We start from the raw sequence: 56,441 nt of genomic DNA on the forward strand, positions 1-56,441 counted from the left end.
ATCTCGCCCAAAAGCGTGCGCTGCGCACCTTCAACCCGTCTGGACGTGGCACACCCCATATGGGGCATTGCGCACCTCGGGCATGGCCTTGGCGCTGAGTGCGAGGCCCAGAAGGATCGCAACGGCCAGCGCAATAGATTTGAGCGGAAGCGGAAGGTTGGTCATATCGTGTCCTTTTCCATCAATCCGTGCCCGCCAACTGTCCGGGCACAGGCATCACCGCAATCTCGGCCGCACCCACGGGGCCAAAATCGAGCGACAGGGTAAACGCCGCCGGCGGAGGCGCGGCAAAAGTCAGGTGCGTGGTGATCCGCGCGTCTTCGGCGAAGTTCACATAGATCGGCGCAATCGGCGCGGCGCGCGCACCGGGGGCAGAGAGTGCAACCAGCACCAGCGGCCCGCCAAGCCCCGTCAGCTCAAGCGTGACGGCCACCCGATTGCCCTGCTGCACCGCCGCCACAACCCGGGCCAGCATGTCGGGCGCGTGGAGCCCGTCATGGGCGCTGACCTGCGCAGACCAGATCAACAGCAGGACAGGCCACCCCAGACCCCGGATATTTCTCAGTGCACGGCTCATAAAAGCGATACGCATCTCCCTTCGCTTTCCGTCGCTGTCGGCACCATGACGGCACAAGATTTTTGCGAGGCGGCGTAATTTTCCACTTGCAGCGCGGGGCGGGGATAAGTATCTGACGCCTTACCCAAGGAAGCGGGCGTAGCTCAGGGGTAGAGCATAACCTTGCCAAGGTTAGGGTCGGGCGTTCGAATCGCCTCGCCCGCTCCAAATTCCCACATTGCCTATGTGGATTTCATCAAGGCCGCCTTCGGGCGGTCTTTGTTGTTTTGGGGTTGGGGTGAGCGGTGCATTCGCGAGAATGGGCTCAGCCTTCGAAGAGCGACATGCTGCTGCGCTCAGGCAGGCTTGCGCCCTGTCCACACAACAATTGTGACACCGAACAACAACAGCAGTCCCTTGATTGTGGAAAAGCTCGCGTCGCTCCAGCCCAGCAGCGCTCCGCCACGGATCAGAACCGCGATGATCGCAACGCCCACAATGGTGCCCAGAATATTTGGCTTGCCGATTTTCAGCATCGTGCCGCCCAGCAACACCGCCGTCAGACCATCCAGAAACAGCGACTGCGCAATGGACGGCTGACCGGAGGACAATTGCACGGCGAGCAATATGCCTGCAACCCCGCTGCACAAGGCGGCAAAGACACAGAGCATGATGGTGATGCGCGCGGTGGGGATGCCTGCCTCGCGGGCTGCGGCCGGGTTGGTGGCCATCGAAAAGATGTAGTGGCCGAGGGTCAACCGCTCCTGCACGTACCAGCACAGCGCGACCAGCACGACAATCAGGACCACCAGCAAGGACACGATGCCGAACCTGACGTCAAACAGCACCTGCAAATAGCCCGGCTGATCGATCCCCATGGAGGATCCCTTGCCAATCGCTGCCGCCAGTGCGGAAGCCATGCCGCCGGTTGCGATTGTGGTGACAAGGGAGGGCAGGCCGAGCTTGGCAATCAGAACGCCGTTGAGGACCCCGATCGCAAAGGCTGCCAGCATGGCCAGGGTGGTGGCTGCCCCCCAGGAATAGCCCGCAATGACCAGCCCCGCAGTGATCATGTTGGCCAGCGCGGCCACGGCGACAAAGCTCACATCCATCTCACCGATGGTGAACACCCAAGTCAGGCCCAGAAACATCAAAGCCGATATCGCAAAGGACAGGATCATGCTTTCGAGGTTGGCCGCCGTCAGGAAACTGTCGGACAGGCCGGTAAAGACCGTAAAGGCGATGATCAGGATGACCGGCAGCCCCAGCGTGCTCAGAACGCGTTGCACGCTCATCCCGTCACCAGCCTGCGTGGCGATTTGAGGTAGATCAGGATGCGCGGATCAAAGAGGACAATCGCCGTGATCAGGACAAGGCTGACAACCGCATCGCTGTAGTAATAGGGCACCGACATCAGCGTGAAACCGTTGAGCAGCATGGTCATGACCAGCGATCCGGCAATGGTGGCAGGAATGGAGGCCCGGCCGAGCAGTGCCGCCCCCAGATAGACCGAAGTGTAGGCCGGCAACAGGATTTGCCCGCCTGCCGTCACGCGGCTCGACCCAATGCCCGAGATCTGGATCAGCATGGCCAGACCCACCAACGCGCCGCACAGGGCATAACCTGCAATCATCATGCGGTTGACCGAGATGCCGGAAAAGCGCGTCGCAACCGGGTTTTCGCCCGCCGCATAGAACGCCTGCCCATAGCGCGTCATGTGCAGCAGGAACCCGGTAAAGATCGCCGTCATCAACAGCAACAGGATGGGCACTTTCATCCCCAGAACCTTGGTGTAGTTCATCGCGACAATTCCGGACGAAAAGAAGTTCTTGGAAAAATCCGCACCGCCATTGTACACAAAGGCCATGCCGTAAGCGATTGATCCAACTGCAATTGTTGTCACTACATCCGGCAGACGACCATAGCCGACTAGGGCGCCATTGATGGCGCCGCAAATCACGCCCACTCCGATGCAGGCCACCACGGCGATCCACAAGTTGCCGTAGAGAAACAGCGCAAAGCCAAGGGTCATCGCGCTCAGCGAGGCGATCCCGGCCAGCGAAAGATCGAACTTTCGCAGCACAATCACAAAGGTCAGCCCCATCGCAACGATCCCCGATATGGCCATCGCGCTGAGCATGCCGCCCAGATTGCGCAGGGACAGATAATTCGGTGTGAGGCTCTGAAAGACGACGGCAATCACCGCGACAAGGCCGATCAGGATAAAGGTTCTTGGGTGCAGGATCTTCATGCAGCGGTTCCCATGAGGCCTGCGGACAGCACCTCGTCCCGGGTGATGTCGCGCGACAGGGGCTGCGTCATGCGACCGCGATAAAGCGAAGTGACCCGGTCGGCCACGCCAAAGACCTCATCGCAATCTGATGACATCACGATGACAGCGGCGTCTTTGCTGAGCGCGCGCATCTGCCGGTAAATCGTGGCCCGCGCGCCGACATCGACGCCGACCGTGGGCTCCACAAAGATGTAGATATCGCTTTGGGAATAAAGGCCTTTTGCAATCACGATCTTTTGCTGGTTGCCGCCGGAAAACGCCTGCGCGGGGCGGTTCAGAGTTGGCGGCGACAGGTCCACCTTGCCCGACAGGTCGCGCGCATCGCGGAAGGCCTGCCGGAACCGCCGGACGCCGAACACAGAGGCCCTGTCGTGATTGGCCAGCGTCGTGTTGAACGTGACATCATCGGCCAGCACCAACCCTTCGGTGCGCCGATCCCCGGGCACCAGAAAGATACCTGCCTTGAGGGCGTCCGCAGGGGAGGCAAAGGCGTGCGGCGTGCCCTTCAGACGTATCTCGCCCGCAGTGGGGCGCAGCGCGCCGAACAGCACCTTGCCGAGTTCGTCAATGCCGGACCCGACAAGGCCGTAAAACCCAATGATTTCATTCTTATGCACCTCAAAGCTGATGTCCTGAAATGCGTTTGTCAGGCTCAACCCTTCGACACTCAAGAACACGTCGCCCGCAGGTTCGGTTGCCTTGGGCGGGAACAGCGCACCCATTTCGTCATCCAGCATCAATTGCGGGATCGACACATCACCCTGTCGCGCATCCTCTGACGTCATCGTCGCGATATTCCGGCCGCCCCGGAACACGGTGAACCGATCGGCGATCTCGAACACTTCCTCAAGCCGATGAGTGATGTAGATGATCGCGACGCCCACGTCTTTGAGAACGCGCATCATCTTGAACAATTGCTCTTTCTCAACCCGGGTGAGGGTCGAGGTCGGCTCATCCAGAATCAGCACCTTGACGTTTTCCTGCTTGAGCGCATGCAGCACGGCGATGATCTCTTTTTCGACGCTGGCGAGGTCCTGCACCTTGACGTCCAGATCAATTGGCACTGGCAGACGTTTGAGCAGTTCCTGCGCCTTGGCCCGCATCGCGCCATGTTCGACGCGGCGGAACAGGCCGGGACGCCTGGCCTCATTGCCGAGAAAGATGTTTTCGTACCCCGTCAGATCGCCAACCAGTTCGGGATGCTGTTGCACCGAGGCGATACCGGCCCTGATCGCATCCGCCGGGCTTTGCAGTGACACGGGTTGTCCGGCGATCTCGATCTGCCCGTCATCTGCTTGATAAAGGCCCGATAAGATCTTGATCAACGTGGATTTTCCGGCCCCGTTCACACCAAGCAGAGCATGGATTTCTCCATGCTCCACGGCAAAGTCCACATTGTCCAAGGCTGTCACAGGACCAAAACGCTTTTGGATCCCGCGCATGTCCAGAACGGTCGTCATTCGGCCTCCGGGCTTACAGCGCCCGGACCCAGCCAAGCGATGCAGCAACCCCGACCTTGTCATAATTGTCGGCCTCGGGTCCAGTCGCATCAAGCAGCGCCTTGTCCACGGCATAGACCGGGTTGATGACCATGCGCGGCACCGCTTCGCCCTGCAGGTGCTGATGCGCAAAGGCCAGCAGATCATAGGCCTGTGCGTAAAAGGACTGTGCGCAGGTAAAGGAAAACGGCCCACCCGAGCGGAGGACTTCGAACGCGGCAGGTCCGCCATCGGTGCCCGTGGTGAACACGCGGTCCGCCATGCCTGCGGCGAGAATGGCCAATGAGGCCTCCATCGCCGCATTGTCCCAGGCGCACCAGATGGCGTCCAGATCTGGGTGGGCGGCAAGGAAACCATCGGCCGCCGAGCGCGGTGTGGTTTTGCCCGTTGGATCAAACGCCCATGAGGCGACGATCTCAATGTCGGGATAGCGTTTCAACACCGCCCGACGGCCCAGATCGCGGGCACCCCATGCCTCGTTGATGGGCAATTCCATGACGGCGATCTTGCCTTTGCCGCCCAGCCGGTTGGCCATGTATTCCATGGCGATTTCGCCCATGCCAAAGTTGTTGTGGAACCCGGCGGTCACGGCCGTGGCGTTTGGCACATAGCTGTCCATCAGAAAAATCGGCACACCGGACTTTGCGGCGGCATCAACGGCGTTCGACACACCGACCGGATCGACGGGCAGGATGATCAGCGCGTCCGGCTTGGACGCAGCAAGCGCCGAAATCTGGTCATTCTGTTTCTTCAGATCAAAGCTGGCATCGGCAATCGTCAACTCGCCGCCGAAATCCTTGATGCCCTGATTGAGGCCACCGATCTGGCCGGAAAATGAATCCTGTCCCGAGAACGGTGTGGAAAAGGCGAATTTCATATCTGCGGCGGCCTTGGATTGCGCGCGTGCGATCCCGGGAGTGAACAGCCCCACACCGCCCGCTGTCGTGGCCGCTGCCGCGACGGAGGCGGCGGTCAGAAACGTTCGGCGGTTCACGCCGCCCGTGTCGTCAGTATCTGAAAAATCTGTCATGTCTTCCTCCCTAAATGTTGTTGCTTATCCGCCCGTTAGCGCGGCCTTGAGCTCCCGAATGCCGCTTGCAATCTCGTCCTTGTATCGCATCGCGCCCCCCCCAAAGAGGAACACGGCTTCGGGGCCGTACATCTCGCGAAGCAAAGGCGCGAGTTCGAGGTTCATTCCGCCGCCCGGGGACGGCAGAATGGGTATGAAGGGCCCGTTTGGGTCCCGGCAGTCCTGCGCGACCTGCACGCACAACTCCTTGGAAAATCCGTAGCGACCGCCAAAGCTGGGGTAGATCGATATGTCCGCGCCCATCAGCCGTGGATATGATGCATACATCACCGAATGGCTCAGTCCGTTCAGACCGGCATTGGTGAACGATCCCATGCCGGACGGGTGGAACATGATCGGTCGCGACAGCTCGGGCGTTCCGGCCAGAAAGCGGACCGAGTCAAAACCGGTAAGCCCCGGCATGACCAGATATCCGCCTGCTCCGGCTTCCACCGCAAAGCGTGCCCGTTCTTCCAGCTTGTCAACCGGGCACAGCATGGACGGCGCATAGATCGTGGTATTTCCGGTCTCTGCATTGGCTTTTGCGACGGCCTTGGAAATGGCTTCGACCCGGGGCTCGAACGGGGCCCAGTGCTGCATCGCAAGACTATGGTCGTCCTTGATCAGGTCGATCCCACCCAGCACGCATTGATAGGCCCGCTCGGCCAGTTCGTCCGCTGACAGTCCCATCGGCTTGAGGACGGCACAGACCATCGGGCCGGACCCGCCGACAATGTCGCGCACGCCCTTGGCGCCGAATTGCGGGCCGGGGAACATCGACTGCACCTCGGCGGACAGCTCGATCCCGACCAGCTTGACGGCGACATGGATCGAACAATTGCCGTACAGCACATTCATCATCTGGGGCAACTCACCCCCCGTGATGTCGGAGCGATAGCGGATGCGGGCGCGGTAGATGCCGCCGCCCTGATCCTCGACCGTCTCGACCTGCGCCAGCACGTAGTCGAGGATAAATCCATGCGGCACAGCTTCGTCGATGCATTCGATCGTCTGTTCGCGCGCAATACTGCGCGCCCAGCCGTCTGCGTCTGACGGGCTGTCTGCTTTGAATTCGTAAGTTCCCCAGAACTCGGCCATAGGCTGGTCCGTCACCCTGCATTCAGTGTCTTGTCAAAGAGATCAACAAATGATCTTCTTTTTGTCAAACACAATTTGCATTTGTAAATTCAAAGGCGAGGGCCCGTTGAAACTGAGACAAGAGGCGATTGCCCGGCTGGACAATCTGCGCACGCCAGACGTTCTGATCCTGGGCGGTGGCGTGAACGGGATTGCGACCTTGCGTGATCTCGCGCTCAACGGGGTGTCCGCCGTCTTGATCGAGCGCGGCGATTTTTGCCGGGGGGCCAGCGGGGCCTCCAGCCGGATGGCCCATGGCGGGTTGCGCTATCTGGAAAACCGCGAATTCGATTTGGTGCGCGACGCGCTGGAGGAGCGCGATCTGCTGCTCAAACACGCCCCGCATGCCGTTGTGCCGCAGGCCTTCCTGTTGCCGGTCGAGCACCGTCTGCGCGGCACATTTGGTGCGGCGCTCAAGTTCCTCGGGATGGGCGGGCGCACGTCCCAGCCCTCCGCGCTTGGGATGAAGGCGGCGCTGATGATCTATGACAGGTTTCAGACCAGTGCCGCGTTGCCACGCCACAAGATGACCTTGTCGCGCGTGGATTTGCCCATCGGGACGCAGGCCCGCTTTGGCGCGTCGCTCAGCTATTTCGATGGCAAGTTCTGCAACCCCGAGGGGTTGGTGTTTGAACTGTTGCAAGAGGCGCTGGACCAGTCCTCCGATGTCACCGCGCTGAACCACGTTGATTTTCAGTGCCTTACAGATGGCACGATTACCCTCAAGGGCGATGGCGTGCGAGCGGATATCACCCCCAGGCTGATCATCAACGCGACCGGTGCCTGGCTTGACCGCACCAACGCACTGCTGGATGTGCCCACAGACTATGTCACAGCCGTCAAAGGCGCGCAGATTGTACTGAACCGACCTGATCTGCTGCAACGGCTTGCCGGGCGGGCCCTGTATTTCCCTGACACGGGCGGGCGCTTTGTGATCTGCGCGCCGCTCGATCAGACAGTGCTGGTCGGCACCAGCGAAGTCGTGGTGCCCGATGCATCTGATGCCACCATCGCCTCTGCCGAAATTGACTACCTCCTGCAGGCGATGAACACGTTGTTCGCGGATCTGAGGGTGACCGAAGACGACATTCTCGTCGCCACAACCGGCGCGCGCCCTTTGCAAAAGGTGAAGGGGGGGAACGTTACGGCCGCACCGCGCGGGCATGTGATCCACGTCGACGAAACCCCGGCTGGACAGCCGCTGATGTCTCTGGCGGGTGGCAAGTGGACGACTTTTCGCGGCTTTGCCGAAGAGGCCGCGGATCAGGCCCTGAAGGCGCTTGGCAAGGCGCGCACGGTCAGCACCCGCACGCGTGGCTATGCCGGAACCCCAACTGCCGACACACCCGCAGACCCGCGCGACCGTCAGCTTGCCGAGCGGTATGGCGGGCTGTGGCAAGCGGTGTCCGCGTTCTGTGCGGAAGAGGCTGACGCACCGCTGGACGACGCGCCCGGGTTCTCGCAACGCGAAATTGTCTGGCTGGTGCAGGGGCGAGGGGCCTTGCATCTTGATGACCTCATCTTGCGCCGCACCCGTCTGGCGCTCGAGCAACCCATCGAGGATGCGCTTCTGGACGAACTGGCGGGCATTATGGCGCAGGCCCTCGATCAGACAGCAGCCTGGGCCGACAGCGAGGTTCGCCGGATTCGCGCGCTGCCGACGGTGAGTTACCAAAGCGCACGCGCGCTTGCGGCACAGGACAACACAGCTATGATCGCCCGATGACCGACCGGCCGTCCTCCTCAGTCCTGAAATACGCAACCCGCAGCGCGCCGCCCTCCGATGCGGTCGTGTCCGAAACCGCGTGGCTCTATTATGTGCGCGGGCTGACGCAGGGCGAAGTGGCGCAGGCGCAAAACATCTCGCGTCCCACCGTCGCCGCCTATCTGAAGGCAGCCAAAGAGCGGGGCCTGATTGCCATCAAGCTCGACCCACATCACCTGCGCCTGAACGAGCTGAGCCACGCGCTCAAGACCCGGTTTGGGGTCGACGCGGTCCACGTGCTGCCCGCAAACGGGCTGATCGGCAAAGAGCTTACGCAAGCCGTGAGCGAGGTCGGGGCGCATCTGCTGCCGGGCTTCTTTGAGCCGCTCGACATTGTCGGCGTCTCCTGGGGCGAAACCATCTCGCTGCTGGCCGAGGTGGTGCCATACTGGCCGCAGCAAAACCTCAAGGTGATCCAGCTTTTGGGGTCGATGGCCAACCCGCTGATCATGAGTTCGGAACGCTGCACATCGGAAATTGCGCGCCGCCTTGGTGGCACAGGGATCAACATGAATGCCCCTGCCGTGTGTTCAACCAAATCGGTTGCGGACAGCCTGCGGTCCGAGCCGATCATCGCAGAGCAACTGGCGCAACTGAAGCACTGCAACAAGGCGGTGTTTTCGGTCAGCACCTGCGACGCCGAAGCGCATGTCGTGCAGTTCAAAGTCGCCACGCCTGAGGACGTCAGTTACTACCAATCCCAAGGCGCGGTCTGCAACGCAGTGGGCCGGTTTCTGGATGCCGACGGCCATCAGGTCAAAGGGCCACTGGACGACCGATTGTTTGCAGTTGAATGGGACGACTTTCGGGTCATGCAAGGCTTTATGGTCGTGTCAGGCCTTGAAAAAGCGCAAGCCACCCGCGCTGTGTTGAAAGGGGCCAAGGTCTCGCAATTGGTGCTGGACGATGCCCTTGCGGCCGCCATTCTGGCGCTAGACTAGGATGTCTGCCGTTTCCATGAAGGCCAATGTGGTGTCCAGATCGACCACGCCTGCATCCGACCCCAAACCGGTGGCCACCAATCCGGAGGTTGCGGTACCAAGGCGGCAGGCCGCCTCCAGATCATAGCCCATGTTCAGCCCGGCGATGAACCCGCCACAATAGCTGTCGCCGCATCCCGTGGTGTCGGACACATCGACCTTGAAGGCGGGCATCTGGAACGTGGTATCGGCGGTCTTGATGAACGACCCTTCGGGGCCGGTCTTGAGAATGCAGGCCGCCGCCCCGAGATCCATAAAGAACTGCGCGATATCCGTTCGATCCGTCAGGCCCGAGATGAACTCGGCCTCTTCAATAGAGGGCATGAAATAGTCGATATGGGGCAGCATGGGCTTGAGTTGTTCCAGCGTGCCCTCGTGCGGGCCGATCAGATCGAATGTGGTGGTCAGCCCCTTGCCCTTGGCGTGGGCCAGCAGCTTGGCGCCCTGGCCGTCTTCCATCGCGCGGATGAAACCGTGGCCCGCATAATGCAGGTACTTGGCATCGCATACCGCGTCGAACATGTCCTCCGTCACAAACAGCTCTTCGGATGCGCCGCGGCAATGCAGGCAGGGGCGATCGCCATTGGGGCGGATCGGCAGAATGGTGGACGAGGTGCCGACGGCCTTGGTGCGCATCGCCATTGAGGTATCAATGCTCATGCGTCCGAACACGTCGTGGATGAAGTCCCCCTTTTCATCCTCGCCGACGCAGAACACGGCTGTCGTCTTTGTGCCCATCTTGGCGCAGTTCATCACCGACCCGCCAACAGTTCCCGCCGGGTTGATCCGGATTTCGTCCAGAAATGCGATCCCGCCACCATCAGGAATGTCGGCCACATGCCGTCCTGAAATATCAAGGGTCATGAACCCGACAAAGCTTGCATCGAATTTGGTCACTTACAGGCCCTCCGCCTTTGCAAGGGAGTGTACGGCATCAACCCGTGCTGCGGACAGGTCTTCTTCGGTGATGCCGAGTTTTTGTCCCATCAAATCCTCGATCCCTTGGGTCAGCGCCAGCGCATCCAACCCGTAATAACGCATGAGATACGCGCGGCTGCCGCCATGGGCATAGGTGTCGTTCAGTCCCAGTCGCTTGAGTTTTTTGCCCACGCCGTTGTCGGCCATGATTTCGGCCATCAGGGACCCGATCCCGCCTTCGGTCACGTGGTTTTCCAGCGTGACAACGCCGCCTTTGACGCTGTTGATGTGATCCAGCATGGCGGCGGCATTGAACGGCTTGATCGTGTTGAGATGCAGATGGCGTACGGACACGCCCGCGCCTTCCAAGGCTTTGGTGGCGCGCATCGCCTCTTCGGTGGTGATGCCGGCGGTGACGATCAGGATGTCGTCGCCCAAGGACAGTTCGCGCATCTGGCCCACCACAATCGGCGTGTCGAACAGACGCGGCATCTGCCCGCGCAGCACGCGGCAATAAACGGGGCCGTCGATGCTGTCAGCGGCCTCGCAAATGCTTTCGACTTCGGTCGCATCGCCGGTCTCAAGGATCGTCATGTTGGGCATGGAGCGCATGACGGAGATATCTTCGATGGCTTGATGCGTCATGCCGCCGGGCGTGGTGATGCCGGGCAGGAACCCCATGATGCGCACCTTGCGCCGGGGATAGGCGATGGACGCTATCAGCTGATCATAGGGACGGCGGTAGCAGAAAACGCCAAAGGTGTGGATGAATGGGCGATACCCGGCGAGGCCAAGACCCCCGGCAAAGCTCATCATGTTTTGTTCGGCCATGCCAAGGCTCAGGAACTGGTCGGGGTGGTTGTCGCGAAACTTGTCGATCTCGCAGCTCGACGTCAGATCGGCGGACAGACACAGCACATCCGGATTGGCCAAGGCGTGTTGTTCAAAGGCCCGCTCATAGGGGCGGCTTACCATTTCCAGCATCAGTGCGCTCCTGCATAGTCGACCGGGTCGACCTTGAGTGATTTGGCGATCTCGACGTTGTAGCGCGCGCGTTCCTCTTCGGATTTGAAGCGGACATAGTGCAGGCGCGGGAACCGTTCGAGCAGCGTGGGCATACCGCGCCAGGGCGAGGAATTGGCCAGAATGATCAGCGGCTTGCCCATGTGCGGGGTGCGGGCCGCGGCGCGCATCTCGTCGAGGTTGTGGGCATCGGCCCAGACCACCTTGGCGCCGAAATCCTCCATCTTCTGGGCGATATCGCCAACTTCCATCACCGAGTTCATCGCGCCGTCACATTGCTGCCGGTTCACGTCCATGATGGCTTTTACGTTGTCGATCTTGTGGTGCGCGCAGCACTGGATGGCCTCCCATGTCTGACCTTCCTGCACTTCGCCGTCAGACATGTAGACCCAGACCTTGCCCGTCTCGCCACGCCGTTTGCGGCCCCATGCCAGCCCTGCCGCCGTGGACAGACCGATGCCAAGAGTGCCGTTATGCACCTCCATGCCGGGGCTGTGTTCGGCTCCGATCATCTCGACCGAGGAGCCGTCCTTGTTGAACATCTCAAGCCCTTCGGGGGCCATGCGCCCCACTTCGATCAGCGTGGCATAGGCGACCAGTGCATAATGTGCAGGGGCGATAAACAGGCGGTCGAGGTCGGGCTCAAACGGCCCGTTATAGCCCGCACCGGTATGATAGTCGGGATTGTCCGCACTTGGCACGCCGCCAAAGGATTTCGGGATCATCGGCAGCGTCGGCGGGCCAAGGTTCAGCTCTTCGTTATAGAGCCATGCGAGCTGTTCGGCAGCCGAGCAGGCCTGGCTCAGGTACCCGCCATTGTTGCGCATGGCGTGTTCGAACACACGGCGGCGAATGCCAAGGGCAACATCTTCGGTTGTCTTCTCGTTCGTCAGCATCTGCGCCATACTCCGTTCCAGAATGTCGAACCTGAGTAGTTACATATGTCAAAATACATGTCATATGCAAACCTAATAGTCAGCCCGGGAAAGCTGTAGGATGAGACCAAGATTCACCGCCGCCCATTGGGGCGCATATGAAATTCACGGCACGGGTGCGGCGACCAAGCTGGCGCCACTGCCGCGTGATCCGCATCCTGCGCGCATCGGCGGGGGGTGGCTCGATGCGATGCGCAACACCGACACGCGCATTGCCCGCCCCGCCATTCGCGCGGGATGGCTGAAATCCCGCGACCGCAAGCGGGCAGGGGATGCGCCATTCGTGCAGGTGCCATGGGACGAGGCGCTGGATATCGTCGCAGAAGAGCTGAAGCGCATCGTAGACACCCATGGCAACAGCGCCCTTTATGCAGGCTCCTATGGCTGGGCGGCGGCGGGGCGTTTTCATCACGCGCAATCGCAGATGCGGCGGTTTCTCAATACAATTGGTGGCTATGTCAGTTCCGCCAACACCTATTCTCACGCGGCTGCCGAAGTGATCCTGCCCCATATCGTCGGACTGACAAACCGGGGCTTTCTCGACCAGACGACAAGCTGGCCGCTGGTCGCGCAGCATTGCGAACTGCTGGTGGCCTTTGGCGGCATCTCAAAGCGCGCAGCACAGGTGACATCCTCGGGTACGTCAGTGCACGAAACGCAGGACTGGCTGGATCGTGCGCGGGCAAGGGGGTGTCATATTGTCAACATCTCGCCCCTGCGGTCAGATGTGGACGCGGAGGGTGGTGCCGAGTGGATCGCACCGCGCCCGGGCACCGATAGCGCGCTGATGCTGGCGCTGGCGCACGAGTTGTTTGTCACCGGCAAGGCCAATCGCGATTTCCTGTCGCGCTGCACAAACGGGGCCGAGGTGTTCGAGGCCTACATCATGGGCAGCGATGGAACCCCAAAGACGGCCGAGTGGGCGGCGGAAATCTGCGACATTCCCTCAGACACCATCCGAGACCTTGCCGCCCGCATGGCGCACTCCAAAACGATGATCAATCTCGCATGGGCTCTGCAGCGCGCCGATCATGGTGAGTTGACGCTTTGGGCCGGTCTGGCGCTCGCCTGCGTGCTGGGCCAAATCGGGCGGCCCGGCACGGGTTTTGCCTTTGGCTATGGTTCTCATGAAACCGTGGGCCGCCCGCGCAAGCTGATCGACTGGCCCTCTGTGCCGCAGGGCACGAACCCTGTGTCGGATTTCATTCCCGTGGCCCGCCTGGCCGACATGTTGGCCAATCCGGGCCAAGCCTACACCTATAACGGCGAACACCGGCGCTATCCCGACACCAAAATGATCTGGTGGTCCGGGGGCAATCCGTTTCACCACCATCAGGACCTCGCGCGGCTTGATACACTGTGGCAACGCCCCGACACAGTGGTGGTGATGGATCACAGCTGGACCGCAACGGCGCGCCGTGCCGACATCGTGCTGCCGACAACCTCGGCGCTTGAGCGCGATGACCTCATGATCAACCGCCGCGACCCGGCATTGGTCTACATGTCTGCCGCGATGCCCCCCTTGGGCGAGGCGCGGGACGATTATGACATCTTTGCCGCCCTTGCGTCGCGCATGGGCACCAAGGACGCCTTTACTGAAGGGCGCAGCGCCCAAGAGTGGCACGAAGCACTGTGGCAGGACTGCGCGGGGGTGGCGGAAAAGAACGGCTTTGATCTGCCGACCTTTGACGCGTTCCGGCAGGTGGGTCTGTTCGACGTGCCCGACACAGCGCAGGAACGGCTCTTGTTCAAGGACTTTGTCGACGATCCAGAAGCCAACAGGTTGAACACCACCGGCGGCCGGATCGAGATCGAGAGCGCGGCAATCGCACAGATGGGCCTTGCGGACTGCCCGGCGCATCCTGTCTGGCGGGAACCCGCGGAATGGCTGGGGCAAGCGCAGCCCGATCAACTGCACCTGATTTTGGGCCAGCCCGACACACGGCTGCACGCGCAAAACGACAGCGGGTCAACCTCGAAAGCGTCGAAAACGGTGGGGCGCGAGACGTGTACGATCCATCCCCAGGTCGCGCAGGCGCATGGGCTGGAGAACGGCGATGTCGTCCTGCTTGAAAACGCGCGTGGGGCCTGTCTTGCGGGGGTGCAAGTCTCAGACGCGCTGCGCCCGGATACGGTCGCGCTGCCCACTGGGGCGTGGCTGGATCTGCGCGTGATCGATGGCAAACCCACCTGCATTCACGGCAACCCGAACATGCTGACACTGGACAAGGGCAGCACCGGGCTGAGTCAGGGCAATATCGCGCACACGGCCCTTGTGCGTCTTCGCAAATGGGACGGGCCGCTGCCCGAGATCACGGTGCATCGACAACCCGTTTTCGTGGAGAGCTAGCGCAGCCTCTTTTGGCCCACCGCCAACGCCAAGGCCCCGACGAGGATCAGCCCTGACAGCGCGTCCTTGAGGTTAAAGTTCAGGCCCATCAGGTTCAGCCCGTTGCCGATCATACCCAGAAACAGCACACCGATCAGCGTACCGATCACATTGGGGCGGCCCTTGGGGTGGATCGAGGCGCCGATAAACACAGCGGCGATGGCATCGAGCAGGTAGGAAAACCCGGCCAGTGGCGTGAACATGCGAATATTGGCCGACCCGATCAGCCCGCCAATCGCACAGGTGGCCGAGGCGATGATGAACGCGACGAACATGTATTTTCGCACCGGAATGCCCGCCACATTCGCGGCTGAGCGTTGCAGCCCGATGGCATGCACCCGTTTGCCGAGGATCGAGCGTTCGAGGAAGATGAAATAGAGGATCAGCACAACGGCGGCGATGATGATCTCGGTCGGGATGCCAAACACGTCCCCCACGGCAAGGTCTCGGTATTCCTGCGGCATGCGCCGGTGCGAAATCGGCCCGCCTCCGTTGGTAAAGATGCGTTGGACCGACGAGCCGATGAAAAAGGTGCCGAGGGTTGCCATAAAGGGGCTGACCTTGAGCCCGACAATCAGGATCGCATTCAGCACGCCGACGCCGACCCCGCCAAGGACACCGACAAGGCAAGCGACCTGCCAGCTTGCGTCATATTCCTTGAGCGCCACAACGGCAAAGGCCGCGCCCATGTCAAAGGCGATGCCCACCGACAGATCAATGCCCCCCAACGCCACAACCAGCGTCATGCCAAGCGCGAGGATCAGCAGCACGGCCGAGCCTTCAACCATGTTCATCTGATTGCCCAGCGTCAGGAAGGCCGGGTTATAGAGCGAGAAAAACGCAAAGAACCCTGCGATGATCAGCAAAAAGCCATAGCGTGCCAGCACCGCCCTCATTGCGCGCGCCCCGCTGCGGCCGAAGCGACAACCAGCAGGATCAGCGCGCCCTTGATGCAGCCCGTCCAAAAGACGTTCACACCGATCGAGATGAATCCGACAGACAGTGCCGAGACCAAAACCGCCCCCAGCACAGCGCCCCAGACCGTCACCACCCGGCGCGGGGAAAAGGCCGCACCGAGGAAGGTAGCCAGCACCATTTCGAGCAGCAGATTTTCCTCGGAGCCGGGTGAAGACCCGGACCCGCGCGCTAGAACGAAAGTGCAGGCGATCCAGCCCGTGAACGCGGCCAGAAGGAAAGACTGCACCACGAAACGGTTGGTCGCAATTCCGCTGATTTGCGCGGCGTCCCGGCTGCCCCCGGTGGCCTGCAGGTTCATACCCCACCTGGTGCGGTGCACCAGATGCCAGAAGGCCAGCGCAACAATGGCTGTCAGCACAACGCCTGCGGCAATACCAGCAATCTGCCCGTCGCGGATAAAGACAATTGTCGGGTCCGTGACCCCGATGCGACGGCTTTCGGTGATGACCTTGGTCACCCCCACCACCGCCACCGAGGTGGCCAGCGTCGCCAAAAGCGGCGTCATGCGAACCCAGACCACAAGGCCCGCATTGACCACTCCAATAACCCCCGCCGCACCAAAGGCCAGCACCAGCCCCCAGATCAGGGTGGCCTCACGGTTGGTGAGTTGATCCGCGACGATGGCCGCACAGATGATCGCCGTGGCCGGGATCGACAGATCAATGCCACCCGACACTACGTCATCGCCCCCGGCGATGATGACAGTGGCCAGGCCAAGACTGACCAGAACTGTGGGCACCGCCTGTTTCAGGATCAGCTCAAGCGTTGGCAGGCTGAGGAAGGAGTTGGAATTCACGCTCAGATAGATGAACAGCAGCACAAACACGGTGATTGGCAACGCATCAAGCACGCGGCGTAGGGGGGAGGCCGCGGCCGTCATGCCGCCTGGCCACCCGTTGTCAGCGCCACCAGATGATCGATGCCCAACATGTCTGCCTGCACCTCGGCCACGATTTCGCCGCGCAGCATGACAAGGACGCGATCACACAGCCCCACCAATTCCGCCGGGTCCGAAGACGACACGATCACCGCCGCGCCATCCGCCGCCAATTGCTCAACCAAAGTGTAGATTTCGACCTTGGCCCCGACATCCACACCCACGGTCGGTTCATCCAGAATGAACAGTTTGGCGCCACGTGTCAGCCAGCGGCCCAGAACCACCTTTTGCTGATTGCCGCCACTGAGGTTGCGGGCGACGGCTGCGGGGTTGGGCGGGCGGATATCCAGTTGCGCGGTCACCCCAGCCGCCTTCTCCGCGCCAGCCTTGCGCCGTTCGATCAACGCGGTCGAAATGTCATCGAGAGAGGCAAGGTTCACGTTGTCGCTGACAGTCATGTCCAGAACCAGCCCGTCATGGCGGCGATCACGTGGGACCAGCACCATGCCTGCAGCGACCGCATCGCGGGGGGCCTTGAAGGTGCGGGGGGCGCCGTCAAATACCACCGACCCGGCACTTGGTTTTCTGAGACCATAAAGCGTGTCCACCAACTCTTCGCGCCCCGATCCGATCAGCCCTGCAATGCCGACGATCTCACCGGCGCGGACCTCAAAGCTCACATCACTGAACGCCTCATGGGCAAGGCCAGTGACCTGCAGCATCTGGGCTGCGGCTGCATGATTTGAGGAGGGAAACAGCGCATCCAGCTCTCGGCCCACCATCGCGGTGATCATCGCATCGGCGCTGTCTGGCAGGATGTCGTCGAACACGGCAACGTTGCGGCCATTGCGCAGCACGGTCACTCGGTCGCAAATATCAGTGATTTCAGCGAGATAGTGAGAGACATAGATCATCGCGATCCCGCGTTCTTTCAGTCGCTTGATGGCCGCAAACAGTTTCTTCGTCTCGCCGCTGGAGAGGGGCGCGGTTGGCTCATCAAACACCACCAGCTTGGCCGCCCCGTCAATCAGGGCGCGCGCGATCTGTACCAGTTTGCGCTCTGCGATACCAAGGTCGCGGATCAGAGTGCTGCCCTGCAATTCCGTCCCCAAGGCCTCGCGAAAGAACGCCTCGGCCCGGCGCGTCATCTCGCGGCGGCGCAGACCTGTGGGGCCGGACAGTTCCTGCCCCATGAACACGGATTCGGTGACGGTAAAGTGCTGCACCAGATGCAGTTCCTGATGGATGAACCGCACGCCCGCGGCATGGATGGTGCGGGGATTGACGTCACCCAGCGTCTCGCCGTCCATCGCAACAGAGCCGCCATCGGCCTTGTAGACCCCCGCCAGCACCTTGATGATGGTCGACTTGCCAGCGCCGTTTTCACCCACAAGGCCGTGGATCTCTCCGGCGCGCACGCTCAGCGCGACCTTGTCCAGCGCAAGCACACCGGGAAACGACTTGGTTATGTCGTGCATCTGCAAAAGGGCGTGCGCCACAGCAGGTCTTTCCGTTGTCATGGTCTGAGGAAGGTCGTCGGAAAGGGCACGCCGCGTCAAGGCGCGCCCTTTCAGGGAAGGATCAGTCCAGCGAGCCGTATCCAAGCTCTTTATAGGCGGCTTTGGCCTCGGCCTGCCCATTGACCGGGAACACATCCACAAAGGTCTGCGGCAGCAACGTCTCGCCCGCAAAATGAGCGGCAACGTTACGTGCGGCCGTCGAGCCGATCAGGTTGGGTTGCTGTGCGACATTGGCCACGAAGGGCGAGCCGTCCTCGGCCATGATTTCGAGCGTGTCGGGGCCGCCATCAAGGGCTGTGACCAGCACATCTGTCCGCCCGGCTTCTTCAAGCGCCTGCACAATGCCGATGGCCGGTTGGTCCCAGCACCCGACATGGATCGCATCCAGCGTCCCTTCGGGATACTGGCTGAGCAGATCGAGGGTTTTCTTGCGCGCATCCTCGGGCGCGTTGGCAAATTCCTCGGCCAGTTCGGGTTGGATGATTTCGATGCCCGGATAGTCCTGCAGCACGTATTTCCACAGGCCTGTGCGGATGCCGCAAATGCGCAGCGCACCTTCAAAGGCGTTGAACACCGCAACCTTGCCTTCGCCGCCGATCGCATCCGCCATATAACGGCCAATCGTGGTGCCCATATAGTAGTTGTCCGACGTTGTATTGTTCACCGCATGGGGCGACTGGTGGTCCACGGTAAAGACCGGAATGCCCGCGTTCTTAAGGGCTTCGAATTTCGGCTCAACTGCACCGTCGCCAAGGATCGAAATCACCGCATCCACACCCTGATTGAGCAGAATGTCATGGTTGTCCGCATGGACCTGATTGTCGCGACCGCCATCGACCGGCACCACGGTGCCGCCCAGTTCTTTGACCGTGTCGACCGCGCCGTTAAAGGCCTCGCGATCCCAAAAGTGCTGTGTGCCGACAACCGCAACGCCGATGGTCTTGCCTTCGAGGTTGGCGTGGCCATCCGCTGCGGCCATGCCAGCAACAGATACAGACATCGCCAACGCGGCCAGTAGTTTCGTGGTGTAATTCATGATTTCCTCCCTGGGCATGCCCTGATTATCAAGGGTCAAAGCGCTCATATTCTTCGCTGTCCGTTTCGGATCGTAAGCGAGATCAGGGTTAACATGTGACAATTTATATGTCATGTGTCAAATTTATTGATGAGGGGGATCTGGGTGTCAGAACGGCTTTTGATTGGCATCGATGCAGGTACAACAGCCGTCAAGGCAGCGGCCTTTACCCTGACAGGGACACCGGTTGCAGGCGCGCGGCAGTCGCTGAACGTGCTGCGGCCCGAACCCCGGTTTTCCGAAATCGCCATGCAGGACATCTGGCAGGCCGTCATCGCATGTCTGCGCGACATCGCGGGTCAAATCGATACCGGCCGCGTTGCCGGGATCGGGGTGTGCGGGCAGGGCGACGGGTTGTGGATGCTGGACGCGGATAAACAGCCCTTGCGCAATGCGATCCTGTGGAACGACGCGCGGGCCAGCGATGAGGTCAGCGACTGGGCGACAGACGGCACTGCCGATGCGATCAGCCGCCATTGCCGCACTGCAATCTGGCCGGGCACTGCCGGGGCCGCGCTGCGCTGGGTGCAGGACAATGAACCGACGGTGTTTGAGCGCATCGCTCATATCCTCTTTGCCAAGGACTGGATCGTCTACAACCTCACCGGCACGCTTGGCAGTGATTTCAGCGACGCGACAATTCCCTTTCTTGATTTGGACACGGGCAGCTACGCGCCCGAGATCTTTTCCGCTCTGGGTCTGCCGGACATGTCGGGCAAGTTGGTCCAGCCCAGCAGGGCCAGCGACCCTGCAGGCCCTCTCGATGCGGACCTCGGATTTGGCCCTGTGCCCGTGGCGCGCGGCACGCTGGACTTGGCGGCGATGATGGCGGGTGCTGGCCTCAACGCGCCTGGCGACATGTGCCTGATCCTCGGCACCACGGCCGTGTTGTCCTATGTGGCCCCGCCCGAACCGTTCACCACGCCGCCGCTGGCCGCAACCGTGCACCACCCGCTCAGCGCGGACTGGATCCGGGTTCTGGCCCCGCAAACCGGGGCCTCGGCCTTTGACTGGTTCGCTGCCCTGCATCCCAACAGCTTTGGCGGCGCGGATGCAGGCGAAATCAGCGCCAAGATCAACGAGGCCGCACAGCACGTACCGCCCGGCGCCAATGGTGTGCTGTTCCTGCCGTTCCTGACCGGCGAACGCGCGCCCTTTGTCGCGCCCGAGGCGGCGGGGTCCTTTCACGGGTTGCGCATCAGCACCACCAAGGCCGACCTTGCCCGCGCGGTGATGGAGGGCACCGGGTTCAGCCTACGCCACTGCCTGCAGGCCAGCGGCGCGCCTGCGCCCGAACGTGTGGTGCTGACCGGGGGCGGTGCGCGCAATACATTATGGTGCCAGATTGTGGCGGACATCCTTGGCGTCACGATCCTTGCCAATGCCTCCGAAGATCACGGACTGTGGGGGGCGGCCCTGCTTGGCGGGGCTGCTGCAGGACTATGTGATCCGCTGAACGGCGCGCGCGACGAGGGATTTGACACCTTCACCCCGGACCCGGCCGCCCACGCGATCTATTCCAACATATTCGAGACCTATCTGATGGCAATCGACGCCAGCCAGCCCATCTGGTCCGCCATGAGGAGCTGACCACCATGAGCAACATGATGACCGCAGCGGTGTATCACGCGCTGGATGACATTCGCATCGAACAGCGCCCAATCCCCGAGATCGGGCCGGACGACATCCTGCTCAAGACCCTTGCCTGCGGCCTGTGCGGTGGCGAAACCATGGCCTGGTACAAAAAGGCTGAGCCCAAGGTGCTGGGTCATGAGCCTGTGGGCGAAGTGGTCGAGGTTGGGGCCAACGTAACGGACTACAAAATTGGCGAGCGACTGTTCGTGAACCACCATGTGGGCCGCGTGAACTCGCATTTATCGCTGCGGGGCAAGTTCACGCGCGATCCGTTTTACAGCAGTATGAAGCTCGATCCCGGCGGGGTCTGCGAATACTACCGTGTGACCGGGCAGCACCTTGCCATGGACACCCACCGCATCCCCGTTCACATCTCGAATATCGAGGCGATCACGATCGAACCGTGGTCTTGCGTAGTCGGCGGGCTCAAGCATTGCAACATCCAGCCCGGCGACACGGTCGCGGTGGTGGGGGCGGGGTTCATGGGGCAGGGCTTTGTCCATATGGCGCCGCTGTTTGGCGCGGGCAAAGTGGTGGCGCTGGACTTTTCCGACTGGCGTCTGGAACAGGCGCGCGGGTTGGGGGCGACGCATACGATCAACCCCAAATCCGAAGACGCGATTGCGGCCATGCGAGCGCTGAACAACGGTCGCCTCGCCGATACGGTCATCGTTATCGCACCCTTCGCCTCCGCTTGGGCGCAGGCCGAGGCCTTGGTCGAAGTTGGCGGGACCTTGCATCTGGGCGCCCCCTTGGCGCCGGGTGAAGAGTGGACCCGCGACGGCAACAAGGCCTATTTCGACGAGATCACTGTGACATCCAAATACTCATCTGATCACACCGACACGTATAGCTATTTCCGCCTGCTCGATGCGGGCCGCATCGACGCCAAGCGCGCCGTGACGCACCACTTTGACATCAAGGACAGCGCTGCCGCCTTCAAAATGCTGGTCGAAGCGGAAAAGTCGCTGAAAATCGTGGTCTACCCCCATGGTCTGCCGGAGGGCCTATAGATGCTGGAAGCACTGAAAGCTGAGGTTTGCGAACAAAACCACGAACTGCCCGCCAACGGCCTCGTTGTCGGCTCGGGCGGAAACGTGTCCGGGCGCGATCCCGAGACGGGGCTGGTGGTGATCAAACCTTCGGGCGTCAAATTCAGCAAGCTGACGCCGGAGAAGATGGTGGTTGTCGATCTGGAGGGAACTGTGATTGAGGGAGAGATGAAGCCCTCGGTCGATACCGGCATTCACCTCTATATCTACCGCCACCGGTCGGATGTGTTTGGGATTACTCACACCCATTCGCCCTATGCCAGCAGCTTTGCAGCGCGCGGCGCGCGCATCCCGGCAGTGACGACCCCGATCACCCATATGCTGGGGCGCGACGTGCCCTGTTCGCGCTATGCAACCCCCGGCGAGGTCGACACAGGGGCGGCCATTATCGAGGCGGCCGCAGGCGGCTGGGCGGTGCTGGTCAAAGCCCACGGTGTCTTTACCATGGGCAAATCCGCAACCCAGGCCACATCCATCGCGATGTATCTCGAAGAAGCCGCCATGACGACCCATCTGGCCCTGCTGCACGGCCCTGTGGATGAGCTGCCTCAGTCGGAAATTGATCGCTGTTACAATTGGTTCAACAAAAACTATGGTCAGGCGGGGCAAAAGCAGGTCAAAGAGTAATCTATGGTCCAGATCACCCAGCCCAACCGCAACCGCGAAGACAAAGAGGCGCTGCTCGCCAATATTGCTTTGCTTTATTATGGCGAGGGGCTGACGCAAAGCGAGATCGCCAAGCGGATGCAGGTGTCGCGCGCGACCATCGTCAACCTGCTGCGCGAAAGCCGCGAACGCGGGATTGTCGAGATACGGGTGGATGGCAAACATCTGTCGTCGTCCAACCTCGCGCGGGATTTGCGCGACAAGTTCGGGCTGCAGGATGTCTATATCGCGACCGCTGACAACCGAGACAGCGTGCAGGATCGCGCGGGCCTTTTGGCGCATGTCAGTCGCGTGGGTGCGGCCGCATTTCTCGATATTGTCGCCCCCGGTGACCGTGTGGGTGTCGCATGGGGCGAGACGATCATGGCCGTGTCGGATGTCATGGCACCCTCATCCACCGAAAGGGTGCAGGTCTGCCAACTGATTGGCTCGATGAATTCGGTGCGGGTGCCGACCTCAGAAAACTGCGCCATCCAGATTGCGGGCAAGATCGGGGCCGAATGCTATACCTTGCATGCGCCGGGGGTTGTCGCCTCACCGGAACTGGCCGAGGTGTTTCGGAACGAGCCCACAATCCGCGAACAACTCTCGCGGCTGGATGATCTGGACATGATCGTCGCCTCCGTCGGGAACGTATCGCCTGACACGCATCTCAAGGTGGCTGGCATGGCGACCACCCAGGAATTGCAGGCCGCGCGCAAACTGGGGGCCAAGGGCATCATTTGCTGCCGGTTCATCGACGCAGACGGGCAGGGCATCGAAACCGCCCCCGACGACCGCGTAATCGCAGCCAACCTTGCCAACCTGCGTAAGCCCAAGAAAAAGCTGTTGGTGGTGTGCGGTGCGAACCGGACCGAGGCGACGCTGGCCTCGCTGCGTGGCGACCTTGTGACCCACCTGTGCGTCGATCAAGTGCTGGCGATGGAGCTGTTGCAGAGCGCGCCGTAAAGGGTGTTGGGCGCATATTGCGGTCCTATTTCGTTGCCTTTGGATCGGTGCCATTGGTTTTTCAGCAATCCAATAAAACCACTGATTAACAGAGCGCTACGCCCTCATCCTTATCCTCATGCGTGCCGCTATCACGCCAGCGAGAATTTCCACTAAAAAAAGACCTAAACCTTCGGCCTAGGCCGCACAGTATCCTCCAAAAGTGCAATTCAAGCACCGGACAAACGTCCCCAGATCAGCGCAACCGCAGCATTGCGGAGAATTCTGATCCGAAAAGGGACGGCACCATGATCAAAGACATAAAATCCATCCTGTTGGCCACGCTTCTGATCCCCGCAGGCGCTCTCGCCCATCTCGACCTCACTACTGCAAACGGCGCAAAGACAGCGGCAATCTGGACCGCGCTCGCCGCGCAAGGCTTTGTCGCGACCGAGATCGAGATCGAGGACGGCGCAGTCGAAGTCGACGCAAGGCGGGCAGGACGGACGTTCGACATCGACGTCGCCTTTGACAGTGGCCGCATCCTTTCCATCCACGAGACCACCGGGGACGACGACTGATCGCGGCGCGACCCGACACAACCACACCCGCACCGCACACTCCACCATAAGGACCCCGCATGAACCCGCTTGGCCTCATACTGATTATCGCGACCACTCTGTTCCCCGCCTACCAGTTGTTCGCGCTTGCCAATGTCACCGACCAGATCGCGCTGTCATCGCAATATCTGGGACTGGCCGCGCTGATCCTCATGGCATGGGGGCAAATCCTGTCCACACGCCTGCGCGGGATCGAGGCGATCTTTGGCGGGCTGGACCGGGTCTATGTCCTTCACAAATGGACCGGGATCAGCGCCATGGTGGCCATCCTTTTGCACGACACGATTGACGCCGAAATGCGCGGCCTGAGGCGGGAAACCGCGCTCAATGACCTTGCCGAGACCCTCGGCGAATTCAGCCTTTATGGCCTGCTCATTCTGGTGGTGATTTCTGTTGCAACCTTCATTCCCTATCACCTTTGGAAATGGACGCACAAAGCCATGGGGGCCATGTTTGCCGCAGGCGCGTTGCACTTTTTCTTCATCATGAAACCCTTTGCGATGACCGATCCTGCCGGGGTCTACACCGGCTTGTTTTGTGTGCTTGGACTGGCCGCCTATGCGTGGATGTTATTGCCCGAAACCATGCGCCCCAGCCATGGCTACAAGATCGCCTCGATCGAAGAGACAGGTGGCGCGACCGCCATCACGATGCAGCCCGAGGGCAGGGCGCTGCGCGCACAGCCCGGTCAATTCGGGGTCTTCCGATTTGTCGGTGCAGAGATGAATGAGCCGCACCCGTTCAGCTTTTCCAGTATCGGTGCGGATGGTAAGTTGCGTGTCACCATCAAGGCGCTGGGCGATTTTACCGATGATTTGACAAGGGCGATTGCACCCGGTCAGACCGTGCGCATCCAGGGTCCCTTTGGCCGCTTTCGCCTGTCGGGCAAGGGGCCCGAAGTCTGGGTCGCCGGGGGCATCGGCATCACGCCCTTCCTTGCATGGGCCCAAGCGCTGCCTGCCGATGCAGGCCCGGTTGACCTCTTTTTCTGTGTAAAATCACGCAGTACCGCGCCGCACCTCGTCGAGCTGGAAGAGATTGCAAAAGCCAAACCCAACCTAACCCTGCACCTGATTGCGCCCCACGAGGGGCAACGCTTGTCCGCCAATGTCATCGCCGAGCGGGTACAGGGCAATCTGTCTGGCGTGAAGCTGTCGTTTTGCGGCCCCGTCGCCTTGCGCAAAGCCTTGCAAAGTGGGCTGGGCAAATACGGCGTCTCGGCACGGCGATTTCATTTCGAAGAATTCGAATTCCGCACCGGCATCGGCCTCAAATCACTGGCCGCCTGGGTGTTGCGGCGCACGTCCGCGATGCGCATGACCGACAGGGCATCACAGGCCTAAGGCCCGCCAAATCCTAAAAACCCACGTGCCTGAATTCCCATCTACCGGAACACAAGAGTTGTTGCCAAGGTCCATCCGGCACAGCATGCTCCAGACATTCTGTGTCGGCGCGCGAAGCCGTCGACAGGACAGAGTGGTTTAAAGTTTGAGGGATTTTGATGGACAGTTTTGAGAGTATTGTGGCCGCATTGCGCAAGGCCTCGGGCAAAAGCTTTGGGTTTGCTGCCGCCGAGGGCGACAAGAAAGCACCGATTGTTATTGTTGCGCACAAGTCCAAGGCGGGAAGCGCCCTGGTGTCCACAGTCAAGAAATCCGGCAAGTTGCTGGCCCATGGCATGATCACGATCAATGATGCCGGGCAGACCGAGTTTTCCTGCAGCTACTGGGCCGCGGGTTTCAAGGAAACGACGCTCAAGCCCTATTTCTCGAAGATCAAGGAAAAGCCGTCGATCAAACTGGCGGCTGAAAATGTTGACGGTGCCGATGGTGCCGACTCCGGCGAAGTCGCGGCCAACGCAGTCGACGAAATGCAGGATGCCGAAGACGAGATAGAAGATGACGGCGGGGAGATTGTGATCTGGTCGAGGTCCTTTGCCGCATCGCTCAAAGACGCAGTCCCAAAAGCGACGCTGGACCAGATCGGCAACGCGGACAAACCGTATACCATGACAGTGCCGACGCTGTTCATGCGCACCCTGCGCAAGCGCAATGCCGCGCCATTTGCACAGAAAATGATTGATGCCGTGAACAAGGAGTTTGATCCGAAAATGGCAGAAATCGCCCATCTGCTGCAGAATCCGACGCCGACGAATATCGCAGCGATCCCACCGCTGATCGAAGCCTTTGACGTCGACGCCGAAGCCGTGGCCGAAAAATTCTGGGATGCGTTCTGCAAACGCTACGAGGTGACCAAAGGCCTGAAGAAAAAGAAGTTCATCGCCACCGCGATGCCCGTTGTGGGCGGTGCGGCGGCCGTCGGCGGTATTGCGACGTCCATGGGCAACCCGGTGACACTGGCGCCTGCGGCCATCTCGCTCTTGCGCGCCGTGGCGGCGGGGGCCGAAACCTACCGCGTCTACTACAACGACCTGGCCGACGCGGCCAAACAGGCAGAAGCTACAGGCACCCGCCTGAACAAGGCTTTTCTGGAAGCCAAGGAAGAGGCCGAAACAAAGCAGGATATTTCCGCCGGCGATAAGGCAGGCGAAGTCGGCCGCGCGCTGGTCAACGCCCTGACCGGGACAGGGTTTGCCGGCTCGCTCAATTCGCTCAGCAGTGACTTGCCAACCCTTGAGGCGCGCCGCGCCAAGGCAGAACGGGGGTTGGATGACGTGCTGGGCTCTCTCAATCCGCTGATCGACCATGTGGCCCGCCTGGACACACAGGTGAAAGACTCGATCCAGAAGGGGATCGCCAATTCCGACAGCTGGTCAGCGCAAACGGTCCAGGAACTGACTCGGATGAAAAAGGAGATCGATGCGATCCGGCCCAAGATCACGGCGGGCCTCAATGACATCGCGGCCGAGAACAAAAAACTGACAGAGATCGAAGCGCAGTTGAAGCGCGGCATGACGGTCGTGGAAAAACTGGGCGCCGCACAAAACAATCCGGCGATTGCAATAGACAAGTTCCAGCAGGTCGTGACGGTGGCAGTGAATGCATCCCTTTTTGCAGTCAATGCGGGAATTGGGTTGTCCACCAGCGGCGACGCGCTTGGCTTCCTGATTACCGGTGCGGGCGCGACGGCAGACGGCTGGGATTCGCTCGAAGTGGTCAGGAACGCTGGGTGAGCCGGGACGGGACGGCCGGAGTGGTGCTCAGAACACCTTGAAGGTCATTGTGGTCATCGATCGCTCGATCCCTTCGATGTCCAAGAGATGTTCGTTGATGAACTTGCCGACATCTTCCTTGGCCGGCACATAGAGCTTCATCAAGAGGTCGTATTCGCCGGATGTGGAATAAAGCTCCGAGTGGATTTCGCGCAGGGCAATGTCTTCGGCGACCCTGTAGGTGGAACCGGGGCGGCAGCGGATCTGGATAAAGACGCATGTCGACATGTGGCATCGGCCCTTTCACGAGGATGTGGTGCCGTTTTAGTGACATGTCCGGCCCGCCCTGCACAAGGGGGGGCTGCGGGACTTGGCGCGCAGGGCCCACCCGCCTATAGAGAGCGCGAAGTGACCTCTCGAAAGGGAAACCATGCGCCGCGCGACCCTGACCCGCACCACCGCCGAGACCGATATTTCGGTCAAGCTGAAACTTGATGGCACGGGTGTCTACGACAACCAGACCGGTGTCGGGTTCTTTGATCACATGCTGGACCAGCTGGCCCGCCACGCACTGATCGACATGACGGTGCGGTGCTCGGGCGATCTGCATATCGACGATCACCACACGGTCGAGGATGTGGGCATTGCCATTGGGCAGGCGTTGACCAAGGCGGTCGGTGACAAGAAGGGCATCCAGCGCTACGGGTCCTGCCTGTTGCCTATGGATGACGCGCTGGTGCGCGCCGCCCTCGATCTTTCGGGCCGCCCGTTCCTTGTCTGGAACGTCGATCTGCCCACGCCCAAGATCGGGACGTTTGATACCGAACTGGTGCGCGAGTTCTTTCAGGCCCTGTCGACCCACGGCGGCATCACGCTGCACGTGGACATGCTGCATGGTCTCAACAGCCACCATATCGCCGAGGCGGCCTTCAAGGCTGTCGCACGGTCCTTGCGTGTCGCGCTTGAAGTGGACGCGCGCGTGGCCGACGCCATCCCCTCGACCAAGGGCGCCCTATGAGCCTCACGGCCCTGATCGACTACGAAAGCGGCAACCTGCACTCAGCGGAAAAAGCCTTTCAGAAGATGGCCGCCGATCTGGGTTCGGGCGCGGTTGTGGTCACGTCGGACGCGGATGTTGTTGCCCGCGCGGACAGGGTTGTGCTGCCCGGCGATGGCGCCTTTCCAGCCTGCGCGGCGGCGTTGCGTGGCACTGGCGGGCTCTATGATGCACTGGTCGAAGCGGTCGAGATCAAGGGCCGCCCCTTTCTGGGCATCTGCGTCGGTATGCAACTGATGGCCAGTGTGGGGCGGGAATATACCGACACGCCCGGGCTCAATTGGGTTGGGGGCGAGGTGGTGCCCATTGCGCCCACCGATCCGGCGCTGAAAGTGCCGCATATGGGCTGGAACGACCTTGTGCTCGATGCCGCCCACCCGGTCTTTGACGGCATAAAAACGGGTGATCACACCTATTTCGTGCACTCCTATCATTTCGAGGTCGCCGATCCGGCCTTGCGTCTGGCCCATGTGGACTATGGCGGCGATGTGACGGCTGTTATAGGCACGGGCACGATGCTGGGCATGCAGTTCCACCCGGAAAAAAGCCAGGATATCGGGCTGCGCATGATCCGCAATTTCCTGACCTGGACGCCCTAGGTCAGGACAAACGGTTCGGGCAGATTGCGCAAGTTGCGCGCGCCCAGCTGGCCCATGTTCGAAATCAGATCGGCCTTGAGGATATGGGCCAGATGGGCAGGACCTTCCGCACCCAACGCCCCCAGCGCATAGTGCCACGCCCGCCCCAGCATCACGAAATCCGCCCCCGAGGCCATGGCCCGTAGAATATCGAGGCCCCCCTCGATCCCGGAATCAAAGATCAGCGGCAGCGTGGTGGCCGCGCGAATGGCGGGCAGCACTTCGATACTGGCGGGGGCGGCGTCGAACTGGCGACCTGCGTGGTTCGAGACCCAAATCGCATCTGCACCCAACCCTTGCAGCCGTTCGGCATCGTTGGCACGCAGGATGCCCTTGACCACAAACGGTCCCTCCCACGCATCGCGCAGCCATTTGACGTAATCCCAATCGGGCGAGGTGCGCAGCAAATACCCGACATGGGCGGTGACCGGCAGGTTGTCCGTGGCGGCATTTGCATAGGCATCAAGCATCCGCATATGCGGCATGCCCTGTTGCGCCATCCCCAGCGCCCATCTGGGGCGCATCGCCACCTGCGCCAGCAGGCGCGGGGTCAGGCGGGGCGGGTTGGTCAGGCCCGAGCGGGTCTGGCGTTCCCGGCGCGAGGCCACCGGCACATCCACCGTCAACACAAGCGTCTTGAACCCGGCCTTGCGGGCACGGTCCAGCATGTCGCGCCGGATCTCTTCATCCCGAGGCGGATACATCTGAAACCAGCCATGTGTGCCCAGATCAGGGGCCACATCCTCGGGCGATTGCGAGGCCACCGTCGAAATCGTGTAGGGAATGCCAAGTTGCGCGGCGGCGCGGGCCAGCAAACGCTCGGCATTTGGCCACATCAGACCCGACATGCCCACCGGTGCGATGCCAAAAGGCAGGGGCATCTCTGCGCCGAACAGGGGGGTGGTCAGGTCCGGCTCGAACTCGCCATGCAAGACCGAGGGCATCAACCCAACGCGATCCAGCGCGATCCGGTTGCGGTGGCGCGTCACCTCGACCCCGGTGCCCGAGTCGAGATACTCCCAAACGAATTTGGGGATACGTTTTTTGGCGCGGTCGCGCAGGTCACTGGGGGCCGGAAAGCGAGAGTCGAGGTCCATGCGCGGGTTTATGTCCGGTTCAGGCAGGAGCGGCAAGGCGTTGAAATCGAGTGCATCGCCATTGCCTTTCGGAGCAGCGGCCAGCCCTCGGTAATCTGGAAAACCGAGATGCGGAACATCGCGTGAACATGCGTCTTTCCCTTTTGCCGCGTCCGGTTTAGTTTGTCGCCCATGAGCAGTTTCGATGAATTCGACGCATTCGAGGGCGCCTCCCTGTCCGCGCGCGCTATGGCCGCGCGTCCGCAGCCCTATCTGGACGGGCTGAACCCGGCCCAACGCGAGGCGGTGGAAAAGGCTGATGGCCCGGTACTGATGCTGGCCGGGGCAGGGACAGGCAAAACCCGCGCGCTGACCGCGCGGATCGTGCATCTGCTGAACACCGGGCGGGCGCGGCCCAATGAAATCCTTGCCGTGACCTTCACCAACAAGGCCGCACGCGAGATGAAAAACCGTGTGGGATCGATGCTGGGCGGGCAGATTGAAGGTGTGCCATGGCTGGGTACCTTCCATTCAATCTGTGTCAAGCTCTTGCGCCGTCATGCGGAACTGGCCGGACTGAAATCCAACTTCACCATTCTGGACACCGACGACCAGATACGCTTGCTGAAACAGCTGATCCGCGCTGCCAATATCGACGACAAACGCTGGCCTGCGCGCATGCTCGCCAACATCATCGACGGCTGGAAAAACCGCGCCCTGACACCGGACAAGGTGCCCGCCTCGGATGGTGGGGCCTACAATCACATGGGCGTCGAGCTTTATGAGCAATACCAGACCCGCCTTAAGGAACTGAACGCCTGCGATTTTGGTGACCTGCTGTTGCACATGGTCACGATCTTTCAGACCCATGAGGACGTGCTGGCCCAGTACCAGCGCTGGTTCAAATTCATTCTCGTTGACGAATATCAGGACACGAACGTCGCTCAGTACCTGTGGCTGCGGCTGTTGGCGCAGGGGCACCGCAACATCTGCTGCGTGGGCGATGACGACCAGTCGATCTATGGCTGGCGCGGGGCTGAGGTGGGCAATATCCTGCGGTTTGAAAAGGATTTTCCGGGTGCCCATGTGGTGCGGTTGGAACAGAACTACCGCTCGACCCCGCATATTCTGGGCGCGGCATCCGGTGTGATCGCCGGCAATCAGGATCGGCTGGGCAAGACGCTGTGGACCGACAAGGATGACGGCGAAAAGGTCCGCCTGATCGGCCACTGGGACGGCGAGGAAGAGGCTCGCTGGATCGGGGACGAGGTTGAGGCCGCCCAACGCGGCACGCGCGGCATGGACCCTATGTCACTGGACGAGATGGCGATCCTAGTGCGCGCCAGCCACCAGATGCGCGCCTTTGAGGACCGGTTTCTGACCATCGGTCTGCCCTATCGCGTGATCGGCGGGCCACGGTTTTATGAACGGCTCGAAATCCGCGACGCCATGGCCTATTTCCGCGTCGTCGTCAGCCCCGAGGACGATTTGGCATTCGAGCGGATCGTGAACACGCCCAAACGGGGGCTGGGCGACAAGGCACAGCAAACCATTCAGGTCGCCGCGCGGGCCAATGGCGTCAGCCTCGTTGAAGGCGCGCGCATCGCGGTCGAACAGGGGCTGATCAAGGGCAAAGGCGGCACCGAGCTGCGCGCGCTGGTCGATGGCATCACCCGCTGGAACAGCAAGCTGCGTGGCCCCCGCATCGAGGTGGTCGAGGATGACAGCGTGATCGACGAGGGGCTGGTGCCTTTGCGCACGGAATATGGCCCGCCGCCGATCAGTCACGTGGAACTGGCCGAGGTGATCCTGGACGAGTCGGGCTATACCGCACACTGGCAGAACGAAAAGACACCCGAAGCCCCCGGACGGCTCGAAAACCTCAAGGAACTGGTCAAGGCGCTGGAGCAGTTCGAGAACCTGCAGGGCTTCCTCGAACATGTCTCGCTGATCATGGACAACGAGCAGGATGATGGCGGGGCTAAGGTGTCGATCATGACGCTGCATGCGGCCAAGGGCCTCGAATTTCCCATGGTGTTCCTGCCGGGCTGGGAAGACGGGCTGTTCCCCTCGCAGCGATCCATGGATGAAAGCGGGATCAAAGGGTTGGAGGAAGAGCGCAGGCTGGCCTATGTCGGCATCACACGCGCCGAAGAGGTCTGCACGATCTCCTTTGCCGCCAATCGGCGGGTGTTCGGACAGTGGCAATCCTCTTTGCCGTCACGGTTCATCGACGAACTGCCAGAGGACCACGTGGACGTGCTGACACCGCCGGGCCTTTACGGCGGCGGGTTCGGGGCGGCGGCCCCGACGATGGAAAGCAACCTGCACAAGGCGGCGGCCGAGGCGAATGTCTACAACTCCCCCGGCTGGAAGCGCCTGCAGGCCCGGGCGGGCACACGGCCCATTTCCCAACCCAAGGAAAGCCGCAACACGGTGATCGATCTCACTGCGGTGTCCAGCTTCACCATGGGCGAGCGGGTGTTTCACCAGAAGTTCGGCTATGGTGCCGTGGTGGGGATCGAGGGCGACAAGCTCGAGATCGACTTTGAAAAGGCTGGCGTGAAAAAGGTCGTGTCGCGGTTCATCTCAGGCTGTGATGATATCCCGTTTTGACCGTCGCATTCACGAAGGTGAATGCGACGAGTGGCAAGGGTTGCTTTTCGAAGAAAAGCGACCAGCCACACAGTCGATCCATGGGGCGAAATGGTTTCATTCACGAAGGTGAATGCGACGAGTGGCAAGGGTTGCTTTTCGAAGAAAAGCGACCAGCCATACAGTCGATCCATGGGGCGAAATGGTTTCCTTCACGAAGGTGAATGCGACGAGTGGCAAGGGTTGCTTTTCGAAGAAAAGCGACCAGCCACACAGTCGATCCATGGGGCGAAACAGCTTCATTCACGCAGGTGATCGCGACGAGTCGATCCTTACCGCCGCACACCCACCTCCAAAAACGCAAACACGACGGCCCCGGGAGGAGGGGCCGCCGCGTCATTTGCACCACCCGACCCGTCAGGGAGGAGGAGGACCGGTCAGGTGATGTATCGCGTTGCACCCGTTCTGGGTGCTGAAGGGAGAGTACGGCGACCCCTGGGAGGAGGTAGGAGCCGCCGCTCTGACAACACCGCTTTGGTCAGGGAGGAGACCGTGGCCGTGTATCTGCGCGCACCATGTGGTGCGGGGTGTTTCGGGGCGCCCCGTAAGGCGCGGAATAAAAGGCGCGGCGACCCCTGGGAGGAGGTAGGAGCCGCCGCTAATTTCAGATGCCCCAGGGAGGAGGAGAGGGACATCTGATCCGGTTGGCTCAGTTGGCGTTGACGCCGTAAGCCGCTTCCCATGCCACGCGGGAGAGTTCGGAGCGGTGCAGTCCCAGATCCGCCAGTTCGCGGTTGGACAGAGCTTGCAGTTCTCTCAGCGTGGTCTTGTAGACACGGCGCGTCGCATGACGGGCTGCCGCGGCTTCAAAGTAGTGCGCAAGCGTGGCCAGGGTCCGTTCGACCAGGTCGCTGCGTTGTGCTAATTCGTTGTAATAGGCCATGTTCTTCGCCTCTTGCTCGTTTGTGTTGATCCAAACATAAGCCAATGCTGCAGATGCACAATAGACGCATGTTCAATGCTGCCATGCAGCAATTGCATAGGGTAGACGCTTGATTTGCGTGCACTATGCACAGGGATTTGGCTCTTTTGCCCGTTGGACTGTCTAGCCCTTGCCCTCGCGCAGAATTCTGCCAGTTAATGCAGCACCTCAGCGGAGAAACGCGCCATGTCGATAACCAAAGATGAAATCCTGTCCGCCCTGCGCCGGATCGAAATGCCCGATGGTGGCGACCTGGTGAGCCGCGATTTGATTCGTGCGGTACAAGTGCAGGGTGATGTGGTGCAATTCATCATTGAAGCGCCCAGCCCCGAGCTCGCCGCGCGGATGGAGCCGTTGCGGGCGGCGGCCGAGGCGGCCGTGTCTGGCCTTGCCGGTGTGACACAGGTGCGCGTGGCGCTGACGGCCCATGGGCCTGCGCCAAAACCGCCAGCGCCGCCGAGCCTCAAGATCGGGGGTCATCCCAAACCGCAAGAGGGTCCGACCAAGCCTGCCGGGGTGCAACGCATCCTTGCCATCGGTTCGGGCAAGGGCGGGGTGGGCAAATCCACCGTGTCCTCGAACCTTGCTGTCGCGCTGGCGCGCGCGGGGCGCAAGGTGGGCCTGCTGGACGCAGATATATACGGACCCAGCCAGCCGCGCATGATGGGGGTGAACAAACGCCCCGCTTCACCTGACGGCAAGACGATCATTCCGCTGCGCGCGCATGGGGTCACGCTCATGTCCATCGGCTTCATGATGGAAGAGGGCAAGGCCGTGGTCTGGCGCGGCCCGATGCTGATGGGCGCGCTGCAACAAATGCTGGGGCAGGTGGAGTGGGGTGAACTGGACGTGTTGGTCGTCGATCTGCCGCCAGGCACGGGGGATGTGCAACTGACCCTGTGCACCAAGTCCGAGTTGAGCGGTGCCATTGTTGTGTCCACCCCCCAGGACGTGGCGCTGATCGATGCGCGCAAAGCGCTGGACATGTTTGCCACGCTTAAAACGCCGGTGCTGGGGCTGATCGAGAACATGTCGATGTTTGTTTGCCCCGATTGCGGGTCGGAGCACGAGATCTTTGGGCAGGGCGGGGTGGCGGCCGAGGCCAAGCAGATGGGCGTGCCGCTGCTTGGTGCGCTGCCGATCGATCTTGAGACCCGGTTGGCGGGCGATGGCGGCACCCCGGTGGCGGCGGGCGACGGGCCGATGGCTCAGGCCTTTGCGCGCATCGCCGAAGGATTGATCAAGGGCGGGATGGCCTGAGCCGTTTCCAAACGGCCGCTTGCGCGACGACATTATATAGAGAAGGGGGCTCTGCCCCGTCCTTCGGACTCCCCCGGGATTTTTTGAAAACAGAGAAGATCCGGACCTGCATGGGATGTCATGGGTCTGCTCATGGGAAATCATGGTCGATTGCTGGGTTTTGCGCGTGATTCGAATCAATTTGCGCACAGGGTATCGATTTTTTCGATTGAAATTCAGGAACATAAATAGAACATAGGTGTTCTCCGAGACATAATCCTGCATTTTTTGGGAATTTATGGCACTTTTATTTCGATCACAATTCAACACAATATGTAGTGTGTGATTGCTGTCGATCCACATGATGATCCGCAGCGCGGCGTGCTTCTCTCGCTCGGTACTGTATTTTGGACCCTCTGTTTGCGAGGTCTAAGGGCATTTACCCGTAAAAAACTGTTGTTTCCCATCAATTCCCATGGCATCCCTAATGCATCGGATGAGAACGAGCCCGGGGCACCAAACGACCCCAAGCAAACAATAAACTCTAGCAGGTTTCATACAGGCACCTCGCTTTCATCAGACCAGAGATCCGGCGCGCGAGCGAGCAGACATCCCCCCAGGTGGCGCGCGCAGCTGGACATCCCGCAAGTCGGGACGAGGGCGGCGGGTTGATCAGTGGCAGCAGATCAACCCGCCGTTTCCATTTCTCGCCCCAGAGGGGCGGATGGAACCTTTTGTCCCCAGAGGGGCGGATGGAACCTCTTGTCCCCAGAGGGGCGGATAATTCGATTGGCTGGGGAATGATTTGAGCGCTGGGGCGCGAAACGGTAGCAAGGGACGGGCCAAAACAGTGGCACGCAGGTTCAGAGGTGAAAGCGACCACAAGGTGGACGCAAAAGGCAGGGTGTCCATCCCGGCCTCTTTTCGCCGTGTTATCGAATCCGCCGACCCCGACTGGACCGATGGTCTGCCACCCCGCATCATCATCGTCTATGGTGGGGACACCCGCGACTATCTCGAAGGGTTCACCATTCAAGCCATGGACGAGGTGGACGACAAGATCTCCCAACATCCCCGCGGATCGGCGCGACGCAAGGCGATGGAACGCCTTTACAGTGCCCAATCCATCGAGACGGTTGTTGATGACACGGGGCGCATCGTGCTGCCCGCCAAACTGCGCGACAAGATCGGGCTTGAGGGCATGGCCCGCTTTGTCTCCTCCGGTGACACATTCGAAATCTGGAAGCCTGAGGCTTATGACGCCAGCATCGCCGCCCTTGACGATGACGGGTACGACCCGGATGTCGATCCGTCGGTCTATCTTGACGGAGACCTCGGATAAGATGTCGGCTGGAACGGACGCATAAGGAGATGTCTGGGGGGCCACATATTCCAGTCCTGATTGACGCCATCCTGTCCCATTGCGCGCCCATTGAAGGCACTTGGCTGGACGGCACCTTTGGTGCGGGCGGTTACACCCGCGCGTTGCTTGAGGCAGGTGCTGATCGCGTGATTGCGGTGGATCGTGACCCTGTTGCCTTCGAAATGGCTGCCAATTGGGCCGGTGCATATGCCGACCGCATTCAGATGCAGCCAGGCGTTTTTTCCAGGCTGGATGAATACGGAACCGGCCTTGACGGCGTTGTCCTCGACCTTGGTGTCAGCTCCATGCAGCTTGATCAAAGCGCACGTGGCTTTTCCTTTCAAAAAGACGGCCCGCTCGACATGCGGATGAGCCAGGAGGGCCCCTCTGCCGCCGACATCGTGAACGATGCGGACGAGGGCGTTTTGGCCGACATCCTGTTCCACTACGGCGAAGAGCGGGCCAGCCGCCGCATCGCGCGCGCCATCATCACTGCGCGTCCCATCACCACCACGTTGGAACTCGCCGCAATCGTCGAAAAGTGCCTGCCGCGCCCCAAACCGGGCCAGTCACATCCAGCCACGCGCAGCTTTCAAGCGCTGCGGATCGCGGTGAACAACGAATATGATGAGCTGTACCAAGGGCTTATGGCAGCAGAGCGCGCGCTGAAACCCGGTGGCAAGCTGGCGGTCGTCACCTTTCACTCGGTCGAAGATCGCATGGTCAAACGCTTCCTCACCGCACGCGGGGGCCGGGCCGCCAACGCCAATCGCTACGCGCCGGAGACCACGCAAGAGGCCGCACAGTTCACGCTCAAAAGCCGCAAGGCCATCGGCCCGGACGCGGATGAACTGGCGGCAAACCCGCGCAGCCGCTCAGCCAAGCTGCGCGTGGCGGTCCGCACGGACGCGCCTGCTGGTGCAATTGACGCGAAATCCATCGGGATGCCGCAGGTAAAAGGGATGTTATGATGCGCAGTGTTCTTTATGTGCTCACCACGCTGGCGGTGATCGGTCTTGCCTTTTGGGCCTACCGCGAAAACTATGCCACGCAAAGTTCGCTCTCTGAAACCGACCGGCTGCACCGCGACATCCGCACAGCGCATGCGCGCCTTGCCGTGCTCAAGGCCGAATGGGCCTATCTGAACCGCCCTGACCGGCTGCTCGATCTGGCGGATATCAACTTTGACCGCCTTGGCCTCTTGCCCTTCCGCCCCGACCAGTTTGGCCGCGTGGACGAGGTCGCATATCCGGCCCCCCCCTTGCTTGACATCACCAACAGCGTGGATGTCTCCGGCACCCTGCCGCAGGCGGAGGAGACGCAATGACCCGAACGCCGCTCCGCCCGTTGGCCCGGATCCTGCCCGCCCGCGCGGCGGGGCAGAGCCCGGATGATATCGAGCGCGAAAACCGCGCCATGCGCCATGAAGAAATGCGGGATTCTGCCCGTCAGCGCGCGGAAGGGCGACTGCTGGTGTTGGGCGTGTTTTTCTTCTGCGCCTTCATGGTGGTGGGTGTGCGCATGGGGATGCTGGCCACCTCTGACCCGGTCGAACCACGCGCCAGTGCGCAAGGTGCGGCCATTTCCGCCGCCCGAGCCGACATCGTGGACCGTAATGGAAGGCTGCTCGCCACAAATTTCGAGACCCACGCGCTTTATGCCCAACCGCCACATATGATCGACCCGGAAGGTGCTGCCAAAAGCCTTGCCGCGATCTTCCCTGATCTCGAGGAAAAGGACCTGGTCAAGGATTTCACAGGCAAGCGTAAGTTCCTGTGGGTACGCAAGAAAATCAGCCCCGAGCAGATGCAGGCCGTGCACGAAATCGGCGATCCGGGCCTGCTGTTTGGTCCGCGCGATATGCGCCTTTATCCCAACGGCTCGCTTGCGGCCCACGTGATGGGAGGCGCCTCGTTCGGCAAGGAAGGCGTGCACGCCGCCGAGGTGATCGGCGTGGCGGGTGTCGAAAAGCAATTCGACGACTACCTGCGTGACCCGGCCAACGGGCAGCGCCCCTTGCAGCTTTCGCTCGATCTTACGGTGCAGGCCGCGGCGGAACGGGTGCTTTATGGCGGCATGAAGATCATGAATGCCAAGGGCGCGACCTCGGTGCTGATGGATGTGCACACGGGCGAGGTGATCTCGGTGGTCTCGCTGCCTGACTTTGACCCCAACAACCGCCCCCGGCCTGCGACCTCGGGCGATCAGTCCGACAGCCCGCTGTTCAACCGCTCGGTGCAGGGGGTGTATGAACTCGGCTCGACCTTCAAGATTTTCACCGCCGCACAGGCAGTCGATCTGGGCCTGGTGTCGCCCAGCACAATCATCGACACCAAGGGTCCGATGCGGGTCGGCGGCTTTCCGATCGGCGAGTTCCGCAACAAGAATTACGGCAAGCTGAGCGTGAGCGACATCATCGTCAAATCCTCCAACCGGGGCACCGGGCGCATGGCGCTGCAGATCGGGGTGAAGCGGCAGCAGGACTTCCTGAAACGCCTTGGTTTTTTCGAGGCGACGCCGTTCGAGATTGTCGAGGCCGCGACCGGCAAGCCGCTGCTGCCCAAACGCTGGACCGACCTCAGCGCGGTCACGGTCAGCTATGGGCACGGGCTGTCCTCGTCCCCGATGCATCTTGCTGCAGGTTATGCGGCAATTGCCAATGGCGGTTATGTCGTGGCCCCCACCATCCTCAAACAGCACGGCCCCAAACTGGGCGAGCGCGTGATGAGTGACAAGGCGGCCCGCGCTGCACGGGACATGCTGCGCGCTGTGGTGACCTCTGGCACCGCCAGCATGGGCGAGGTGCCCGGCTATGCAGTAGGCGGCAAGACCGGCACGGCAGACAAACCCAAACCCACGGGCGGCTATTATGAGGACAAGGTTATCGCGACCTTTGCCACGCTCTTTCCCGCCCATGATCCCAAATACGTGCTGGTTGTGACGCTGGACGAACCGGTTGAGACATCCGGCGACAAGCCCCGCCGCACCGCAGGCTGGACAGCCGTGCCTGTCGCGGCCGAAATAATCGGGCGCATCGCTCCGCTTTTGGGCCTGCGTCCAACCGTTGAACCCACATCACTGACTGATATAACGCTCACCAGCAGCAACTGAGGTGCCACGCGGCACCCGAGCCAAAAGGCCAAACCGATGGGCGCGCAGGCAAGACCACTTTCATCTCTGGGCCTGACCGCCCGGGGCGGGGCCAATCCCGACATCACCGGCCTGGCCGTGGACAGCCGCGAGGTGCAGGACGGCACCCTGTTCGCCGCCATGCCCGGCAGCCGGGTGCACGGGGCGGAGTTCATTCAATACGCCGTGCGCATGGGCGCTGTGGCCGTGCTGACCGACCGGGCAGGGGCCGAGATCGCGGCCCCGCATCTCGATGGCATCGCACTTGTGCTGACAGACGATCCGCGCGCCACACTGGCCCGCACCGCAGCCCTTTGGTTCGGCGGGCAGCCGGAAACGATGGTGGCCGTGACAGGCACCAACGGCAAAACCTCCGTTGCGACCTTTGTCCGCCAGATCTGGATCGAACTGGAGCTGGCTGCCGTCAATCTCGGCACCACCGGGGTTGAAGGCGCATGGACCGCGCCGCTGGCCCACACCACACCCGAACCCATCACCCTGCACCGCACTCTCGCAGAGGCACGCGCCGCCGGGATCACCCATGGCGCGATGGAGGCGTCCTCTCACGGTCTCGACCAGCGCCGCCTAGATGGTGTGACGCTGACCGCCGCCGGGTTCACCAATTTCACACAGGATCACCTCGATTATCACCACACGTTCGAGGCCTATTTCGATGCCAAGGCGGGCCTCTTTGCCCGCGTCCTGCCAGAGGACGGGGTGGCCGTGATCAACATGGACGACCCGCGCGGCGTGGACATGGCCGCCATCGCCCGCGCACGCGGGCAAACTGTGCTGAGTGTCGGCCGCGACGGGGGTGATCTGCACCTGTCCGCGCAGCGCTTTGACAACACCGGGCAGGACATACGCCTTGATTTTGCGGGTAAATCCTACACCGCGCGCCTGCCACTAATCGGCGGTTTTCAGGCTGACAATGTGATGCTGGCCTGTGGCCTTGTGATTGCCTGCGGGGCCGACCCTCAGGCCGTGTTCGAAACCCTGCCGTATCTCGGCACTGTACGGGGCCGCATGCAATTGGCCGCCACCCGCGAAAACGGCGCAGCGGTCTTTGTCGACTACGCCCACACGCCCGATGCGGTGGCCACGGCCCTTGCCGCGATGCGCCCGCATGTAATGGGCAAACTGATCGCCGTGATCGGCGCAGGCGGCGACCGGGACGCGGGCAAACGCCCCCTGATGGGGCAGGCGGCAGCACAACACGCCGACGTTGTGTTTGTGACGGACGACAACCCCCGTACAGAAGACCCCGCAACGATCCGCGCCGCGGTGATGGAGGGCTGCCCCGAGGCCAACGAAGTCGGCGACCGGGCCGAGGCCATCCTGCGCGCGGTCGACGCGTTGGGGCCCGGTGATGCGCTGTTGATCGCAGGCAAGGGACACGAGGCCGGGCAGATCGTCGGCGATGACATCCTGCCCTTTGACGATGCCGAACAGGCCTCGGTCGCTGTGGCCGCATTGGAGGGAAAACTGACATGAGCCTGTGGACCGCCGCCGACGCCGCTGCCGCAACCGGGGGCACCGCCACCACCGACTGGAGCGCCACCGGCGTGTCCATCGACACCCGCACCATTGAACCAGGCGATTTGTTTGTGGCCCTGCAAGCCGCGCGTGACGGGCATGATTTCGTGGCGCAGGCACTGGAAAAAGGCGCTGCCGCCGCCCTCGTCAGTCACCTGCCCGACGGCGTCGCTTCGGGCGCCCCGCTGTTGATCGTCGAGGACGTTCTGAAAGGCCTCGAAGCGCTCGGCACCGCTGCCCGCGCCCGCACGGAGGCCCGCGTGGTCGCCGTGACAGGCTCGGTCGGCAAAACCTCGACCAAGGAAATGCTGCGCGCCATACTCAGCGATCAGGGGCGCACCCATGCCTCCGTTGCCAGCTACAACAACCACTGGGGCGTGCCGCTGACACTGGCGCGAATGCCTGCCGACACCGAATATGCGGTGATCGAGATCGGCATGAACCATCCCGGCGAAATCGCCCCACTGGCAGAACTCGCCCGCCCGCATGTGGCGATGATCACGACCGTGGCGGCCGCGCATCTCGAAGCGTTCGAGAGCATCGAAGGGATCGCGGTGGAAAAGGCCTCGATCCTCGAAGGGCTGGAACCGGGCGGCACCGCGATCCTGAACAACGACTGTTCGACCGCTGCCATCCTGCAGGCCAAGGCCCATGACATGAAACGCCGCGACATCGGCTTTGGCGAACACGGCTTTGATTTTGTTCTGAAATCCGTCGATCTGGGCCGTGAAGTCACCGTGGTGCAGGCCACCGCCCATGATGCGCCATTGCTGTTCAAAGTTGGGGCTGTGGGCAAGCATTTCGCGATGAACGGCCTGGGCGCACTTGCCGCTGCCGAGGCGCTGGGGGCAGACTTGGCGCTGGCCGCACAAAGCTTGGGCCGCTGGTCTCCCTATACGGGGCGCGGCGCGCGTGAGATCATCGCGCTGGATCCGGTCGATCCGCGCATGACGCTCGAATTGATCGACGACAGCTACAACGCCAATCCAACCTCGATGAGCGCAGCGCTCGATGTGCTGGCCGCTGCCCAAGTCACCAACGACATCGGACGAGTCAGCAAGGGACGGCGCATCGCCTTTGTCGGCGACATGAAGGAACTGGGCCGGAACGGGCCGGACATGCACGCGGCAATTGCCGATCTCGAAGCGATCGATGCCATCGACACCGTCCACTGCATCGGCCCACTCATGCAGAACCTGCATGCCGCATTGCCTGCGGAAAAACAGGGGCTCTGGAGCGCAACCTCCGCAGAGATGGAGGCCCGCGTCGCGCGCCGTCTGGACAGCGGAGACGTGGTTCTGGTCAAAGGATCGCTCAGCATGAATCTCGCCCGCATCGTTGACGCGATCCGCAAAATGGGCCATCCGAGTTTAACGGGCGCAGACCCACAAGATAATGCGTAAGGACAGGCCGCAATGCTCTATTGGTTGACAGCACTTTCGGATGGGGGGGATTTTTTCAACCTGTTCCGCTACATCACCTTTCGGGCAGGCGGGGCCTTCATGACCGCGCTGATATTTGGCTTCATGTTTGGTCGTCCCCTGATCGCGGTGCTGCGCAAGACACAAGGCAAGGGCCAGCCGATCCGCGATGACGGCCCCGAAGGGCATTTCGTCAAGGCGGGCACCCCCACCATGGGCGGCTTGCTGATCGTGGGGGCGCTTTTGACCTCGACACTGCTCTGGGCACGGCTCGACAACCCGTTTGTTTGGATCGTGCTGGGGGTGACGCTGGCCTTTGGGCTCATCGGTTTTGCGGATGACTACGCCAAAGTGTCCAAGCAGAACACGGCTGGCGTGCCTGGCAAGGTGCGGCTGGTCCTGGGCTTTCTGATCGCTGCTATTGCCGCCTATTTCGCCGCCGTGTCCCATCCCGAGGGCTTGCAGAACCAGTTGGCAGTGCCGGTGTTCAAGGATGTGCTGATCAATCTGGGCCTGTTGTTCATCCCCTTTTCAATCATCGTGATTGTCGGCTCGGCCAATGCGGTGAACCTCACCGACGGGCTGGATGGGCTGGCCATCATGCCGGTGATGATCGCGGCAGCCACACTGGGCGTGATCGCCTATTTCGTCGGCCGCGTGGATTTTACCGAAGACCTCGGGCTGCACTACGTCCCCGGCACAGGCGAGCTTTTGATCTTCACCATGGGCATCATCGGCGGCGGCCTCGGGTTTCTGTGGTACAACGCCCCGCCCGCCGCCGTGTTCATGGGCGACACCGGCTCGCTCGCTCTGGGTGGGGCACTGGGGGCCATCGCAGTCGCGTCCAAACACGAGATCGTCTTTGCCATTGTCGGCGGCATTTTTGTAGTCGAAGCCCTCAGCGTGATGATCCAGGTCCTCTATTTCAAGCGCACCGGCAAGCGCGTGTTCCTGATGGCCCCGATCCATCACCACTATGAAAAAAAGGGCTGGGCAGAGCCTCAGATCGTCATCCGTTTCTGGATCATCGCGCTGATCCTGGCGATGATTGGGCTGGCCACACTGAAGGTGCGATAGTGATGGTGCCCCTGTTTCTTCTGACCAAAAGTACCACGGGGGTCTGGGGGCTGGCCCCCAGTCCGCCGCTCGCCGCAGGCGGCAACGCATGATCCCGGTTCAGGGCCTTTCCGGTGCGCGTGTGGCCGTGCTTGGCCTTGGCCGCTCGGGCCTGTCTGCGGCGCGCGCACTGGCCGCTGGCGGGGCGCTGCCCATTTGTTGGGATGACAACCCGGAGGCACGGGATAAGGCTGAAGCCGAAGGGTTCACCTGCGTCGACCTCAAAAAACACGGCGCCTTTGACGACATTGCGCGGCTTATCGTTTCTCCGGGCATCCCGCATCTTTATCCCACACCGAACCCGGTGGTTGCCGCGGCCCTTGTCGCAGGCGTGTCTGTCGACAATGACATCGGGTTGTTCTTTCAATCCTTTGCCACCCGGGATTGGGACAATTTCGACATTGCCCCGCGGGTCATTGCGGTCACGGGATCGAACGGCAAATCCACGACCTCTGCGCTGATCCATCATATCATGGAGGCGGCGCACCGGCCCAGCCAGTTGGCGGGCAATATCGGGCGCGGTGTCCTCGACACCGAACCGCCCCATGATGGCGAAGTGATCGTGCTGGAACTGTCGAGCTACCAGACGGATCTGGCGCGCAACCTCACGCCGGATGTGGCCGTGTTCACCAACCTCACCCCCGACCATCTGGATCGGCACGCCGGCATGGGCGGCTACTTCGCGGCCAAGCGACGGCTCTTTGCCGAAGGCGGGCCGGATCGCGCCATCATCGGTGTGGACGAGGACGAAGGGCGTTATCTGGCGGCTCAGTTGAGCGAGGGGCCGGGCGATGACCGGGTGATCCGCGTGTCGGCCGAGACCAAGTTGGCCGGGCCGGGCTGGAACGTGTTTGTCAAAAAGGGGTTCTTGTCGGAGACCCGCAAGGGCCGCCAGGTGGCCTCCATCGACCTGCGCGACATCTCTGGTCTGCCGGGGGCGCACAACCATCAAAACGCCTGCGCGGCCTATGCGGCTGCGCGCGCGGTGGGCATCGCCCCCAAGGTGATCGAGGCGGCGTTGCGCACGTTCGCAGGTCTGCCTCACCGCAGCCAGACCATCGCTGAAGCCGATGGCGTGCGCTATGTCAACGACAGCAAGGCCACCAATGTGGACAGTGCGGCCAAGGCGCTGGTGGCGTTCCAGAGCATCCGTTGGATCTGTGGTGGATTGCAGAAAGAGGGCGGGCTTGATGGGCTGGCGGGGGCAACGGGGGCCGTGAAAAAAGCCTATGTGATCGGGCGCGAGGCGGCGCAGTTTGCGATGCAGTTGAATGTCGAGGCGCAGGTCTGTGGCACCATGGCCGATGCTGTGGCCGCCGCGATGGACGAGGCCGAGCCGGGGGATGTCGTGTTGCTGGCTCCGGCGGCGGCGAGCTTTGATCAATATGACAGTTTCGAGCGGCGCGGAGAGGATTTCGTCGCGCAGGTCGAAAAACGGCTCTGACCCAAAGGCGCGCCTGCGGCGCACGACATGTTTTGTTTGGGGCCAGCTTCGGGCTCACCAAGACAGGTTTCTGTCTCGCATCCCCCATCGCTTTCGTCCTGCCTGACGGGCCCTGTTCTGCCGCTCCAGCACAGTTGCGGTTTCCACGTGCCGTGGACCCTGCGCATTTCTGCTGGACCGTCAGCCCATGGCCCGTCCGTTTGTCCTCAGGCGATGGCGGCTCCGAGCCAGAGATCAGCCTTGCAGGTCGCGCGCGGCGGCCATGGCCGAGGACCACGCCCATTGGAAGTTGTATCCTCCGAGCCAGCCCGTCACATCCACTGCCTCGCCGATGAAATAGAGGCCCGGGGTGGTTTTGGATTGCATGGTTTTGGACTCTAGTGTGGCCGTGTCGATGCCGCCCCGCGTGACTTCGGCAGTCCGGTAGCCTTCGGTGCCGCCGGGGGTCAGACGCCACCGTGTCAGGCCCTCAACAAGGGATGCGATGCGCGCATCCGACAGATCGCCAAGCCTGCCGCTCAGGTCCATCTCGCTACCCAGATGCTCGACCAGCCGCGCGGGCAGGTGCCGCGACAGTTCGGTTGTCAGTGCCTTTTTGCCATCGCTTTGGCGCTTGTCCTTCAGGATGGCGCCAAGATCAGCCTGCGGACTGAGGTTCAGGGTGATGGTGTCGCCCGCGTCCCAATAGCTCGACGCCTGTAGCACTGCGGGCCCCGACATCCCGCGATGAGTGAACAGCACCGCTTCGTCAAAATCGGGGCCGTTGGCGGTGACGCGGGCGGGGCAGGCCACACCAGAAATGGCGGCAAAGCGCCCTTCAGGGAAGGTAAAGGGCACAAGGGCGGCCTCAAGCTCTGTAACGCGGTGCCCGAATTGGCGCGCCACGTCATTGGCAAATCCGGTCGCCCCCATCTTTGGAATGGATTTGCCGCCTGTGGCGATCACCGCCCGTTTGGCGGCGATGTGCTGCCTGTGCCCGTCGCGGATCAGGGTGGCCTTGAACCCATCAGGGGACTTTGCAAAGTGAGTGACCTCTGTTTGCAAATGCAGATCGACCCCTGCATCGACCATCATTTTGCGCAGCATCGCCACGATATCCTTGGCTGACGTGTCGCAGAACAATTGTCCCAGCGTCTTTTCGTGCCAGGGGATGCCGTGGGCTTCGACCAATGCGATGAAATCCCACTGGGTGTAGCGGGCCAGTGCGGATTTGGCGAAATGGGGGTTTTCGCTGATGAAAGCGTCGGCATCGCAGTTGAGATTGGTGAAATTGCACCGTCCGCCCCCGGAAATCCGGATCTTTTCGCCGGGCGCGCGAGCGTGATCGACCACCAACACGCGGCCCCCCGCATGGGCGGCGCACATCATGCCAGCCGCGCCGGCCCCGATGACAAGCGTGTCGTATTCCATGACGCCCCCGTGCAGGAATGCGCGAGATGGGTCAAGAGGTTGGCCTTGCGCTCTGCGCCAGCGACCCTACCTCGCACTCAACAGAATTTGCACTGATAGGAGAGATTCCGATGCACGCACTGGACGCAGGCAGCCCGTTCCCGAAAACGGAACTGCCGAGACTTGGTGGCGGTACAATGACGCTGGGCGCGCCTGACGGCGGTCGGGACTGGCAATTGGTGGTGATCTATCGCGGCCTGCATTGCCCTTTGTGCAAGACTTATCTGGCCGAACTGGATCAGATGCAGACGGCCTTTCACAAGATCGGGGTGGATGTTGTGACAGCTTCGGGTGATCCCGAGGCCAAGGCGCAGATGATGGTCGATGAAAAAGAGCTGACCCTGCCCATGGGCTATGGGTTGAGCGTAGAGCAGATGAGGACTTTGGGCCTATATGTGTCCGACCCACGCAGCCGGCAGGAAACCGACCGCCCCTTTGGCGAGCCGGGCCTGTTCGTCATCAATGCCGAGGGTCGGATCCAGATGGTCGATATCTCGAACGCGCCGTTCCTGCGCCCGCCGCTGGCGAGTGTGCTGAAAGGCATCACGTTCACACGCAAAAACGATTATCCGATCCGGGGCACGCATATGACGGCGTGAACGGTTTGGCTTGTGAAATGGGCGAGTGAGCGATGCTGTGGTTGCGCGATTACTTTGCAAGGCGGAGAGGATATAGCCTGCGGCCTGTCGAACCAATGGCGATGCATGCCCTGATCACTTGTGCCGCGCCTTTGAAATATTTTTGAATTGGGGGCACGGCGGTTATGCCGCGCAGGGCGGCTTTGAGCCCAACATTGACCGATGCTGCGTGCTGCACGTATGTCCATTATTTTAGCCTTCAATGTCGATCCCACCGGTTTCATCACAACGCTAGGGACCAAAGTTCTAGGCGTCTTTAATCGCGATCATTTCGATCGGTGAAATGCGCCCTGCAGCCAAATTTGCTACCATATTTGGGATTTTTTCTGCGGTGGTCTGCTTCATGAGTACATGTAAACCCAAAGGGGGTGGTCCTCCAGCGGCTTCGGATGCGGCCTTCATTTTCTTGAAGAAATCCATTGCAAAGTCGTGACGATTGTTTTCCTCATCGACGACGAACCCATTGGCTTCGAGTGCCATTCGATAGTCTTTGGGCTCTGCAACCCAGCTTGTTTCAGGTGTGGTTGCCCAAGGAACAGGGTAGATTAACTCCTCGTCGTTCCCCTTCATGATATCGTAGATACCAAACTTTGCGCCAGGTTTCAGAACACGGGACACCTCAGAAATCAGAATATGCTTGTCTTTGATGTTCATACCGACGTGCATCATGAATGCGCCGTCAAAACTCGCATCCTCAAAAGGAAGCGAAAGTGCACTACCTTGCTGGAGTGTTATGCTATCCGACAAGCCGACCCATTCGCAAAGTCGCTGCCCGACATCAATGTATTCAGATGTCAGATCAATCCCAGTAATCTTTGCCCCGTAAGTCTTCGCAGTGAAACGCGCTGAACCTCCCAAACCGCAGCCGATATCGAGTATGGTTTGGGACGGCGATATCCTAAGCTGGTCCAGGAAATGGATGCTCGCTGCCCGCCCACCAATGTGAAATTCGTCTACTGGACCAAGATCCTCAACACTGGCGTTTTCAGGTTTAATACCCTGTTTCTTGAGGCCTGCCTCAATCGCGGATAGCAGGTTTCCGTGGTGATAGTGGGTGGAAATTTTCTCATCGTTGTTCATGACAACCAACTTTTTCCAATTTGTGAATTACGACCCTACCACGTTTCACTGAATCGCCTAAGCTGTCATTGGCGCAGCCGCAGCGAAAGGGCGCTTCGTCCGCATTGTGGACTCTGGCATGTGATTTTGATATCCGACACCTCCAAACCAACGCACGCTGCGCGATCGCCATCCCGCAGGGACCGGCTGGCCCCTCTCGGCAGATTTGGCAATTGCCCAATCGCCTGCCGGGCAATGGATTGCCCGGCGCCTGCGGCTGGATTCCGGGCCCGGCGGCGCTCTTTGGACGGCGTATTCTTTCTACACAGCGGAGCCGGCACCAGTGCCTTAGGCTTAATTCCAATCAGGGTGTTTCGATCAAACGATGCCACAGATGCTGCTGTCGTCAACGCATCATCCATACAATGCCGTTTCCGTAGCCATGCAATTTCCACTGCAAGACGCCTTTACCGCACGCTCAGGCAACACCGTCCCCATACCGCGTGCAGACATCCGCTCAACGCCCATCTCGCTCAACCCAACAAGGGCTAGCCCGCGCGGCAATTACCCGCTATGATCGCGCGCAAGCACCTTGGGCAAACCGGGGGCACGAGGCAGTTACAGGCAACAAGGCGGCAGATCATGACAGAGATGGTCTATGGCGCGGTCCCGGTGCGGGACGGCGAACCAATCCTTCCAAAATGGTGGCGCACCATTGACAAATGGTCGCTGAGTTGCGTGCTGATCCTCTTTGCCATCGGGCTTTTGCTGGCCCTTGCGGCGTCGGTCCCACTGGCTGAAAAGAACGGCTTTCCTCCATTTTATTACGTGAGCAAACAGGCGATTTTCGGAGCTGCGGCCTTGCTGGCCATGGTTCTGACCTCGATGATGTCGCCCACGCTGGTGCGCCGCCTTGCGGTGCTGGGGTTCCTTGTGTCCTTTGTGGCACTGGCGCTGTTGCCCTTCTTCGGCACGGACTTTGGCAAGGGCGCGATGCGTTGGTACAGCCTTGGATTTGCGTCCATTCAGCCGTCCGAATTCCTCAAGCCCGGCTTTGTCGTGGCTGCGGCCTGGATGCTGGCGGCAAGTCAGGAGATCAACGGCCCGCCGGGCAAGACGTGGTCGTTCGCCTTGTGTGTCTCCATCGTACTGATGCTGGCGTTGCAGCCCGATTTCGGTCAGGCGTGCCTGGTCCTGTTCGGCTGGGGTGTCATGTATTTCGTGGCCGGGGCGCCGATGCTGTTGCTTGTTTGCATGGCCGGGGCGGTCGTGTTCTTTGGCACCATAGCCTATTCCAATTCCGAGCACTTTGCGCGCCGTATTGACGGGTTCCTGAGCCCGGATGTCGATCCGCGCACGCAGTTGGGCTATGCCACCAACGCGATTCAAGAGGGTGGTCTGTTTGGCGTCGGCGTGGGCGAGGGGACGGTGAAATGGTCGCTTCCGGACGCCCATACGGACTTCATCATTGCTGTGGCGGCCGAGGAATACGGGCTGATCCTCGTGCTGTGCATCATCGCGCTTTATACCGGCATCGTTGTCCGTTCGCTCATGCGGCTGCTGCGCGAACGTGATCCGTTCATCCGCCTCGCAGGCACCGGGCTGGCCTGCATGTTCGGCGTGCAGGCGATGATCAACATGGGCGTTGCGGTGCGGCTGCTGCCCGCCAAGGGCATGACGCTGCCTTTCGTGTCTTACGGCGGCAGTTCGGTCATTGCGAGCGGCATTGCGGTCGGCATGCTTTTGGCCTTCACCCGCACGCGCCCGCAGGGAGAGATCGCGGATCTGCTCGGGCGAGGGCGGCGATGAACCAGCCCTTGCTCCTCATCGCGGCGGGCGGCACGGGCGGGCATATGTTCCCGGCCCAGGCGCTGGCCGAGGCGATGCTGACGCGGGGCTGGCGGGTCAAGCTGAGCACGGATGCGCGCGGCGCGCGCTATACGGGCGGCTTTCCCCATACCACACAGATCGAGCAAATTTCCTCGGCCACCTTTGCGCGCGGCGGGTTGGTCGCCAAGGCGATGGTGCCGTTCCGGGTTGGGGCAGGCATTCTTGGGGCTACCCTCAAGATGCTGCGCGAGAAGCCCACGGTTGTCGTCGGCTTTGGCGGTTATCCCACGATCCCGGCTATGGCGGCTGCGACGCTGCTGCGCTTGCCGCGCATGATCCATGAACAGAATGGCGTGTTGGGCCGGGTGAACCGGATGTTGACCAAGCGGGTCGATATCGTGGCTTGTGGTACATGGCCCACCGACCTGCCCGAGGATGTCGAGGGCGTGCACGTGGGCAACCCGGTGCGCAGCGCGGTTCTGGACCGGTCAGAGTCGGGCTATATCGCGCCCGGCGACTACCCGATGGAGATCCTTGTGATCGGCGGCAGCCAGGGCGCGCGTATCCTCAGCGATGTGATCCCGCCTGCCATTGCCAGCCTGCCGATCGAACGTCTGCAAAACCTGCGCGTCAGCCATCAGGCCCGTGGCGAGGACGAAGCCCGCGTGCGCGCCTTTTACGACGAACAGGGCATTGCCGCGGACGTTCAGCAGTTTTTCACCGACGTGCCGCGCCGGATGAGCGAGGCGCAACTGATCATCAGCCGCGCCGGGGCCTCGTCTGTCGCTGACATTTCGGTCATCGGCCGCCCGTCGATCCTGATCCCTTATGCCGCCGCGACAGGCGATCACCAAAGCGCCAATGCGCGCGGGCTGGTCGAGGCAGGCGCCGCGATCCTGATCCCGGAAAGCAAGCTGACCCCGCAATCCGTGGCCGAACAGATCATGGCCGTTCTCGACAATGCCGATGGGGCGTTGCAAATGGCCCGCGCTGCCGCCACCTGCGGCAGGCCCGAGGCGACGGAACACATGGTCAGCCTCGTTGAAACCCTCGCACAGAAAGGGACATCATGAACGCTGCCACCAAACTGCCCGGAGACGTGGGCCCCATCCATTTTGTCGGTATCGGCGGCATCGGCATGTCCGGCATCGCCGAAGTGCTGCTGAACCACGGTTACGTGGTGCAGGGGTCGGACCTCAAATCATCAAAGATCACGGACCGGCTGGCGGAACTGGGTGCGCATATCTTTGTTGGCCAAAAGGCCAGCAATATCGATGCCGCCGAAGTGGTCGTGATCTCATCCGCGATCAAGCCGGGCAATGCCGAGCTGGACGCGGCCCGCGCGCGGGGCCTGCCCATTGTGCGTCGCGCCGAGATGCTCGCCGAGTTGATGCGCCTCAAATCCAACATCGCCATTGCAGGTACCCACGGCAAGACCACGACCACCACGATGGTTGCGGCCCTTCTGGACGAGGGCAAATTTGACCCCACGGTTGTGAATGGCGGCATCATCCACGCCTATGGCTCGAATGCGCGCAAGGGCGAGGGCGAGTGGATGGTGGTTGAGGCCGACGAGAGTGACGGCACCTTTAACCGCCTGCCGGCCACCATCGCCATCATCACCAATATCGACCCCGAACATATGGAGCATTGGGGCACCGAAGAAGCGCTGCATCAGGGATTCTATGACTTTGTCTCGAACATCCCGTTTTACGGTCTGGCCGTGTGCTGCACCGATGATCCGGACGTGCAGGCGCTGGTCGGCAAGATCACCGACCGGCGCGTGGTCACCTATGGGTTCAATGCGCAAGCCGACGTGCGGGCGATGCACCTGACCTACAAGGCAGGCGTGGCCCATTTCGATGTGGCGCTGCAATCCGAGGACATGATGATCGAAGGCTGTTCGCTGCCGATGCCGGGCGATCACAACGTCTCAAACGCGCTGAGCGCCGTCGCTGTCGCCCGCCATCTGGGCATGAAAGGCAACGAGATCCGCACCGCACTGGCCAATTTCGGTGGCGTTAACCGTCGCTTTACCCGCGTGGGTGAAATTGATGGGGTCACGATCATCGACGATTACGGTCACCACCCGGTGGAGATTGCTGCCGTGCTCAAAGCTGCCCGTCAGGCCACGGATGGCCGCGTGATCGCGGTACATCAGCCGCACCGGTATACCCGGCTGCACCACCACTTTGACGAATTCTGTGCCTGTTTCAACGATGCGGACGTTGTCGGCATCACCGATATTTTCGCCGCCGGAGAAGACCCGATCGAAGGCGCAAGCCGCGATGATCTGGTCGCAGGGCTGATCCGTCACGGTCACCGCCATGCGCGCGCCGTGGTCAGCGAGGACGATCTGGAGCGCCTTGTGCGCGAACAGGCGCGCCCCGGTGATATGGTAGTCTGCCTTGGGGCAGGCACGATTTCGGCCTGGGCCAATGCCCTGCCAGGGCGGTTGCAAAAGGGGGCTGCGTAAGCGCGATGGAGGCAAACCTGTTCAGCATTCTGGTTTTTGGTGTGCCGGTCCTTGCCGGACCCGTGGCGCTGATCTTTGGCCTGCGCAAGACGCTGATCGGCGTTCTTGCCATCGCCGTGCTGATGCTGGTGGCCCCATACGTTTACTTCGGCATCTGGGCGCTGGCCGAAGGTGAAAGCCTTTTGGGCACGCTGGGCGCGGTGTCGGTGTCCTTGCCTGCGGCGGCGATTGTGCTGGGCTGGATGCTGGCCTGGTCCGCCGCCTATGGCGCGATTGCTGCAATGATACGTCTGGGGTGGCTGCATTGGAGAGGAGTGCGCACATGATGGTGATATGTCTTGGAATTCTGGCCCTGTCGCTGGCCTTTGGGGTGGCGTGGATCAACACACGGATTGCCGGGTTGTTCTGGGTCTCGGCCAACTTTCTGGCCTATCAGTGGACGGTCGAGGCGACGCGGATGGACCCGCAAATGATGGCGATGGCCGCAAACGTGACCCTGTTTCTGCTGATCGTCTATCTGTCGGTGATGTCCCTGTCGGGAATCGGCGCGGCCCATATGCTCAAACGCGCAAGGTCGCGGGGGGCGATGGCATGATCCTTTTGCTGGTCTGCATCGCATGGGTGTTTGCAGCGACCTTCGTCGCCATGCTGCCGATGCGGCACCAGTATATTCCGGGCGTGACCCTGCTGATCGCGGCCCCGCTGCTGATCCTGTGGATCGGCATTTCTGTGGCATGGTGGGCTGGGGCGCTGGCGCTGGCCGCGTTTGTGTCGATGTTCCGCAACCCGTTGCGCTATTTCTGGGCCAAGGCCCGGGGTCAGAACCCTCAATTGCCGCCGGAGTTGCGCTCATGAGCCTTTCGATCATCCTTGCCTGTCTCTGGGCGCTGACGGCCAATGTGTTGGCGATGTTTCCCAGCAAGGACAACCACTGGACCAACGCCTATGGGCTGATCGCCATCGGCATCCCGATCCTTGGCTATGTCACGTGGCAGCACGGGCCGTGGATTGGCCTTTTGGTGCTGGCCGCAGGCATGAGCGTGCTGCGCTGGCCCGTCATTTATCTCACCCGCTGGATCAAGGGGCTGGTGGCGCGATGATGGGTATTGCGCTCAGTGCCTTGCTGATCGGCACGGTGGCCGGTTTCGTGCTGGCCCGCCGCTTTATGCTGCGCAGTCTTGTGGGGCTGATCCTTGGGATGATCGGTCTGATCCTCTTTGTGTCCCTGACCCCGACCGCCGCATTGCCGGGCGATGGCTATGCCATCGTGGTCGCCGCCTACCTCATCGCGCCGCCCCTTGGCGCTGGCCTGTTTGGCGGCGGCGTCTTTGCATGGCTGTTTCGCACCCGTGCGAAAGCAACGTGACACACCAACCCGAGCCGAGGACTGATGGCTGACGCCCTTACGCTGTTGCTGATCCCGGCCATTGGCTATTTCAGCTGGGCCTGCGCGCGCAGTTACGGCTGGTCCGGTTTCTGCATATTTGGTCTGGCGCTGCTGGGCGTTGGACTCGCCTATGTTTCCACCACAACCGAAGGATCGGTCGAACCTGGCCTGCCATTGTTGCCGGTTGTCGTGACTCTGTCATCAACGGTGCTGGCCCTGATCGCCGGGGCAGTTGGTGTTGCAAAATGGCGCGCGGCACGGCAAGGGGCTGCAAGGCATGACCCCGACAACGGATGATCTGGTGACAAGCGGCATTTCCCTTCCTCCCGTGCGCGGCACGCTGACCGCGCAAAAGGACCTGTCCTCTCTCACGTGGTTGCGCGTTGGCGGACCTGCGGATTGGCTGTTTCAGCCAGCGGATGTCGAAGACCTCAGCGCCTTTCTTGCCGCCCTTGATCCGGCCGTGCCCGTCTTTGCCATGGGCGTGGGCAGCAATCTGATTGTGCGCGACGGGGGTTTGCGCGCTGTTGTGATCCGGCTGGGGCGTGGATTCAACGCAATCGAGATCGAGGGTGACACAGTGCGGGCAGGGGCCGCGGCGCTCGATGCGCATGTGGCGCGCAAGGCAGCCGATGCCGGCGTCGACCTTACCTTTCTGCGCACCATTCCGGGCACCATTGGCGGTGCTGTGCGGATGAATGCGGGCTGTTACGGCAGCTATACGGCGGATGTGTTTGTCGCAGCCGAGGTCGTGTTGCGCGACGGGACGGTGACGACAATTGCGGCAGATGCACTCAATTTCCGCTACCGGCAAAGCGATCTGCCCGAGGGGGCGGTGCTGACATCCGTCACCTTGCGCGGACCTTTGGGCGATGCAGAGGCGCTCAACGCCCGTATGGCAGATCAACTGGCCAAGCGTGACGCCACCCAGCCCACGAAAGACCGCAGCGCGGGGTCAACTTTTCGCAATCCGGCGGGATTTTCGTCAACCGGGCGCACGGATGACGTGCATGATCTCAAGGCCTGGAAGGTGATTGACGACGCTGGTATGCGCGGCGCGCGGCGGGGGGGAGCACAAATGAGCGAAAAGCACTCGAATTTCCTGATCAACACGGGGGATGCCAGTGCCGCCGACCTCGAAGGATTGGGCGAAGAGGTGCGAAAAAAGGTTTACGATTCAAGCGGTATCACGCTAGAATGGGAAATCATGCGGATCGGTGAACCGGGCTAGGTCACAGGCGCGCAGGACAGGCCGAAAAACGATTAAAACAACGGCATAATAAACGAGGGCCCGCGAAAGGGCCCCGGGAAAAAGGCACATGGCGGGTCAGTCGAGTAGGACGACTCCGAAAGTGGTGGTGTTGATGGGTGGCCCCTCGGCTGAACGCGAGGTGTCGCTTTCGAGCGGGAATGCCTGCGCTACTGCGCTGCGGAGTTTGGGTTATGAAGTGGTCGAGGTCGATGCAGGCCCCGACCTTGCTTCTGTTTTGATAGCGGAAAAACCGGATGCCGTTCTCAACTGCCTGCATGGGCGCTGGGGCGAGGATGGCTGTGTGCAGGGTCTGCTGGAATGGCTGGGCATTCCCTATTCGCATTCCGGGGTGCTGTCCTCGGCGCTGGCCATGGACAAGCAGCGCAGCAAGGATGTGTACCGCGCCGCCGGGTTGCCGGTGGTGGACAGCATCATCGCATTGGCCAGCGACGTGCGCGCCGATCACATCATGCAGCCCCCATACGTCGTCAAACCCAATAACGAAGGGTCGAGCGTCGGCGTCTACCTCGTGCATGATGCCGCCAACGGCCCGCCGCAACTGGACAGCGACATGCCGGACGAGGTGATGGTCGAGGCCTTTGCCCCCGGGCGCGAGCTGACCACTACCGTCATGGGCACGCGCGCCCTTGGGGTCACCGATATCCTGACTGACGGCTGGTATGATTACGACGCCAAGTACAAGCCGGGCGGATCGCGCCATGTGATCCCCGCCGATGTGCCCACCGAAATCACTGAGCTGTGCCTCGACTATGCGTTGCGCGCGCACAATGCGCTGGGGTGTCGGGGTGTCAGCCGCACGGATTACCGCTGGGATGAAAGCAAAGGTGCGGCGGGCCTGATCCTGCTTGAAACCAACACGCAGCCCGGCATGACGCCGACCTCGCTGACCCCGGAACAGGCCATCGCCTGCGGAATTTCGTTTCCCGAGCTTTGCGCGTGGATGGTGGAGGACGCCTCGTGCCACAGGTAAGCCGCCGCGCGCCCAAGGCCGACCCGGCCCCGTCCCGCTGGGCCTGGCGCATGCAGCGCTTGATGCTGACACCGCTGTTCCGGTTGGGGCTGCGCGCGGGCCTGCCCTTTGCGCTGACCCTGTCGGTGGCCACGTGGTTCCTGTCGGATCCGCAGAACCAGGCCGCCATCCGAGACACCGTGGCCGAGGCGCGCGCCAGCATCGAACAGCGCCCTGAGTTCATGGTCAACCTGATGGCCATCGATGGCGGTGACACGGATCTGGATGCCGCCATCCGTCAGGCCATCCCGCTTGATTTTCCCGTCTCGTCTTTTGATCTGGACCCGGCGGCCATGCGTACCCGTATCCTCGAGATGCCTCCGGTCAAAGAGGCCAGCGTGCGCATTCGCCCCGGCGGCGTGCTGCAGGTCGATATCACCCCGCGCGTGCCCATTGCGATCTGGCGCACCGCCGAAGGGCTGACCCTGATCGATGCCACCGGCGCGCTTGTGGCCCCCGCCGCGCGGCGCGATTTGCACCCTGATCTGCCGGTGATTGCAGGCGATGGTGCCCCCGAACATGTGGACGAAGCGCTTGCGCTGATGGCCGCAGGTGCGCCGCTGGGCAACCGGTTGCGCGGCCTTGTGCGTCTCGGCAACCGCCGCTGGGACGTGGTGCTGGACCGTGACCAGCGCATCCTTTTGCCCAGCACTGGCGCCGTGCAAGCGCTGGAACGCGCCCTTGCCCTGGACGAGGTC

General features: G+C 61.5%; 54 protein-coding genes and 1 tRNA gene (1 of these 55 only partly in view). 36 read left to right on the forward strand and 19 right to left on the reverse strand.

Annotated features, from left to right (window positions below; translation table 11 throughout):
* Window positions 1–30 precede the first annotated feature (30 nt).
* Together Q1A89_RS05955 and Q1A89_RS05960 are read right to left on the reverse strand one after the other, a co-directional pair.
* Complete coding sequence (locus Q1A89_RS05955) at window positions 31–165, reverse strand: hypothetical protein (protein ID WP_299724885.1); 135 nt, start codon at window positions 163–165, stop codon at window positions 31–33.
* A 16-nt stretch (window positions 166–181) separates the two neighbouring features.
* Window positions 182–592 carry a hypothetical protein gene (locus Q1A89_RS05960; RefSeq protein WP_299724887.1) on the reverse strand — a complete coding sequence of 137 codons (411 nt, stop codon included), beginning with the start codon at window positions 590–592 and terminating at the stop codon, window positions 182–184.
* Between the two features lie 117 nt (window positions 593–709).
* Here Q1A89_RS05960 and Q1A89_RS05965 point away from each other — a divergent pair.
* Window positions 710–784: transfer RNA gene (locus Q1A89_RS05965), tRNA-Gly, on the forward strand.
* 128 nt (window positions 785–912) lie between these two features.
* On the opposite strand, the gene Q1A89_RS05970 is transcribed toward Q1A89_RS05965, so the two are convergent.
* From Q1A89_RS05970 to Q1A89_RS05990, 5 genes are read right to left on the reverse strand one after another with little or no spacing between them, the layout of a single operon-like run.
* Window positions 913–1,851, reverse strand: a complete 939-nt coding sequence (locus Q1A89_RS05970) for an ABC transporter permease (protein ID WP_299724889.1) — start codon at window positions 1,849–1,851, stop codon at window positions 913–915.
* On the reverse strand, window positions 1,848–2,807 hold the full coding sequence (locus Q1A89_RS05975) for an ABC transporter permease (RefSeq protein WP_299724891.1): 960 nt from the start codon (window positions 2,805–2,807) through the stop codon (window positions 1,848–1,850). The genes Q1A89_RS05970 and Q1A89_RS05975 overlap by 4 nt, the downstream gene beginning before the upstream one ends.
* Entirely contained in the window at window positions 2,804–4,309 is a 1,506-nt protein-coding gene (locus Q1A89_RS05980) for a sugar ABC transporter ATP-binding protein (RefSeq protein ID WP_299724893.1), read from the reverse strand. The genes Q1A89_RS05975 and Q1A89_RS05980 overlap by 4 nt, the downstream gene beginning before the upstream one ends.
* 13 nt (window positions 4,310–4,322) lie before the next feature.
* Window positions 4,323–5,378, reverse strand: coding sequence for a sugar ABC transporter substrate-binding protein (locus Q1A89_RS05985; protein ID WP_299724895.1), 1,056 nt, complete (start codon window positions 5,376–5,378; stop codon window positions 4,323–4,325).
* Window positions 5,379–5,402: 24 nt separating this feature from the next.
* A complete protein-coding gene (locus Q1A89_RS05990) occupies window positions 5,403–6,515 on the reverse strand; it encodes a RuBisCO large subunit C-terminal-like domain-containing protein (RefSeq protein ID WP_299724897.1) in 1,113 nt (370 codons plus the stop codon).
* 106 nt (window positions 6,516–6,621) lie between these two features.
* Here Q1A89_RS05990 and Q1A89_RS05995 point away from each other — a divergent pair, with 106 nt between their 5' ends.
* On the forward strand, window positions 6,622–8,280 hold the full coding sequence (locus Q1A89_RS05995) for a glycerol-3-phosphate dehydrogenase/oxidase (RefSeq protein WP_299724899.1): 1,659 nt from the start codon (window positions 6,622–6,624) through the stop codon (window positions 8,278–8,280).
* The gene (locus Q1A89_RS06000) at window positions 8,277–9,260 is read left to right on the forward strand and encodes a sugar-binding domain-containing protein (protein WP_299724901.1); all 984 of its coding nucleotides are present in this window, start codon (window positions 8,277–8,279) and stop codon (window positions 9,258–9,260) included. Before Q1A89_RS05995 ends, Q1A89_RS06000 begins: the two co-directional genes overlap by 4 nt.
* On the opposite strand, the gene Q1A89_RS06005 is transcribed toward Q1A89_RS06000, so the two are convergent.
* From Q1A89_RS06005 to Q1A89_RS06015, 3 genes are read right to left on the reverse strand one after another with little or no spacing between them, the layout of a single operon-like run.
* On the reverse strand, window positions 9,252–10,196 hold the full coding sequence (locus Q1A89_RS06005; RefSeq protein WP_299724903.1) for a carbohydrate kinase family protein: 945 nt from the start codon (window positions 10,194–10,196) through the stop codon (window positions 9,252–9,254). The two genes, Q1A89_RS06000 and Q1A89_RS06005, sit on opposite strands and share 9 nt — an antisense overlap.
* Window positions 10,197–11,201 (reverse strand): transketolase C-terminal domain-containing protein, encoded by a 1,005-nt coding sequence (locus tag Q1A89_RS06010; RefSeq protein WP_299724905.1) that lies wholly within the window; start codon window positions 11,199–11,201, stop codon window positions 10,197–10,199. It lies immediately after the preceding gene.
* Entirely contained in the window at window positions 11,201–12,136 is a 936-nt protein-coding gene (locus Q1A89_RS06015) for a transketolase (RefSeq protein WP_299724907.1), read from the reverse strand. The genes Q1A89_RS06010 and Q1A89_RS06015 overlap by 1 nt, the downstream gene beginning before the upstream one ends.
* A 100-nt stretch (window positions 12,137–12,236) precedes the next feature.
* Here Q1A89_RS06015 and Q1A89_RS06020 point away from each other — a divergent pair, with 100 nt between their 5' ends.
* Window positions 12,237–14,525 carry a molybdopterin-dependent oxidoreductase gene (locus tag Q1A89_RS06020; protein ID WP_299724909.1) on the forward strand — a complete coding sequence of 763 codons (2,289 nt, stop codon included), beginning with the start codon at window positions 12,237–12,239 and terminating at the stop codon, window positions 14,523–14,525.
* Here Q1A89_RS06020 and Q1A89_RS06025 read toward each other — a convergent pair.
* The 4 genes from Q1A89_RS06025 to Q1A89_RS06040 form a co-directional block, all read right to left on the reverse strand.
* Window positions 14,522–15,460: an ABC transporter permease gene (locus tag Q1A89_RS06025; RefSeq protein ID WP_299724911.1), complete on the reverse strand. Its 939-nt coding sequence runs from the start codon at window positions 15,458–15,460 to the stop codon at window positions 14,522–14,524. The two genes, Q1A89_RS06020 and Q1A89_RS06025, sit on opposite strands and share 4 nt — an antisense overlap.
* Window positions 15,457–16,422, reverse strand: coding sequence for an ABC transporter permease (locus tag Q1A89_RS06030; RefSeq protein ID WP_299724913.1), 966 nt, complete (start codon window positions 16,420–16,422; stop codon window positions 15,457–15,459). The genes Q1A89_RS06025 and Q1A89_RS06030 overlap by 4 nt, the downstream gene beginning before the upstream one ends.
* Window positions 16,419–17,939 carry a sugar ABC transporter ATP-binding protein gene (locus Q1A89_RS06035; protein WP_299724915.1) on the reverse strand — a complete coding sequence of 507 codons (1,521 nt, stop codon included), beginning with the start codon at window positions 17,937–17,939 and terminating at the stop codon, window positions 16,419–16,421. The genes Q1A89_RS06030 and Q1A89_RS06035 overlap by 4 nt, the downstream gene beginning before the upstream one ends.
* A gap of 61 nt (window positions 17,940–18,000) precedes the next feature.
* Window positions 18,001–18,975: a sugar ABC transporter substrate-binding protein gene (locus tag Q1A89_RS06040; RefSeq protein WP_299724917.1), complete on the reverse strand. Its 975-nt coding sequence runs from the start codon at window positions 18,973–18,975 to the stop codon at window positions 18,001–18,003.
* Window positions 18,976–19,104: 129 nt separating this feature from the next.
* On the opposite strand from Q1A89_RS06040, the gene Q1A89_RS06045 reads away from it, so the two are divergent.
* The 7 genes from Q1A89_RS06045 to Q1A89_RS06075 all read left to right on the forward strand — a co-directional run bounded on the left by Q1A89_RS06045 (window position 19,105) and on the right by Q1A89_RS06075 (window position 27,047).
* The gene (locus Q1A89_RS06045; RefSeq protein WP_299724919.1) at window positions 19,105–20,604 is read left to right on the forward strand and encodes an FGGY-family carbohydrate kinase; all 1,500 of its coding nucleotides are present in this window, start codon (window positions 19,105–19,107) and stop codon (window positions 20,602–20,604) included.
* A 5-nt stretch (window positions 20,605–20,609) separates the two neighbouring features.
* Window positions 20,610–21,662: a zinc-binding dehydrogenase gene (locus Q1A89_RS06050; protein WP_299724921.1), complete on the forward strand. Its 1,053-nt coding sequence runs from the start codon at window positions 20,610–20,612 to the stop codon at window positions 21,660–21,662.
* Window positions 21,663–22,328, forward strand: coding sequence for a class II aldolase/adducin family protein (locus Q1A89_RS06055; RefSeq protein ID WP_299724923.1), 666 nt, complete (start codon window positions 21,663–21,665; stop codon window positions 22,326–22,328).
* Between the two features lie 3 nt (window positions 22,329–22,331).
* A complete protein-coding gene (locus tag Q1A89_RS06060; protein ID WP_299724925.1) occupies window positions 22,332–23,315 on the forward strand; it encodes a sugar-binding transcriptional regulator in 984 nt (327 codons plus the stop codon).
* A 287-nt stretch (window positions 23,316–23,602) separates the two neighbouring features.
* The gene (locus Q1A89_RS06065) at window positions 23,603–23,875 is read left to right on the forward strand and encodes a PepSY domain-containing protein (protein WP_299724927.1); all 273 of its coding nucleotides are present in this window, start codon (window positions 23,603–23,605) and stop codon (window positions 23,873–23,875) included.
* A 59-nt stretch (window positions 23,876–23,934) separates the two neighbouring features.
* Entirely contained in the window at window positions 23,935–25,257 is a 1,323-nt protein-coding gene (locus tag Q1A89_RS06070) for a ferric reductase-like transmembrane domain-containing protein (protein WP_299724929.1), read from the forward strand.
* A 158-nt stretch (window positions 25,258–25,415) separates the two neighbouring features.
* Window positions 25,416–27,047 carry a hypothetical protein gene (locus tag Q1A89_RS06075; RefSeq protein WP_299724931.1) on the forward strand — a complete coding sequence of 544 codons (1,632 nt, stop codon included), beginning with the start codon at window positions 25,416–25,418 and terminating at the stop codon, window positions 27,045–27,047.
* Window positions 27,048–27,074: 27 nt separating this feature from the next.
* On the opposite strand, the gene Q1A89_RS06080 is transcribed toward Q1A89_RS06075, so the two are convergent.
* On the reverse strand, window positions 27,075–27,314 hold the full coding sequence (locus Q1A89_RS06080; protein ID WP_299724933.1) for an Lrp/AsnC ligand binding domain-containing protein: 240 nt from the start codon (window positions 27,312–27,314) through the stop codon (window positions 27,075–27,077).
* Between the two features lie 142 nt (window positions 27,315–27,456).
* On the opposite strand from Q1A89_RS06080, the gene hisB reads away from it, so the two are divergent.
* Together hisB and hisH are read left to right on the forward strand one after the other, a co-directional pair.
* Complete coding sequence (hisB, locus tag Q1A89_RS06085; RefSeq protein WP_299724935.1) at window positions 27,457–28,044, forward strand: imidazoleglycerol-phosphate dehydratase HisB; 588 nt, start codon at window positions 27,457–27,459, stop codon at window positions 28,042–28,044.
* Window positions 28,041–28,682, forward strand: a complete 642-nt coding sequence (hisH, locus tag Q1A89_RS06090) for an imidazole glycerol phosphate synthase subunit HisH (RefSeq protein WP_299724937.1) — start codon at window positions 28,041–28,043, stop codon at window positions 28,680–28,682. Before hisB ends, hisH begins: the two co-directional genes overlap by 4 nt.
* Here hisH and Q1A89_RS06095 read toward each other — a convergent pair.
* A complete protein-coding gene (locus Q1A89_RS06095; protein ID WP_299724939.1) occupies window positions 28,679–29,818 on the reverse strand; it encodes an alpha-hydroxy acid oxidase in 1,140 nt (379 codons plus the stop codon). The genes hisH and Q1A89_RS06095 overlap by 4 nt on opposite strands.
* A 171-nt stretch (window positions 29,819–29,989) precedes the next feature.
* Here Q1A89_RS06095 and Q1A89_RS06100 point away from each other — a divergent pair, with 171 nt between their 5' ends.
* The gene (locus tag Q1A89_RS06100; RefSeq protein ID WP_299724941.1) at window positions 29,990–32,413 is read left to right on the forward strand and encodes a UvrD-helicase domain-containing protein; all 2,424 of its coding nucleotides are present in this window, start codon (window positions 29,990–29,992) and stop codon (window positions 32,411–32,413) included.
* Between the two features lie 688 nt (window positions 32,414–33,101).
* Here Q1A89_RS06100 and Q1A89_RS06105 read toward each other — a convergent pair.
* Window positions 33,102–33,335, reverse strand: a complete 234-nt coding sequence (locus Q1A89_RS06105; RefSeq protein ID WP_299724943.1) for a DUF1127 domain-containing protein — start codon at window positions 33,333–33,335, stop codon at window positions 33,102–33,104.
* Window positions 33,336–33,560: 225 nt separating this feature from the next.
* Between Q1A89_RS06105 and Q1A89_RS06110 the strand changes: the two genes are divergently transcribed.
* The 9 genes from Q1A89_RS06110 to murD all read left to right on the forward strand — a co-directional run bounded on the left by Q1A89_RS06110 (window position 33,561) and on the right by murD (window position 44,622).
* Window positions 33,561–34,634 carry an Mrp/NBP35 family ATP-binding protein gene (locus Q1A89_RS06110; protein WP_299724945.1) on the forward strand — a complete coding sequence of 358 codons (1,074 nt, stop codon included), beginning with the start codon at window positions 33,561–33,563 and terminating at the stop codon, window positions 34,632–34,634.
* 829 nt (window positions 34,635–35,463) lie between these two features.
* The gene (mraZ, locus tag Q1A89_RS06115; RefSeq protein WP_299724947.1) at window positions 35,464–35,955 is read left to right on the forward strand and encodes a division/cell wall cluster transcriptional repressor MraZ; all 492 of its coding nucleotides are present in this window, start codon (window positions 35,464–35,466) and stop codon (window positions 35,953–35,955) included.
* Between the two features lie 29 nt (window positions 35,956–35,984).
* Window positions 35,985–36,947 carry a 16S rRNA (cytosine(1402)-N(4))-methyltransferase RsmH gene (rsmH, locus tag Q1A89_RS06120; protein ID WP_299724949.1) on the forward strand — a complete coding sequence of 321 codons (963 nt, stop codon included), beginning with the start codon at window positions 35,985–35,987 and terminating at the stop codon, window positions 36,945–36,947.
* Window positions 36,947–37,303: a cell division protein FtsL gene (locus tag Q1A89_RS06125; RefSeq protein ID WP_299726119.1), complete on the forward strand. Its 357-nt coding sequence runs from the start codon at window positions 36,947–36,949 to the stop codon at window positions 37,301–37,303. The genes rsmH and Q1A89_RS06125 overlap by 1 nt, the downstream gene beginning before the upstream one ends.
* The gene (locus tag Q1A89_RS06130) at window positions 37,300–39,087 is read left to right on the forward strand and encodes a penicillin-binding protein 2 (protein ID WP_299724951.1); all 1,788 of its coding nucleotides are present in this window, start codon (window positions 37,300–37,302) and stop codon (window positions 39,085–39,087) included. Before Q1A89_RS06125 ends, Q1A89_RS06130 begins: the two co-directional genes overlap by 4 nt.
* 36 nt (window positions 39,088–39,123) lie before the next feature.
* Window positions 39,124–40,599, forward strand: a complete 1,476-nt coding sequence (locus Q1A89_RS06135) for a UDP-N-acetylmuramoyl-L-alanyl-D-glutamate--2,6-diaminopimelate ligase (protein ID WP_299724953.1) — start codon at window positions 39,124–39,126, stop codon at window positions 40,597–40,599.
* Window positions 40,596–42,044, forward strand: a complete 1,449-nt coding sequence (gene murF, locus Q1A89_RS06140) for a UDP-N-acetylmuramoyl-tripeptide--D-alanyl-D-alanine ligase (protein WP_299724955.1) — start codon at window positions 40,596–40,598, stop codon at window positions 42,042–42,044. The genes Q1A89_RS06135 and murF overlap by 4 nt, the downstream gene beginning before the upstream one ends.
* 12 nt (window positions 42,045–42,056) lie before the next feature.
* Complete coding sequence (mraY, locus tag Q1A89_RS06145; RefSeq protein ID WP_299724957.1) at window positions 42,057–43,139, forward strand: phospho-N-acetylmuramoyl-pentapeptide-transferase; 1,083 nt, start codon at window positions 42,057–42,059, stop codon at window positions 43,137–43,139.
* 88 nt (window positions 43,140–43,227) lie between these two features.
* Complete coding sequence (gene murD, locus Q1A89_RS06150; protein ID WP_299724959.1) at window positions 43,228–44,622, forward strand: UDP-N-acetylmuramoyl-L-alanine--D-glutamate ligase; 1,395 nt, start codon at window positions 43,228–43,230, stop codon at window positions 44,620–44,622.
* A gap of 234 nt (window positions 44,623–44,856) precedes the next feature.
* Here the strand turns inward: murD and Q1A89_RS06155 are convergent, their stop codons facing one another.
* Window positions 44,857–46,032: an aminoacetone oxidase family FAD-binding enzyme gene (locus Q1A89_RS06155; RefSeq protein WP_299724961.1), complete on the reverse strand. Its 1,176-nt coding sequence runs from the start codon at window positions 46,030–46,032 to the stop codon at window positions 44,857–44,859.
* A gap of 110 nt (window positions 46,033–46,142) precedes the next feature.
* Here Q1A89_RS06155 and Q1A89_RS06160 point away from each other — a divergent pair, with 110 nt between their 5' ends.
* Window positions 46,143–46,670 carry a redoxin domain-containing protein gene (locus Q1A89_RS06160; RefSeq protein WP_299724963.1) on the forward strand — a complete coding sequence of 176 codons (528 nt, stop codon included), beginning with the start codon at window positions 46,143–46,145 and terminating at the stop codon, window positions 46,668–46,670.
* 285 nt (window positions 46,671–46,955) lie between these two features.
* Here the strand turns inward: Q1A89_RS06160 and Q1A89_RS06165 are convergent, their stop codons facing one another.
* The gene (locus Q1A89_RS06165) at window positions 46,956–47,789 is read right to left on the reverse strand and encodes a class I SAM-dependent methyltransferase (protein ID WP_299724965.1); all 834 of its coding nucleotides are present in this window, start codon (window positions 47,787–47,789) and stop codon (window positions 46,956–46,958) included.
* Window positions 47,790–48,410: 621 nt separating this feature from the next.
* On the opposite strand from Q1A89_RS06165, the gene ftsW reads away from it, so the two are divergent.
* The 12 genes from ftsW to Q1A89_RS06225 all read left to right on the forward strand — a co-directional run.
* The gene (gene ftsW, locus Q1A89_RS06170) at window positions 48,411–49,577 is read left to right on the forward strand and encodes a putative lipid II flippase FtsW (protein ID WP_299724967.1); all 1,167 of its coding nucleotides are present in this window, start codon (window positions 48,411–48,413) and stop codon (window positions 49,575–49,577) included.
* Complete coding sequence (locus tag Q1A89_RS06175) at window positions 49,574–50,671, forward strand: UDP-N-acetylglucosamine--N-acetylmuramyl-(pentapeptide) pyrophosphoryl-undecaprenol N-acetylglucosamine transferase (protein WP_299724969.1); 1,098 nt, start codon at window positions 49,574–49,576, stop codon at window positions 50,669–50,671. The genes ftsW and Q1A89_RS06175 overlap by 4 nt, the downstream gene beginning before the upstream one ends.
* The gene (murC, locus tag Q1A89_RS06180; protein ID WP_299724971.1) at window positions 50,668–52,074 is read left to right on the forward strand and encodes a UDP-N-acetylmuramate--L-alanine ligase; all 1,407 of its coding nucleotides are present in this window, start codon (window positions 50,668–50,670) and stop codon (window positions 52,072–52,074) included. Before Q1A89_RS06175 ends, murC begins: the two co-directional genes overlap by 4 nt.
* Before the next feature lie 5 nt (window positions 52,075–52,079).
* Window positions 52,080–52,400 (forward strand): hypothetical protein, encoded by a 321-nt coding sequence (locus tag Q1A89_RS06185; protein WP_299724973.1) that lies wholly within the window; start codon window positions 52,080–52,082, stop codon window positions 52,398–52,400.
* On the forward strand, window positions 52,397–52,669 hold the full coding sequence (locus Q1A89_RS06190) for a hypothetical protein (protein ID WP_299724975.1): 273 nt from the start codon (window positions 52,397–52,399) through the stop codon (window positions 52,667–52,669). Before Q1A89_RS06185 ends, Q1A89_RS06190 begins: the two co-directional genes overlap by 4 nt.
* The gene (locus Q1A89_RS06195) at window positions 52,666–52,929 is read left to right on the forward strand and encodes a DUF2484 family protein (RefSeq protein WP_299724977.1); all 264 of its coding nucleotides are present in this window, start codon (window positions 52,666–52,668) and stop codon (window positions 52,927–52,929) included. Before Q1A89_RS06190 ends, Q1A89_RS06195 begins: the two co-directional genes overlap by 4 nt.
* Window positions 52,926–53,174, forward strand: coding sequence for a DUF2484 family protein (locus tag Q1A89_RS06200; RefSeq protein ID WP_299724979.1), 249 nt, complete (start codon window positions 52,926–52,928; stop codon window positions 53,172–53,174). Before Q1A89_RS06195 ends, Q1A89_RS06200 begins: the two co-directional genes overlap by 4 nt.
* The gene (locus tag Q1A89_RS06205; protein WP_299724981.1) at window positions 53,171–53,440 is read left to right on the forward strand and encodes a hypothetical protein; all 270 of its coding nucleotides are present in this window, start codon (window positions 53,171–53,173) and stop codon (window positions 53,438–53,440) included. Before Q1A89_RS06200 ends, Q1A89_RS06205 begins: the two co-directional genes overlap by 4 nt.
* Window positions 53,441–53,464: 24 nt before the next feature.
* A complete protein-coding gene (locus tag Q1A89_RS06210; protein ID WP_299724983.1) occupies window positions 53,465–53,758 on the forward strand; it encodes a hypothetical protein in 294 nt (97 codons plus the stop codon).
* Entirely contained in the window at window positions 53,739–54,692 is a 954-nt protein-coding gene (gene murB, locus Q1A89_RS06215; protein WP_299724985.1) for a UDP-N-acetylmuramate dehydrogenase, read from the forward strand. Before Q1A89_RS06210 ends, murB begins: the two co-directional genes overlap by 20 nt.
* An 88-nt stretch (window positions 54,693–54,780) precedes the next feature.
* On the forward strand, window positions 54,781–55,704 hold the full coding sequence (locus Q1A89_RS06220; protein WP_299724987.1) for a D-alanine--D-alanine ligase: 924 nt from the start codon (window positions 54,781–54,783) through the stop codon (window positions 55,702–55,704).
* Window positions 55,705–55,754: 50 nt separating this feature from the next.
* On the forward strand, window positions 55,755–56,441 hold the 5' portion of the coding sequence (locus tag Q1A89_RS06225; RefSeq protein ID WP_299726122.1) for a cell division protein FtsQ/DivIB. It continues 126 nt past the right edge of the window; only the first 687 of its 813 coding nucleotides appear in the window; its start codon is at window positions 55,755–55,757; its stop codon lies off the right edge, out of view.

The sequence above is a fragment of the uncultured Tateyamaria sp. genome, from assembly GCF_947503045.1.
Classification (GTDB): Bacteria; Pseudomonadota; Alphaproteobacteria; order Rhodobacterales; family Rhodobacteraceae; genus Tateyamaria.

Coding starts and splice junctions, on each gene's coding strand:
- Q1A89_RS06015 (WP_299724907.1), bottom strand. CDS start 12,136: ATGCTGACGAACGAGAAGACAACCGAAGATGTTGCCCTTGGCATTCGC.
- Q1A89_RS06210 (WP_299724983.1), top strand. CDS start 53,465: ATGGCTGACGCCCTTACGCTGTTGCTGATCCCGGCCATTGGCTATTTC.
- murF (WP_299724955.1), top strand. CDS start 40,596: ATGAGCCTGTGGACCGCCGCCGACGCCGCTGCCGCAACCGGGGGCACC.
- mraY (WP_299724957.1), top strand. CDS start 42,057: ATGCTCTATTGGTTGACAGCACTTTCGGATGGGGGGGATTTTTTCAAC.
- Q1A89_RS05990 (WP_299724897.1), bottom strand. CDS start 6,515: ATGGCCGAGTTCTGGGGAACTTACGAATTCAAAGCAGACAGCCCGTCA.
- Q1A89_RS06075 (WP_299724931.1), top strand. CDS start 25,416: ATGGACAGTTTTGAGAGTATTGTGGCCGCATTGCGCAAGGCCTCGGGC.
- Q1A89_RS06095 (WP_299724939.1), bottom strand. CDS start 29,818: ATGGACCTCGACTCTCGCTTTCCGGCCCCCAGTGACCTGCGCGACCGC.
- rsmH (WP_299724949.1), top strand. CDS start 35,985: ATGTCTGGGGGGCCACATATTCCAGTCCTGATTGACGCCATCCTGTCC.
- murC (WP_299724971.1), top strand. CDS start 50,668: ATGAACGCTGCCACCAAACTGCCCGGAGACGTGGGCCCCATCCATTTT.
- Q1A89_RS06035 (WP_299724915.1), bottom strand. CDS start 17,939: ATGACAACGGAAAGACCTGCTGTGGCGCACGCCCTTTTGCAGATGCAC.
- Q1A89_RS06010 (WP_299724905.1), bottom strand. CDS start 11,201: ATGCTGGAAATGGTAAGCCGCCCCTATGAGCGGGCCTTTGAACAACAC.
- Q1A89_RS06175 (WP_299724969.1), top strand. CDS start 49,574: ATGAACCAGCCCTTGCTCCTCATCGCGGCGGGCGGCACGGGCGGGCAT.
- Q1A89_RS06220 (WP_299724987.1), top strand. CDS start 54,781: ATGGCGGGTCAGTCGAGTAGGACGACTCCGAAAGTGGTGGTGTTGATG.
- Q1A89_RS06030 (WP_299724913.1), bottom strand. CDS start 16,422: ATGACGGCCGCGGCCTCCCCCCTACGCCGCGTGCTTGATGCGTTGCCA.
- Q1A89_RS06205 (WP_299724981.1), top strand. CDS start 53,171: ATGATGGGTATTGCGCTCAGTGCCTTGCTGATCGGCACGGTGGCCGGT.
- Q1A89_RS06165 (WP_299724965.1), bottom strand. CDS start 47,789: ATGAACAACGATGAGAAAATTTCCACCCACTATCACCACGGAAACCTG.
- Q1A89_RS06045 (WP_299724919.1), top strand. CDS start 19,105: ATGAGGGGGATCTGGGTGTCAGAACGGCTTTTGATTGGCATCGATGCA.
- Q1A89_RS06125 (WP_299726119.1), top strand. CDS start 36,947: ATGCGCAGTGTTCTTTATGTGCTCACCACGCTGGCGGTGATCGGTCTT.
- Q1A89_RS06190 (WP_299724975.1), top strand. CDS start 52,397: ATGATGGTGATATGTCTTGGAATTCTGGCCCTGTCGCTGGCCTTTGGG.
- hisH (WP_299724937.1), top strand. CDS start 28,041: ATGAGCCTCACGGCCCTGATCGACTACGAAAGCGGCAACCTGCACTCA.
- Q1A89_RS06135 (WP_299724953.1), top strand. CDS start 39,124: ATGGGCGCGCAGGCAAGACCACTTTCATCTCTGGGCCTGACCGCCCGG.
- ftsW (WP_299724967.1), top strand. CDS start 48,411: ATGACAGAGATGGTCTATGGCGCGGTCCCGGTGCGGGACGGCGAACCA.
- Q1A89_RS06110 (WP_299724945.1), top strand. CDS start 33,561: ATGTCGATAACCAAAGATGAAATCCTGTCCGCCCTGCGCCGGATCGAA.
- Q1A89_RS06100 (WP_299724941.1), top strand. CDS start 29,990: ATGAGCAGTTTCGATGAATTCGACGCATTCGAGGGCGCCTCCCTGTCC.
- Q1A89_RS06070 (WP_299724929.1), top strand. CDS start 23,935: ATGAACCCGCTTGGCCTCATACTGATTATCGCGACCACTCTGTTCCCC.
- Q1A89_RS05955 (WP_299724885.1), bottom strand. CDS start 165: ATGACCAACCTTCCGCTTCCGCTCAAATCTATTGCGCTGGCCGTTGCG.
- Q1A89_RS06155 (WP_299724961.1), bottom strand. CDS start 46,032: ATGGAATACGACACGCTTGTCATCGGGGCCGGCGCGGCTGGCATGATG.
- Q1A89_RS05975 (WP_299724891.1), bottom strand. CDS start 2,807: ATGAAGATCCTGCACCCAAGAACCTTTATCCTGATCGGCCTTGTCGCG.
- Q1A89_RS05970 (WP_299724889.1), bottom strand. CDS start 1,851: ATGAGCGTGCAACGCGTTCTGAGCACGCTGGGGCTGCCGGTCATCCTG.
- Q1A89_RS06020 (WP_299724909.1), top strand. CDS start 12,237: ATGAGACCAAGATTCACCGCCGCCCATTGGGGCGCATATGAAATTCAC.
- Q1A89_RS05980 (WP_299724893.1), bottom strand. CDS start 4,309: ATGACGACCGTTCTGGACATGCGCGGGATCCAAAAGCGTTTTGGTCCT.
- murB (WP_299724985.1), top strand. CDS start 53,739: ATGACCCCGACAACGGATGATCTGGTGACAAGCGGCATTTCCCTTCCT.
- hisB (WP_299724935.1), top strand. CDS start 27,457: ATGCGCCGCGCGACCCTGACCCGCACCACCGCCGAGACCGATATTTCG.
- Q1A89_RS06160 (WP_299724963.1), top strand. CDS start 46,143: ATGCACGCACTGGACGCAGGCAGCCCGTTCCCGAAAACGGAACTGCCG.
- Q1A89_RS05985 (WP_299724895.1), bottom strand. CDS start 5,378: ATGACAGATTTTTCAGATACTGACGACACGGGCGGCGTGAACCGCCGA.
- Q1A89_RS06040 (WP_299724917.1), bottom strand. CDS start 18,975: ATGAATTACACCACGAAACTACTGGCCGCGTTGGCGATGTCTGTATCT.
- Q1A89_RS06025 (WP_299724911.1), bottom strand. CDS start 15,460: ATGAGGGCGGTGCTGGCACGCTATGGCTTTTTGCTGATCATCGCAGGG.
- Q1A89_RS06055 (WP_299724923.1), top strand. CDS start 21,663: ATGCTGGAAGCACTGAAAGCTGAGGTTTGCGAACAAAACCACGAACTG.
- Q1A89_RS05960 (WP_299724887.1), bottom strand. CDS start 592: ATGCGTATCGCTTTTATGAGCCGTGCACTGAGAAATATCCGGGGTCTG.
- Q1A89_RS06130 (WP_299724951.1), top strand. CDS start 37,300: ATGACCCGAACGCCGCTCCGCCCGTTGGCCCGGATCCTGCCCGCCCGC.
- Q1A89_RS06185 (WP_299724973.1), top strand. CDS start 52,080: ATGGAGGCAAACCTGTTCAGCATTCTGGTTTTTGGTGTGCCGGTCCTT.
- murD (WP_299724959.1), top strand. CDS start 43,228: ATGATCCCGGTTCAGGGCCTTTCCGGTGCGCGTGTGGCCGTGCTTGGC.
- Q1A89_RS06065 (WP_299724927.1), top strand. CDS start 23,603: ATGATCAAAGACATAAAATCCATCCTGTTGGCCACGCTTCTGATCCCC.
- Q1A89_RS06080 (WP_299724933.1), bottom strand. CDS start 27,314: ATGTCGACATGCGTCTTTATCCAGATCCGCTGCCGCCCCGGTTCCACC.
- Q1A89_RS06195 (WP_299724977.1), top strand. CDS start 52,666: ATGATCCTTTTGCTGGTCTGCATCGCATGGGTGTTTGCAGCGACCTTC.
- Q1A89_RS06060 (WP_299724925.1), top strand. CDS start 22,332: ATGGTCCAGATCACCCAGCCCAACCGCAACCGCGAAGACAAAGAGGCG.
- Q1A89_RS06200 (WP_299724979.1), top strand. CDS start 52,926: ATGAGCCTTTCGATCATCCTTGCCTGTCTCTGGGCGCTGACGGCCAAT.
- Q1A89_RS06000 (WP_299724901.1), top strand. CDS start 8,277: ATGACCGACCGGCCGTCCTCCTCAGTCCTGAAATACGCAACCCGCAGC.
- Q1A89_RS06105 (WP_299724943.1), bottom strand. CDS start 33,335: ATGGCCTATTACAACGAATTAGCACAACGCAGCGACCTGGTCGAACGG.
- Q1A89_RS06050 (WP_299724921.1), top strand. CDS start 20,610: ATGAGCAACATGATGACCGCAGCGGTGTATCACGCGCTGGATGACATT.